Annotated in this window: 42 protein-coding genes and 1 pseudogene; 14 read left to right on the forward strand and 29 right to left on the reverse strand. The window is 72.1% G+C overall.

Annotated elements, in window-relative coordinates:
- From ACFC09_RS23625 to ACFC09_RS23635, 3 genes are all read right to left on the reverse strand, one after another.
- Nucleotides 1-1,421, reverse strand: a 1,421-nt coding sequence (locus ACFC09_RS23625; protein ID WP_376531595.1) for a carboxyl transferase domain-containing protein, incomplete at its 3' end; no start/stop codon positions are given.
- Nucleotides 1,414-2,862, reverse strand: coding sequence for an acyl-CoA synthetase (locus ACFC09_RS23630; RefSeq protein ID WP_376531597.1), 1,449 nt, complete (start codon nt 2,860-2,862; stop codon nt 1,414-1,416). The genes ACFC09_RS23625 and ACFC09_RS23630, both read right to left, overlap by 8 nt.
- 301 nt (nt 2,863-3,163) lie before the next feature.
- On the reverse strand, nt 3,164-4,234 hold the full coding sequence (locus ACFC09_RS23635) for a MerR family transcriptional regulator (protein WP_376531599.1): 1,071 nt from the start codon (nt 4,232-4,234) through the stop codon (nt 3,164-3,166).
- 147 nt (nt 4,235-4,381) lie between these two features.
- Between ACFC09_RS23635 and ACFC09_RS23640 the strand changes: the two genes are divergently transcribed.
- Nucleotides 4,382-5,254 carry a RimK family alpha-L-glutamate ligase gene (locus ACFC09_RS23640; RefSeq protein WP_376531601.1) on the forward strand — a complete coding sequence of 291 codons (873 nt, stop codon included), beginning with the start codon at nt 4,382-4,384 and terminating at the stop codon, nt 5,252-5,254.
- Between the two features lie 230 nt (nt 5,255-5,484).
- Here ACFC09_RS23640 and ACFC09_RS23645 read toward each other — a convergent pair whose 3' ends face one another.
- On the reverse strand, nt 5,485-6,090 hold the full coding sequence (locus ACFC09_RS23645) for a hypothetical protein (protein WP_376531603.1): 606 nt from the start codon (nt 6,088-6,090) through the stop codon (nt 5,485-5,487).
- A 129-nt stretch (nt 6,091-6,219) separates the two neighbouring features.
- Here ACFC09_RS23645 and ACFC09_RS23650 point away from each other — a divergent pair, with 129 nt between their 5' ends.
- Both ACFC09_RS23650 and ACFC09_RS23655 read left to right on the forward strand, forming a co-directional pair.
- Nucleotides 6,220-6,993, forward strand: a complete 774-nt coding sequence (locus ACFC09_RS23650; protein ID WP_376531605.1) for an IclR family transcriptional regulator — start codon at nt 6,220-6,222, stop codon at nt 6,991-6,993.
- Nucleotides 6,990-7,835 carry an SMP-30/gluconolactonase/LRE family protein gene (locus tag ACFC09_RS23655; RefSeq protein ID WP_376531607.1) on the forward strand — a complete coding sequence of 282 codons (846 nt, stop codon included), beginning with the start codon at nt 6,990-6,992 and terminating at the stop codon, nt 7,833-7,835. Before ACFC09_RS23650 ends, ACFC09_RS23655 begins: the two co-directional genes overlap by 4 nt.
- Nucleotides 7,836-7,877: 42 nt before the next feature.
- Here ACFC09_RS23655 and ACFC09_RS23660 read toward each other — a convergent pair whose 3' ends face one another.
- Nucleotides 7,878-10,877: a beta-galactosidase gene (locus tag ACFC09_RS23660; RefSeq protein WP_376531609.1), complete on the reverse strand. Its 3,000-nt coding sequence runs from the start codon at nt 10,875-10,877 to the stop codon at nt 7,878-7,880.
- A gap of 74 nt (nt 10,878-10,951) precedes the next feature.
- Between ACFC09_RS23660 and ACFC09_RS23665 the strand changes: the two genes are divergently transcribed.
- Nucleotides 10,952-11,410 (forward strand): RrF2 family transcriptional regulator, encoded by a 459-nt coding sequence (locus ACFC09_RS23665; RefSeq protein WP_376531611.1) that lies wholly within the window; start codon nt 10,952-10,954, stop codon nt 11,408-11,410.
- A gap of 65 nt (nt 11,411-11,475) precedes the next feature.
- On the opposite strand, the gene mmsB is transcribed toward ACFC09_RS23665, so the two are convergent.
- From mmsB to ACFC09_RS23700, 7 genes are all read right to left on the reverse strand, one after another.
- Nucleotides 11,476-12,720, reverse strand: coding sequence for a multiple monosaccharide ABC transporter permease (gene mmsB / locus ACFC09_RS23670; RefSeq protein ID WP_376531613.1), 1,245 nt, complete (start codon nt 12,718-12,720; stop codon nt 11,476-11,478).
- Nucleotides 12,717-14,336, reverse strand: coding sequence for a multiple monosaccharide ABC transporter ATP-binding protein (gene mmsA / locus ACFC09_RS23675; protein WP_376531615.1), 1,620 nt, complete (start codon nt 14,334-14,336; stop codon nt 12,717-12,719). The genes mmsB and mmsA overlap by 4 nt, the downstream gene beginning before the upstream one ends.
- Before the next feature lie 39 nt (nt 14,337-14,375).
- The gene (chvE, locus tag ACFC09_RS23680; RefSeq protein ID WP_376531617.1) at nt 14,376-15,482 is read right to left on the reverse strand and encodes a multiple monosaccharide ABC transporter substrate-binding protein; all 1,107 of its coding nucleotides are present in this window, start codon (nt 15,480-15,482) and stop codon (nt 14,376-14,378) included.
- Between the two features lie 80 nt (nt 15,483-15,562).
- Nucleotides 15,563-16,540: a hypothetical protein gene (locus ACFC09_RS23685; RefSeq protein ID WP_376531619.1), complete on the reverse strand. Its 978-nt coding sequence runs from the start codon at nt 16,538-16,540 to the stop codon at nt 15,563-15,565.
- Nucleotides 16,541-16,785: 245 nt separating this feature from the next.
- Nucleotides 16,786-17,790 carry a zinc-binding dehydrogenase gene (locus ACFC09_RS23690; protein WP_376531678.1) on the reverse strand — a complete coding sequence of 335 codons (1,005 nt, stop codon included), beginning with the start codon at nt 17,788-17,790 and terminating at the stop codon, nt 16,786-16,788.
- A gap of 131 nt (nt 17,791-17,921) precedes the next feature.
- A complete protein-coding gene (locus ACFC09_RS23695) occupies nt 17,922-19,079 on the reverse strand; it encodes a mandelate racemase/muconate lactonizing enzyme family protein (RefSeq protein WP_376531621.1) in 1,158 nt (385 codons plus the stop codon).
- A gap of 435 nt (nt 19,080-19,514) precedes the next feature.
- Nucleotides 19,515-19,940 carry a hypothetical protein gene (locus ACFC09_RS23700; protein ID WP_376531623.1) on the reverse strand — a complete coding sequence of 142 codons (426 nt, stop codon included), beginning with the start codon at nt 19,938-19,940 and terminating at the stop codon, nt 19,515-19,517.
- 42 nt (nt 19,941-19,982) lie between these two features.
- Here ACFC09_RS23700 and ACFC09_RS23705 point away from each other — a divergent pair, with 42 nt between their 5' ends.
- The 3 genes from ACFC09_RS23705 to ACFC09_RS23715 all read left to right on the forward strand — a co-directional run bounded on the left by ACFC09_RS23705 (nt 19,983) and on the right by ACFC09_RS23715 (nt 22,376).
- Entirely contained in the window at nt 19,983-20,411 is a 429-nt protein-coding gene (locus tag ACFC09_RS23705) for a hypothetical protein (RefSeq protein ID WP_376531625.1), read from the forward strand.
- Between the two features lie 505 nt (nt 20,412-20,916).
- Nucleotides 20,917-21,222 carry a hypothetical protein gene (locus ACFC09_RS23710; protein WP_376531627.1) on the forward strand — a complete coding sequence of 102 codons (306 nt, stop codon included), beginning with the start codon at nt 20,917-20,919 and terminating at the stop codon, nt 21,220-21,222.
- Complete coding sequence (locus tag ACFC09_RS23715) at nt 21,219-22,376, forward strand: serine hydrolase domain-containing protein (RefSeq protein WP_376531629.1); 1,158 nt, start codon at nt 21,219-21,221, stop codon at nt 22,374-22,376. Before ACFC09_RS23710 ends, ACFC09_RS23715 begins: the two co-directional genes overlap by 4 nt.
- 169 nt (nt 22,377-22,545) lie before the next feature.
- Here the strand turns inward: ACFC09_RS23715 and ACFC09_RS23720 are convergent.
- From ACFC09_RS23720 to ACFC09_RS23730, 3 genes and pseudogenes are all read right to left on the reverse strand, one after another.
- A pseudogene (locus ACFC09_RS23720) lies at nt 22,546-22,818 on the reverse strand (Ohr family peroxiredoxin); the annotation flags it as partial.
- A gap of 69 nt (nt 22,819-22,887) precedes the next feature.
- Nucleotides 22,888-23,643 carry a hypothetical protein gene (locus ACFC09_RS23725; RefSeq protein ID WP_376531631.1) on the reverse strand — a complete coding sequence of 252 codons (756 nt, stop codon included), beginning with the start codon at nt 23,641-23,643 and terminating at the stop codon, nt 22,888-22,890.
- Nucleotides 23,644-24,156: 513 nt separating this feature from the next.
- Nucleotides 24,157-25,155, reverse strand: a complete 999-nt coding sequence (locus tag ACFC09_RS23730; protein WP_376531633.1) for an NADP-dependent oxidoreductase — start codon at nt 25,153-25,155, stop codon at nt 24,157-24,159.
- Nucleotides 25,156-25,240: 85 nt separating this feature from the next.
- On the opposite strand from ACFC09_RS23730, the gene ACFC09_RS23735 reads away from it, so the two are divergent.
- On the forward strand, nt 25,241-25,687 hold the full coding sequence (locus ACFC09_RS23735) for a MarR family winged helix-turn-helix transcriptional regulator (RefSeq protein ID WP_376531635.1): 447 nt from the start codon (nt 25,241-25,243) through the stop codon (nt 25,685-25,687).
- Between the two features lie 189 nt (nt 25,688-25,876).
- On the forward strand, nt 25,877-26,749 hold the full coding sequence (locus ACFC09_RS23740; protein ID WP_376531637.1) for an EI24 domain-containing protein: 873 nt from the start codon (nt 25,877-25,879) through the stop codon (nt 26,747-26,749).
- On the opposite strand, the gene ACFC09_RS23745 is transcribed toward ACFC09_RS23740, so the two are convergent.
- The 3 genes from ACFC09_RS23745 to ACFC09_RS23755 form a co-directional block, all read right to left on the reverse strand.
- A complete protein-coding gene (locus ACFC09_RS23745; RefSeq protein WP_376531639.1) occupies nt 26,739-28,010 on the reverse strand; it encodes a pyroglutamyl peptidase in 1,272 nt (423 codons plus the stop codon). The genes ACFC09_RS23740 and ACFC09_RS23745 overlap by 11 nt on opposite strands.
- Before the next feature lie 341 nt (nt 28,011-28,351).
- Nucleotides 28,352-29,332 (reverse strand): aldose epimerase family protein, encoded by a 981-nt coding sequence (locus ACFC09_RS23750; protein WP_376531641.1) that lies wholly within the window; start codon nt 29,330-29,332, stop codon nt 28,352-28,354.
- A 15-nt stretch (nt 29,333-29,347) separates the two neighbouring features.
- Nucleotides 29,348-30,226 carry an SGNH/GDSL hydrolase family protein gene (locus ACFC09_RS23755; protein WP_376531643.1) on the reverse strand — a complete coding sequence of 293 codons (879 nt, stop codon included), beginning with the start codon at nt 30,224-30,226 and terminating at the stop codon, nt 29,348-29,350.
- A 273-nt stretch (nt 30,227-30,499) separates the two neighbouring features.
- Here ACFC09_RS23755 and ACFC09_RS23760 point away from each other — a divergent pair, with 273 nt between their 5' ends.
- The gene (locus tag ACFC09_RS23760; RefSeq protein WP_376531645.1) at nt 30,500-30,994 is read left to right on the forward strand and encodes a DUF3145 domain-containing protein; all 495 of its coding nucleotides are present in this window, start codon (nt 30,500-30,502) and stop codon (nt 30,992-30,994) included.
- Between the two features lie 495 nt (nt 30,995-31,489).
- Here the strand turns inward: ACFC09_RS23760 and fabF are convergent, their stop codons facing one another.
- From fabF to ACFC09_RS23785, 5 genes are all read right to left on the reverse strand, one after another.
- Nucleotides 31,490-32,752, reverse strand: coding sequence for a beta-ketoacyl-ACP synthase II (fabF, locus tag ACFC09_RS23765; RefSeq protein ID WP_376531647.1), 1,263 nt, complete (start codon nt 32,750-32,752; stop codon nt 31,490-31,492).
- 84 nt (nt 32,753-32,836) lie between these two features.
- Nucleotides 32,837-33,085, reverse strand: a complete 249-nt coding sequence (locus tag ACFC09_RS23770; RefSeq protein ID WP_376531649.1) for an acyl carrier protein — start codon at nt 33,083-33,085, stop codon at nt 32,837-32,839.
- Between the two features lie 103 nt (nt 33,086-33,188).
- Nucleotides 33,189-34,220, reverse strand: coding sequence for a ketoacyl-ACP synthase III (locus ACFC09_RS23775; RefSeq protein WP_376531651.1), 1,032 nt, complete (start codon nt 34,218-34,220; stop codon nt 33,189-33,191).
- A gap of 15 nt (nt 34,221-34,235) precedes the next feature.
- Entirely contained in the window at nt 34,236-35,153 is a 918-nt protein-coding gene (locus ACFC09_RS23780) for an ACP S-malonyltransferase (protein ID WP_376531653.1), read from the reverse strand.
- A gap of 89 nt (nt 35,154-35,242) precedes the next feature.
- Nucleotides 35,243-36,445 carry a PucR family transcriptional regulator gene (locus ACFC09_RS23785; protein ID WP_376531655.1) on the reverse strand — a complete coding sequence of 401 codons (1,203 nt, stop codon included), beginning with the start codon at nt 36,443-36,445 and terminating at the stop codon, nt 35,243-35,245.
- A gap of 301 nt (nt 36,446-36,746) precedes the next feature.
- Between ACFC09_RS23785 and ACFC09_RS23790 the strand changes: the two genes are divergently transcribed.
- Entirely contained in the window at nt 36,747-37,400 is a 654-nt protein-coding gene (locus ACFC09_RS23790) for a pirin family protein (RefSeq protein ID WP_376531680.1), read from the forward strand.
- Between the two features lie 27 nt (nt 37,401-37,427).
- On the opposite strand, the gene ACFC09_RS23795 is transcribed toward ACFC09_RS23790, so the two are convergent.
- Both ACFC09_RS23795 and ACFC09_RS23800 read right to left on the reverse strand, forming a co-directional pair.
- Nucleotides 37,428-38,249 carry a serine hydrolase domain-containing protein gene (locus ACFC09_RS23795; RefSeq protein WP_376531657.1) on the reverse strand — a complete coding sequence of 274 codons (822 nt, stop codon included), beginning with the start codon at nt 38,247-38,249 and terminating at the stop codon, nt 37,428-37,430.
- A gap of 18 nt (nt 38,250-38,267) precedes the next feature.
- A complete protein-coding gene (locus ACFC09_RS23800; protein ID WP_376531658.1) occupies nt 38,268-38,738 on the reverse strand; it encodes a GNAT family N-acetyltransferase in 471 nt (156 codons plus the stop codon).
- Nucleotides 38,739-38,835: 97 nt separating this feature from the next.
- Here ACFC09_RS23800 and ACFC09_RS23805 point away from each other — a divergent pair, with 97 nt between their 5' ends.
- Nucleotides 38,836-39,324 (forward strand): MerR family transcriptional regulator, encoded by a 489-nt coding sequence (locus tag ACFC09_RS23805; RefSeq protein WP_376531660.1) that lies wholly within the window; start codon nt 38,836-38,838, stop codon nt 39,322-39,324.
- Nucleotides 39,325-39,333: 9 nt separating this feature from the next.
- Here ACFC09_RS23805 and ACFC09_RS23810 read toward each other — a convergent pair whose 3' ends face one another.
- The 3 genes from ACFC09_RS23810 to ACFC09_RS23820 all read right to left on the reverse strand — a co-directional run bounded on the left by ACFC09_RS23810 (nt 39,334) and on the right by ACFC09_RS23820 (nt 42,334).
- Nucleotides 39,334-40,200, reverse strand: a complete 867-nt coding sequence (locus tag ACFC09_RS23810; RefSeq protein ID WP_376531662.1) for a DUF4429 domain-containing protein — start codon at nt 40,198-40,200, stop codon at nt 39,334-39,336.
- A 66-nt stretch (nt 40,201-40,266) separates the two neighbouring features.
- A complete protein-coding gene (locus ACFC09_RS23815) occupies nt 40,267-41,484 on the reverse strand; it encodes an alpha/beta hydrolase (RefSeq protein ID WP_376531664.1) in 1,218 nt (405 codons plus the stop codon).
- Nucleotides 41,485-41,707: 223 nt separating this feature from the next.
- Nucleotides 41,708-42,334 (reverse strand): TetR/AcrR family transcriptional regulator, encoded by a 627-nt coding sequence (locus ACFC09_RS23820; protein WP_376531666.1) that lies wholly within the window; start codon nt 42,332-42,334, stop codon nt 41,708-41,710.
- A gap of 122 nt (nt 42,335-42,456) precedes the next feature.
- On the opposite strand from ACFC09_RS23820, the gene ACFC09_RS23825 reads away from it, so the two are divergent.
- Complete coding sequence (locus ACFC09_RS23825) at nt 42,457-44,085, forward strand: MFS transporter (RefSeq protein ID WP_376531668.1); 1,629 nt, start codon at nt 42,457-42,459, stop codon at nt 44,083-44,085.
- 878 nt (nt 44,086-44,963) lie between these two features.
- Here the strand turns inward: ACFC09_RS23825 and aceE are convergent.
- Nucleotides 44,964-47,681: a pyruvate dehydrogenase (acetyl-transferring), homodimeric type gene (gene aceE, locus ACFC09_RS23830; RefSeq protein WP_376531670.1), complete on the reverse strand. Its 2,718-nt coding sequence runs from the start codon at nt 47,679-47,681 to the stop codon at nt 44,964-44,966.
- Between the two features lie 486 nt (nt 47,682-48,167).
- Between aceE and ACFC09_RS23835 the strand changes: the two genes are divergently transcribed.
- The gene (locus ACFC09_RS23835) at nt 48,168-48,605 is read left to right on the forward strand and encodes a DUF3052 domain-containing protein (protein WP_376531672.1); all 438 of its coding nucleotides are present in this window, start codon (nt 48,168-48,170) and stop codon (nt 48,603-48,605) included.
- Nucleotides 48,606-48,758: the final 153 nt, after the last annotated feature.

Below are 48,758 nucleotides of genomic sequence, written 5' to 3' on the forward strand. Positions count from 1 at the left end.
CCGGCCCGGGCACCACATGGGCGTTTGGGGGACCCGGTTTGGCGGGGGGGGGTGGGCCTACACGTTGCCGGGGGCGGGGGGGGGGGGGGGGGGGCGCGGCGGGCGGGCCCCACGCCCAGCTCCACCAGATCCTGCGGCCGGATGCGCAACTGGTCCGCGGTCGCCGCGGCCTCCTCGGGCGGGCGCTTGAGTATGGCCGCGGCGAGTTCGGGGGCGATCACCGAGAAGTAACTGTCCGGCGTGGCCCAGGTGTTGCCGGGCGCGGCCAGCGCGAGCGCCCCGCCGGAGCCGCCCTCGCCGATGACCAGCGTGGTGATCGGCACCCGGGCGGCGGCCACCGCCGCGAACACCTCGGCGATCGCGGCGCCGGCCCCCTGCCGCTCCGCCTCCGCGTCGTTGGCGGCGCCCGGCGTGTCCACCAGCGTCAGCACCGGTATGCCGAGCCGGTCCGCGAGCCGGATCAGCCGGGCCGCGGCGCGGTACCCGGCGGGCCGGGCCGCCACCCCCGTCTGCGCCGCGTACGCCACGCCGCGGCCGTCCGACTCGCCGAACCCGCACAGCATGCCCTCGGGATCCGTACCGCCCGCGCGGTCGCCGCCGAGAGCGACCCGGTGGGCGAAGTACGCGTCCAGGTAGGCGTGGGCGCGGGGGCGTCCGGGGGCGCGGGCGCGGCCGACCGCCGCCCACCCGGTGGCCGGGAGGCCGGCGCTGCCCAGGGCGCGGGGTACGGGGGCCCGCGGCGCGGGCGTGGTGAGCAGCCGCAGCCAGCGCCCCAGCGTCTCCCGCAACTCCTCGGGCCGTACCACCGCGTCCGCCGAACCCGCCGCCACCTGCGCCTCGGCCGTGTACGCCGACGGATCCGCGTCCGGGGGCCGGACCCGGGACCCCGCGAAGCCCACCTGGGCACCCGGCAGCGCGAGGACCACGTCGGCCCCGGCGCCCAGGGTGGCCCAGCCGCCGCCGGTCGTCGGGTCCCGCAGGACCGCCAGGTGCGGCAGACCGGCCGCCCGGGTGAGCGCGGACTCCCGGGCCACCCGCTGGAGCTGGGCCAGTGCGAGCATGCCCTCCTGCATCCGGCTGCCGCCGGTGGCGATCAGCGTGACGACCGGCAGCCGGTGTGCTCGGGCGTGCCGGTACGCCGACTCCAGGCGGTCACCGGTGCGCTCGCCCAGGGAGCCGCCGAGGAAGCCGAACTCGAACGCGATCAGTACGGCCCGGGTGCCCCCGACGCCCGCCGTGCCGCAGACGACGGACTCGTCCTCGCCGGTGCGCTCGGCGGCGCGGGCGCGCGAGGCGTCGTAGCCGGGCCAGCCGAGCGGTCCGTCGACCGGTGCGTGCCGGGTGCCGTGGGGCAGCTCACGGAAGGTGCCCTCGTCCGTGACCAGGGTCAGGACCTCCCGTGCCGACGGCCGCTCAGACATCGGCCGACAGCGCCCGCTTCATGATCTTGCCCATGTCGTTGCGGGGCAGCGCGTCGAGGTAGCGGACCACGCGCGGCCGTTTGTGCGGGGCCAGCCGGGCGGCCACGTGATCGGCCAACTCCTCGGCGGCGGGCGGTGTCTGCGGCTGAGCCGGGACGATCCAGGCCACGATCCGCTCGCCCAGGTCCGCGTCCGGTTCCCCGGTGACCGCCGCCTCCCGCACCCCCGGGTGCTCCAGCAGCGCGTTCTCGATCTCGCCCGCCCCGATCTTGTAACCCCCGCTCTTGATCAGGTCGGTGGCCTTGCGCCCCACGATCCGGACGTAGCCGTCCGGCTCCCGCACCGCCATGTCGCCGGTGCGGAACCAGCCGTCGGCGGTGAAGGCGGCGGCCGTCGCGTCGGGCCGGTTCAGGTACTCGGTGAACAGGTTCGGGCCGCGCACCTGGATCTCGCCGACGGTCTCCCCGTCGTACGCGGCGAGGACGGTGCCGTCCTCCTCCGCCAGCCGCAGCTCCACGCCCGGCAGCGGCACCCCGACCGTGCCCGCGCGGGCCTCCCCGTCGGCCCGCACGCTGGTGTTCATCAGGGTCTCGGTCATCCCGTACCGCTCGACCACCCGGCGTCCGGTCGCGGCCGCGATCCGCTCGTGGTCATGCACCGGCAGCGCGGCCGAGCCGGAGACCAGCAGCCGGGCGCGGCCCAGCGCCTTGGCGAGGCCGGGATCCTCGGGCAGGGCCTCGGCGATGCGGTGGTACATGGTCGGCACGCCGAACAGCATGGTCGCGCCGTCGTTCAGCTCCCGGGCCACGCCCTCGGTGCTGAACCGCCCCAGGTGCCGTACCGAGCCGCCGCGGCGCAGCGGGCCGAGGACGCCCAGCACGAGCCCGTGCACATGGAACAGGGGCAGCCCGTGCACCAGCACGTCGTCCGCGGTCCACTGCCAGGCGTCGGCCAGCGCGTCCAGGGTGGTGGCGAGCGCGCGGCGGGGCAGCACCGCGCCCTTGGGCGGGCCGGTGGTGCCGGAGGTGTAGACGATCAGTGCGGGGTCCTCCGCCGCGGCGCGGTCCTCGGGGGCGTCGCCGCCGCCGTGCGCGTCCACGTCGATCCGGGTCAGGCCGTCCAGGGGCGCCGGGAGCCGGGCGCCGGGCGCGGCCAGCACCAGGGAGGGGGAGCTGTCGGAGAGGATGTGGGCGAGTTCCCGCTCCCCGGACTTCGGGTTCAGCGGTACGGCGGCCACCCCGGCGAGCAGGGCGCCCGCCGCCGCGACGGCCGTCTCCAGCTCCGGGGTCGCCCACACGGCCACCCGGCCCGCGCCGCGCACCTGGGCGGCCACGGCGCCCGCGGCGGCCCCCAACTCGGCGTACGTCAGCGATCGCGCGCCGAACCGCAGGGCGACCCGCTCGCCCGGAGCGTCCGCCAGGGCCGGAAAGAGGGAGGACACGAGACGCACTCCTTAGCCGTCGGGGAGCACCGGCACGGCGCTCCGGACCCACCTGTTCTCCCGACGGTAGAGGATCAGGGCGGCGGCGGTGGGGCGACGGCGCGGGATTCGGTCGGATCGGCGGGTGCGGAGGGACGGGGCCCGGCAGGCGGCGGGCGGCAGGCGGCAGACGGCGGGCGGCAGGCGGCCCAGACGGCGGGCCGGCCCGTTCGGCGCGGAGCCCGCTCGTCAGGCCCGCCGCTTGTCGGGCCCGCTGCTCGTCAGGCCCGCCGCTCGTCAGGCGCGCCGGCCCGGCGCGGGATCAGGCCGCCGTCCCCACCTCTGCCACGTCGGCGACGACGCAGCTGACGTTGTCCGGGCCGCCCGTGGCGTTCGCCTCGGTGATCAGGGCGTGGACCGCCGCGTCCGGGGCGGGCGCCGCGGCCAGCAGGTGCGCGATCCGGTCGTCCGGTACGACCCCGGTCAGGCCGTCGGAGCACAGCAGGTACCGGTCCCCGGGCAGCGCGTCGTGCAGCTTCAGGTCCGGGTCCGCACTCGGCTCACCACCGCCGAGCGCCTTCAGGAGCAGGGCACGCTGCGGGTGGGCGGTGGCCTCCTCGGGGGTCAGCCGGCCCTCGTCGATCATCGACTGGACCACGGTGTGGTCGTGGGTGATCCGGAACAGGCCGCCGTCGCGCAGCAGATAGGCGCGCGTGTCCCCGATGTGCACCAGGGCCAGCCGCGAGCCCGTCAGCAGCAGCGCGGTCAGCGTGGTACCGGCCTCCGGCGCCTCGGCGGCCACGTCCTCGACGGCCCGGCGCGCGCCGTCGACGGCGTCCTCCAGCAGGTTCAGGACGCTGCCCGCGGGCAGCTCCGTGCTCTCCAGGAACTTCAGCGCCTCCACGGCGGCGCTGCTCGCGCGGGCACCGGCGGGCCCGCACCCGTCGGCCACGGCGAGCAGCCGGGCGCCCGCGTACGCCGTGTCCTGGTTGGCCGGTCGCACCCGTCCGATGTCGGAATGGGCGGAATAACGCAGTTCCAGCATGATGGTGTCCTTCCTCGACGCTGCGGTCAGGTGGTCGACGAGGAACGCGGCGAGGTCCCGCCGTACGGCTGTCTCCGCCTCCACCCGCGCCCAGTGGGCGCGGATCTCCCGGGCGGCTTCGGCCGGTGCCAGCGCGCAGACCTCGCGGATGCCGGCGAGCGGCATGCCCAGGCGGCGCAGCCACGCCACCAGCCGTGCCTGTTCCAACTGCCCGACGGCGTAGTACCGGTAGCCGGTGTGCGGATCGACCCGCGCGGGGCGCAGCAGCGCCAGTTCGTCGTACAGGCGCAGCGCCTTCGGCGAGAGCCGGCCGGCCTTCGCGAAGGCACCGATCGTCAGCATCTCCATGCCCCACCCTCCGGGTACGTGCTCCTCGTCGTCCCGCCATCGATGCTGCGGCTTCACCGAGGGGGAAGGTCAAACCCGTTGCCGTGGTTGCGGTTGCGGCGGTTAGCCTGCCGTTCGTCAACAGCCCGTACGCCGAGGGAGCCCGCCGTGCCCCGCATCGCACTCGTCACCTACGACCCCGGGACCGAGCCGAACCGGGACCGCGACCTGCCGGTCCTGATACGGGCGCTGACGGACGCCGGGGCCGAGGCCGCCGCCGTGCACTGGGACGACCCCGGTGTCGACTGGAGCGGCTTCGACCTCGCCGTCATCCGCTCCACCTGGGACTACAGCTGGCGGGCCGCGGAGTTCGTGGCGTGGGCGGAGCGGACCGGGGAGGCGACCCGGCTGGCCAATCCGGCCGCCGTCGTGCGCTGGAACAGCGACAAGCGGTATCTGGGGGACCTCGCGGCGGCCGGGGTGCCCGTCGTGCCGACCCGCTACCTCGCGCCCGGGGATCCCGTCGTCCTCCCCGACGACCACGAGTTCGTCGTGAAGCCGACCTTCGGCGCGGGCGCCCGGTACGCCGCCCGCTACGCGCCCGGCGACCGTGCGACGGCCCTGCGGCAGCTGGCCCGGATGCACGAGGAGGGGCTGACCGCGATCGTGCAGCCCTACGTCCGCGGCATCGACGTCGGCGGCGAGCGCGCCCTTCAGTTCTTCGGCGGCCGGCCGCTGCACGCCAGCCGCAAGCGGGCCGTCCTGTCGCCCGGCACGGCGTACGACGCGCAGAAGGTGGCCCATCCCGACCTGGAGCCGTGGACGCCGACACCGGCCGAACTCGCCGTCGCCGGGCGCGCGCTGGCCGCCGTGCCGGACACGCCGGAGCTGCTGTACGCGCGCGTGGACCTCGTCGACGGCGACGACGGCGAACCCCGAGTGATGGAACTGGAACTGGTCGAACCGAACCTCTTCCTCTTCCTGCACCCGGCATCGCTGCCGACGGTGGCGACGGCGATGGTCGCGGCGGCGACCCGCTGAGCACCGCCGACGCCACGGCTGACGCGCCCCGAGAGGCGCGCGGGGAACTGCGCGCCCAGCCACGATGCACGCGCACTCGGCCTACGTCCGTGTCGGGGCTGCCCCTGGCTGAGCACCGCCGACGCCGCGGGTGACGCGCCCCGAGAGGGGCGCGGGGAACTGCGCGCCCAGCCACAACGCACCTGCACCCGACCTACGCCCCGTCACGTCCCCCAAGACGGCAGTCCCCGTCACGCCCCCACGACGGCAGTCCTCTGCAACAACCCCCACGTGAACTCGGCGACGACCTCGTGCCGAACGCCGCTCGCGTCGGGGGCCGCGAAGGCGAGGCCCCAGCGGGTCGGCGCCGTGCCCTCCAGGGGGCGGACCGGGGCGAAGGCGCGGGCCGCCTCGTCCACCGTGCACGACCAGGGGGTGAGGTCGTCGAGGACGGCGAGGCGCGGCGCGGCGGCGCCCGGCGCGCGGACCAGCCACTCGTTCCAGACCGCTCCGGTGGCCGCGACCAGCACCTCGAAGCGCAGGTCGGGCCAGAGCGGGACCGGCCACCGCCACACCGCGCACTCCAGGTCGCCGATGGTCCGCTTGCCCTCCGACTCCGGCGCGCCGAGCACCGAGCGGTACCGGCCGGCCGCCGGGCGCGGCCTTGGGGAGCGGAGCATCGCCTGCCACCGCTTGTTGGCCTCCCGCATGTCCGCGATCGACACGCCCAGCTCGTGCCGTGCGTCCTCGACCAGACCGGGGTTGTGGTCGGCCATCCGGCGCAACAGCACCAGTTGGAAGTCGAGCGGGGTGAAGGGGGCGGTGGGACGCTTGGCGGAGGACGGCATGGGCACCATCGTCGCTCACCGGCCGGGTACACACCCGTTGCCGGGGCAACTCCCCATGACTAGCCTTTGTTCGTCATGTCGATCGCCTGTTGAAATCTCGAACGGACGCGGGCGCTGATCAAGGGAGGGGGCCGGAGGATGGGACGCCTCGTACCCGCCGTGACCCGGGCTCTCGACATACTGGAGCTGTTCCTCGACGGGGACGGGACGCTCTCCGCCCCCGACATCGTGCGCAGGCTCCGCCTGCCGCGCACCACCGTGCACGAGCTGGTCACCACGCTCGCCGCCCGCCAGTACATCGTGCCCGTACCCGGACAGCCCGGACAGTACCGGCTCGGGGTGCGTCCCTACCAGCTCGGCAGCCACTACGCCGAGCGGCTCGACCTCGCCGCCGAGGGCCAGCAGGTCGCCCGCGCGGTCGCCGAGACCTGCGACGAGACCGTGCACGTGGCGATCCTCGACGGCACGGACGTCATCTACATCGCCAAGGTCGACTCCACGCACGCGGTGCGCATGGTGTCCGCGGCCGGCCGCAGACTGCCCGCCCACTGCACCTCGGTCGGCAAGATGCTGCTGGCCTCGCTGCCCGAGCCGGAGCTGGCCGCGCGCATTCCGGACGGGGCCGGACTGGCCGCCATGACCCCCGACAGCATCACGGATCCCGGCGTGCTGCGCGAGGCACTGGCGGCGATCCGGGAACGCGGCGTCGCGGTGGAGAACCGCGAGTCCAACCCGGACGTCAGCTGTGTCGCGGCCCCGGTCCGCGACCGCACCGGCCAGGTGGTCGCCGCACTGTCCATCTCCGTACCCATGATCCGCTGGAGCGACGAGCGGCTGGCCGAACTGGCGCAACTGGCCGCCAAGGGTGCGGTCGAACTGTCGGAGCGCCTGGGCCACCGGAGGGCGGCATGACGGAGTACGAGGTGGCGGTGCGGGCCGAGGCGACCCTCGGCGAGGGACCGACGTGGGACGCGGCGACGGGCCGTCTGATCTGGATCGACATCCTCGGCATGCGGGTCCACGGCTACGATCCCGCCTCCGGCCGCCGCACGGTCCGCACGACCGAGCAGCACGTCGGCGCCGTGAAGCCGCGCGCCGGCGGCGGCCTGGTGCTGAACCTCCGGGACGGGATCGGCCTGCTGGACCCGGACGGCGCCTTCCACTGGCTGCACCACGAGCCGGTGCCCGGCCGCCGCGGGAACGACGCCGCCGTGGCGCCCGACGGCGCGCTGTGGGCGGGCACGATGCGCTACGACGGGGCGGCGGGCGGCGGCACGCTGTCCCGGGTCACCGGCGCCGGCGCGGTCCGCACGGTCCTGCCGTCCGTCGCGGTGAGCAACGGCACGGGCTGGAGCCCCGACGGGCGCCTGATGTACTACGTCGACACCCCCACCCGGCGGATCGACGTCTTCGACTTCGACGGTGAACAGGCCACGGACCGGCGCCCGTTGGCCGAGGTCGAGGAGGGCGCCGGATTCCCCGACGGGCTGGCCGTCGACGCCGACGGCTGTGTGTGGGTGGCCCTGTGGGACGGCGCGGCGGTACGCCGCTACACGCCCGACGGCGCGCTGGACCGCGTCCTTCCCCTGCCCACGGCCCGCCCGACGGCCTGTGCCTTCGGCGGCGCGGACCTGACCGACCTGTACGTCACGACGGCCCGCACCGAACTGGAGCGACCGCACCCGCTGTCCGGGTCGCTGCTGGTGTTCCCGGCCGTGGGCCGGGGCCTTCCGCAGCCGGCGTTCGCGGGGTAAGCAGGGCCGGTGACCCCGGTGACCCCGGTGACCCCGGTAGCCTCAGCGGCCCGGTGAGGCCACCGGAGTCACCGGCACCCCTCCGGCCGCGCGGCCGAGCAGCGCCAGCCGTACCTCGCCCGGTCCCGAGTCCGTGGTGCCGTCGGACAGGACGGCCAGGGCCAGGGTGTTGCGGCCGCGCGTGTTCAGGATGCCGCCCGGCAGCACGAACGTGTGCTGCGGGCCGACGTCGTTGATGTACTGGCCCAGGTTCCAGCCGTTCAGGAAGATCTGTACGCGGTAGGCGCGGGCCGGGTCGTCCTCCAGGACCAGCCCGACCGAGGCGTCCAGGTCGCCGGGGACCGACAGCCGGAACGTCGTCCGGTACCAGGTCACGCCCTGCTCCCGGCCGGTGCGCGGCAGGCCCGCCCGCCGCCAGCCGCCGTCCGCGAACCCGGGCAGGTGCCAGCCCTCCCGCTCCCCGTACAGCCCGCCGTGGTTCATCGGCCCGCGCACCGCATCCGGCGCGAGCGCGCCCTGGACGCGCCACCGCACCGTGGGCGCGGCCCCCTCGAAGGCGGCCCCGGTCAGCCCGCGGGCCGCCTTGTGGGTGTCCTCGGCCCGGCCGTCCATGTCGTGCTGCATGCGCCGCACCAGCACGGACAGCACATGCCCGCCGGGCGCCGCCAGCTTCTCGCGCAGCCGCTCGGCCCGCTTTGCGGGCAGTGCGGACAGGTCGAGCACCGCCGTGTCCGTCCAGGTCCCCTTGCGGGCCGTGCCGGCGTCCGGCACCGGCATCCGGTGCACGCCCAGCGGCTCACCGTCCAGCCAGGCCATGAGCATGCCCTGGGTGCCGGTGCTGTAGGAGAGGGACACGGACTCCAGTCCGTCCGCGCCGTCGAAGTGCCCCCGGTACCAGACGTCGCCGTAGTGGAAGCCGTAGTCGTCCGCGAACAGCACCGGCTGCCCGGCCGGCACCGGCGTCGTGCTGTGGGAGGACCGCTTGTCGGCCACCTGCCACGTCGAGTCGTCGAATCCCGGCGCTGCCTCGGGGTTCTCCGCCTTCCGCCGCCAGCCGCCCAGCGCGGGCAGCGCGATGTCCGGCACGGCCGGGAGCAGCGCCTCGGCCATCAGGCTGCCGGACCGGGTGACGCGCGTGCGCACCGGCCGGCCGTTCCACGCCACGGTGGCCACCCCGCGCGGCCCCCACACCTCCAGGCCGCTCTCCTCGACCGTGTCGCCGGTCAGCCGCACCGCGGAGCCGTCGAGCGCGACCTCGCGCAGCAACTCGGGGCCGTAGACCAGCACCGTCCCGGACGGGGTGTCGTACGGCCACAGCCGTACGGACGTCGCGTCGTCGGCGAACAGGAGCAGCAGCGGCGTGTCGCTCTCGCCGCCCTCGACCAGCACCCGGGTGAGCCCGCCGACGCCGAGCGGCACGGACACGTGCAGGGCGCCCTGGGTGTACGCCCAGGCGCCGTCCGGGTCCAGCCGGTTGACGACCGGTTCGCTCGGGCAGTCCAGCACGAGGTGCGCCATCTCGCCGCCCCGGCCGGTGAACAGCGCGATGTCCTGCCGCCCGGTGTTCAGCCGGAACATGGGCTGCGCGGTGCTGGACCGCAGGGTCCGGTGGCCCAGGGAGAGCCCGGTGGTCAGCAGCCGGGCGTCGCGGGCCGGGACGGTGACCTCCAGGCCGCCCGCCGCGGTCGGCACGGTCGAGGTGACCTCCTCGGTGCCGTCGTTGCGCACCACGTACACATGGGCCTCGGTGTCCGGGTTGGTGAGGTGGTAGACGTTCAGGCCCTTCGCCGTGACGTCCGCCGCCCGGTCCAGTTTGGCGAAGTCGGGGACCCGCCCGAGGAGATGGCCGAGCTGGTGCATGGGGACGATCTTGCCGGTGACGTTGCGGGCCTCGTCGATGGCCGCCCCGTAGTCGTACGAGGTGTAGACCGCCGGTGCGGGCAGCCAGCCCCAGGAGGTGCCGCCGAAGGCCATGTAGACGTTGTGCAGGGTCAGGCCGTTGGCCAGGTTGGTGAGGTGGAAGCGGCGCTCGTAGGACTCGCCCCGGGTCCGCCGGGACTCGGCGTACCCCTTGCCGCCGAAGGTGACCCCGCCCCACGGGTCGAACCAGCCGCCGCCGAACTCCGGCACGAAACCCGGCGTGTGCGGACTCGCGGAGGCGCCCCCGGTGGGCCCGCCGCTGCCGTAGCGCCCCCAGTCCGGCGGGGTACTGTCCGGCGCCGGGTACCCGTCGAAGCCGTACAGCCAGCGGCCCCGCTCACCGCCGGTGTCGAACGAACCGGGGACCCAGGCGCCGGCGCGGCCCTTGTCGTTGTGGAAGAGGGGTACGTCGATGCCGTCCGCCCGCACCTTCCGGTACAGGTGGGACATGTAGGCGCGGCCGGCCGGCTCGCCCACGTGGGCGTCGTACTCGTTCTCGATCTGGTACAGCAGGATCGTGCCGCCGCCGTCCGTGAACTGGTGCCGGCGCGCGATCCGGTTCACGGCCGTGAACCACGCGTCGACGTGCGACAGGTAGACCGGATCGTCGGTGCGCGCCACGCCCTCGGTGACCGTGAGCCAGCCGGGGAAGCCGCCGCCGTCGACCTCCGCGTTGATGTAGGGGCCGGGGCGCAGGATGACGTACAGGCCGGTCTCGGCGGCCGTGCGCAGGAACAGGTCCAGATCGCGGACGCCGCCGAAGTCGTGGTGCCCGGGGGCGGCGGAGTGGTAGTTCCAGGCGACGTAGACGCTGACGGTGTTGAAGCCGTGCGCCCGCATCTTCTCAAGGACGTCGCGCCACAGGGACGGGCTCGGCAGCCGGAACGGGTGCATCTCGCCGGACCACACCACGAGCCGCCTGCCGTCCACGAGCAGGGAGTAGCGGTCGTAGCCGATGGTGTGCCGGCGCCGGTCGGCGCTCGGCGGGGCCGGCGCGGGCCCGGTCGGTACGCTGCGTGCCGCGTACGCCGAAAGCGCCCCCGGGCCACCGCTGCCGCCCAGGGCCAGGCCGAGTGCGGCGGAGCCTGCGAGGGCACCGAAAGTACGTCTGCTGAGTGCCAAGGGGTTCCTCCCGGGCGATCCTACGGGGCGCGGGTCAGGCCATTCTCCATGGCCGTACGCCCCACAATGGATCCATGAGGATCTCGGCACGGGCGGATTACGCGGTACGGGCGGTGCTGGAGTTGGCCGCACGGCAGGGTAACGGCCCGGTGAAGGCAGAGGAAATCGCCTCTGTACAGGACATCCCGCACAAGTTCCTGGAGGGCATCCTCGGCGACCTGCGACGCGCCGGGATCGTGGCCAGCCGGCGTGGCGGGGGCGGTGGATACCGGCTGGCCGGGCCGGCGGCGCAGACCACGGTCGCGGACGTCATCCGGGCCGTGGACGGCCCCATCGTCTCGGTACGGGGCGAACGCCCGTCGAGCCTCACCTACACCGGGACGGCCGAGCCGCTGCTGCCCCTGTGGATCGCCCTGCGCGCGAACGTCCGCAAGATCCTGGAGGGCGTCACCCTGGCCGACCTCGCCGCGGCCGAACTCCCCGGCCCGGTGCGCCAGCTGGCGGCGGACCCGGCGGCCTGGGAGAACCCGTGACCCGGCCGGGTGGTGACGCGGCTCGGTGACGGCCGGCGCGACGACCGCGACCGCTCACGCCCGGCTCACGAACCGGACCTGCGCTTGTTCCACACGTCGAAGCCGACCGCCGCCAGCAGGGCGAGTCCCTTGATGACCTGCTGCCAGTCGGTGCCGACGCTCAGCAGGTTCATACCGTTGTTCAGCACGCCGAGGACCAGACCGCCGATGATCGCGCCGAGTACGGTGCCGACACCGCCGCTCATGGACGCGCCGCCGATGAACGACGAGGCGATGGCCTCCAGCTCGAAGTTCAGGCCCGCCTTCGGCGAGGCCGCGTTCAGCCGGGCGGCGACCACCAGACCCGCCAGCGCCGCGAGCACACCCATGTTCAGGAAGACCTGGAAGGTGACCCTCCTGTCCTTGACCCCGGACAGCTTCGCCGCCGGCAGGTTCCCGCCGATCGCGTAGATGTGGCGGCCGAAGACGGCGTTGCGCATCACGTAGCCGTAGCCGACCACCAGCACCCCGAGGACGATCAGGATGATCGGGGCGCCCTGGTAGCTGGCGAGCAGCAGGGTGACCGCGAGGATCGCCGCGGCGATCGCGACCAGCTTCAGCAGGAAGGCGTTGCGCTCCAGTACGTCCAGCGAGAACTCCTGCTGGCGCCCCCGGTCCCGGACCTCCTGGAAGACCACGAAGGCCAGCAGCGCGAGGCCGAGCAGCAGGGTGAGGTTGTGGTAGTCGGTGTCCGGGCCGACCTCCGGCAGGAAGCCGTTGCCGAGCTTCTGGAGTCCGTCCGGGAACGGCCCGAGGGTCTGGCCCTTCAGGAAGATCTCTGTCAGACCGCGGAACAGCAGCATGCCCGCCAGGGTCACGATGAACGACGGTATGCCGAGATACGCGATCAGGAGGCCCTGCACCGCACCGGCCACCGCGCCCACCAGCAGGCACAGCACCAGGGCGACCGGCCAGGCCACGCCGTGCTGCACCGTGAGCACGGCCGCGAACGCGCCCACGAACGCGGTCAGCGAGCCGACCGACAGGTCGATGTGGCCCGCGATGATCACCAGCATCATGCCGATGGCGAGGATCAGGATGTAGCTGTTCTGCAGCACCAGGTTGGAGACGTTGCGCGGCAGCAGCAGGTCGCCGCCGGTCCACACCTGGAACAGGACCACGATCAGGCCGAGCGCGATCAGCATGCCGTACTGGCGCAGGTTGCGGCGCAGGCCGTTCAGCATCAGCCGGAGCAGGCCGCCCCCGGCGGCGTCCCCGCCCCTGCCGGGCGGTGCCGGGGCCGGGAGCCTGTCGGTCACATCCGTGCTCATGGGGTCACCTCTTCGTCCGGGGTGTCCTTCGTCATCCGGTCTTCGTCCGGGGTGTCCTTCGTCATCCGGTCTTCGTCCGGGGTGTCCTTCGTCATCCGGCGCATCAGCACTTCCTGCGTGGCCTCGGCCCGCGCCACCTCACCGGTGAGCCGCCCGGCGGCCATGGTGTAGATGCGGTCGCACATGCCGAGCAGTTCGGGCAGTTCGGAGGAGATGAGGACGACCGCCTTGCCCTCGGCGGCGAGCCGGTCGACGACCGTGTAGATCTCGTACTTGGCGCCCACGTCGATGCCGCGCGTGGGCTCGTCCAGGATCAGCACGTCCGGGCCCGCGAAGATCCACTTGCTGAGGACGACCTTCTGCTGGTTGCCGCCGGACAGCTTGCCGACCGGTTCGAAGACGGTCGGTGCCTTGATGTTCATGGACGTGCGGAACCCCTCGGCGACCTGCCGCTCCGCGTGCTCGTCGACCACGCCGCGCCGCGCGACCTTGTCCAGCGCCGCCAGCGAGATGTTCCGGTTGATGGTGTCGATGAGGTTGAGGCCGTAGTGCTTGCGGTCCTCGGTGACGTAGGCGATGCCGTGCCGGACCGCCTCGGCGACCGTCCTGGTGCGGATCTCCTCGCCGTCCTTGCGGACCGTGCCGCCCGCGTACCGGCCGTAGGAACGCCCGAAGACGCTCATCGCCAGTTCGGTGCGGCCCGCGCCCATCAGTCCGGCGATGCCGACGATCTCCCCGCGCCGCACGTGGATCGACACGTCGTCGACCACCTTGCGCTGCTGGTCGATCGGGTGGCGCACGGTCCAGTCGCGGATCTCCAGCGCCGGTGCCGCGTCCGGTGCGCCCGAGTACGGGGTGCGGTCGGGGAAGCGGTGGTCGAGGTCGCGGCCGACCATGCCGGAGATGATCCGGTCCTCGGTGGTCTCCGGGGCCTTCACGTCGAGGGTCTCGACGGACCGGCCGTCGCGCAGGATCGTCACCGAGTCGGCGACCCGGCGGATCTCGCCCAGCTTGTGGGAGATGATGATCGAGGTGATGCCCTGGTTCTTCAGCTCCAGGATGAGATCGAGGAGTGTGCCGCTGTCCTCGTCGTTCAGCGCCGCCGTCGGCTCGTCCAGGATGAGCAGCCGCACCTGCTTCGAGAGCGCCTTGGCGATCTCCACGAGCTGCTGCTTGCCCACGCCGATGTCGGAGATCCGGGTCTCGGGGTGGTCGCTCAGGCCGACCCGGCGCAGCACCTCGGTGGCGTGCCGCAGGGTCTCCCGCCAGTCGACGAACCCGCGCGAGGCGTGTTCGTTGCCGAGGAAGATGTTCTCGGCGAGGGACAGGAACGGCACCAGCGCCAGCTCCTGATGGATGATCACGATGCCGCGCCGCTCGCTGGCCCGGATGTCCCTGAAGGCGCACACCTCGCCTTCGAAGAGGATCTCGCCCCCGTAACTGCCGTGCGGATGGACGCCGGAGAGCACCTTCATCAGGGTGGACTTCCCGGCGCCGTTCTCACCGCAGATGGCGTGGACCTCGCCCCGGCGGACGGTCAGCGTGACGTCCGACAGCGCCGTGACACCGGGGAAGGTCTTGACGATCGAGCGCATTTCCAGGACGGGTCCCGCCATGGTCGTGCCCTTTCGGTCCGTGGGTGAACGGCGTGCGGACTACTTGAGCTCGCCCGCCGTGTAGTAGCCGGTGTCGATGAGTTCCTTGCTGTAGTTGGTCTTGTCGACGCTCACCGGCTGAAGCAGGTAGGCGGGCACCACCTTGGTGCCGTTGTCGTACGTCTTGTCGTCGTTGACCTGGGGCTTCTTGCCGTTCAGCACGTCGTCGACCATGGTCGCGGCGACCTTGGCCAGCTCCCGGGTGTCCTTGTAGACGGTCTGCGTCTGCTCGCCCGCGATGATCGACTTCACCGACGCCAGCTCGGCGTCCTGGCCGGTGATGACCGGCAGCGGCTTGCCGGCGGAGCCGTAACCGTCGGACTTCAGCGCGGAGATGACGCCGATGGAGATGCCGTCGTAGGGGGAGAGCACCGCGTCGACCCGGCCGCTCCTGTAGGCGGAGGTGAGGACGTCCTCCATGCGCTTCTGCGCGGTGGTGCCGTCCCAGCGCAGCGTGGTCACCTGGGTGAGTTCGCTCTGGCCGGACCTGACGACGAGCTTCTTGCCGTCGATGTACGGCTGGAGCACGCTCATCGCGCCGTTGAAGAAGTACTTGGTGTTGTTGTCGTCGTTCGACCCGGCGAACAACTCGATGGTGAACGGGCCCTTGCCGTCCTTCAGGCCGAGCTTGTCGACGATGAAGGCGGCCTGGAGCTCGCCGACCTTGGTGTTGTCGAAGGACGCGTAGTAGTCGACGTTCGGTGTGCCGAGGATCAGCCGGTCGTAGGAGATGACCGGGATCTTGGCGTCCGCGGCCTGCTGGAGCACGTTGTTCAGCGACTTGTTGTCGATGGCCGCGATGATCAGGCCCTTGACGCCCTGTGTGATCAGGTTCTCGATCTGCGAGACCTGCTGGTCGGGGTCGTCCTCGCCGTAGACCAGCTTGGTCCGGTAGCCCTTGGCCTTGAGGTTCTTGACGACGTTGGCGCCGTCGGCGATCCAGCGTTCGGAGGACTTGGTGGGCATGGCGATGCCGATGGTGCCGCCCTTGGCGCTGCCCTTGTCCTCCTTGCTGCCGCCCTCGCTGTTCTGCCCGCAGGCGGACAGGGCGAGGGCGAGGGAGGCGGCTCCGGCCAGGGCGGCGAGGGCGCTGCTACGAGTACGCATGGTGATCGTCCCTGTTCTTCTCTTCGGTGAGATGTGTCGAGCGAGGTCGGTGAAGCGCCCCGAAGGGGCACTGTCAGCTGTCATCCAGCGCCGCCTTCGACGGGGAACCGGTGCAAGGACCCCGGCAGCCGGGAGCCGAGCGGTGCCATGCCGCCGTCCGCGCCGTGCCGGGCGAGCAGGTCGAGGGCGAGCCGGCCGCGCCGCACCCGCTCCCGGGCGGTGTCCAGGGTCAGGTCCCGCAGGTGGGCGCCCGCCGGGTAGATGCCGGGGGCCCTGGACAGGCCGAACTTCAGATAGAGCGGTGCGCCGCGCCGGATCAGCTCGGCCACCTCGTACATCCGCACATAGCCGCCGAGGTCGTCGGGCGCCTCGATGTACATGTCCATCGGCGCGGCGGACACCCGGCGGATCTCGGTGAGGTGATCGAGCGTCAGGTCGCTGGGCACGTTGACGGAGTCGGCGCCCAGCCGCTCGAAGACCGCGTACGACGCCGGGTTCACCGGCCCGACCAGCGCGGACACCTTGAGCGTGGTGTCGGCGGGGATGATCCGGGCAGTGCGCGCCCGGTGCAGCGTCCACAACACGCCCTCGTCGGCGACCAGCAGGCACTTGACGCCCAGTTCGGTGGCCCGGACGGCGTCCTCGACACAGCCGGCGACCGCGTCGTGGCCGCGGGCGCGCAACCCCGCGCCGCGCGAGTCGGAACGCACCGAGCCCCCGATGTCCCAGGTGCCGCGCGGGCCGGTGAACAGGCAGAGCTCGATCTCGCGTTCGGCGGTGGCCTCCACCATCTCGGTGATCTCGGCGTCGGTCAGCATCCACGCGCCGCTGCCCTGGCTGATGCGGTGGACCGGTACGTCGAGCCGCGCGGCCTCCTTGAGGACGACCGCCAGCGCCTCGGGACCCTCGCACGAGGGGATCTCGGTGCGCCAGCGACCGCCGCCCGGGAAGCCGTGGGTGGAGGCGTCGGCGGGATCGAGGGCGGGCGCGCCCAGGCCGAGCGCGGCGAGCGCGTGCTCACCGGGCCTGCGGGCCGCCGTGGCGGAAGCATCGGTCACAAGCTGTCCTTAGTGTTCGATATATCGGACGATGTTCGCGGCTCAGGGTGGGGTGCGGGCAGGGCCGGGGGACGGTCGAGGGGAGGGCCGGGGACTGGCTGAGGGGAGGGCCGGGGACGGGCCGGGGGACGGGCCGGGTGTACGGCGGCCTCGGTGTCGTCCGGTCGCGCCGCGACCGGCGGAAGGGCGGGGCGGGGTCCTTCTGGTGGGTCTCCGCGACGCCGAGGAGATCCACCAGAAGGGCCCTAGGGGCGGAGCAGCACCTTGCCGACCTGCGGATCGCCGGCCCCCACCAACTCGATGGCCTGCGCGAACCCGGACAGCGGCAGCTCGTGCGTGACGAGCGGCAGCGGGTCGAGCAGCCCGGCCCCGAACATCCGCACCGTGTGCGCCCAGGCGTCCGGCGGCGCCCCGAAGACGGTGTGCACCGCCAACTGCCGTACCACCAGGTCGGTCGGGTCGAGGCCGTCGGCCCCCGGCGCCGGGATGCCGGTCAGGACCAGGCGCCCGCCGCGTCCGAGCAGCGCGGCGGCGGTGCGCGCGGCCGACGCGGACCCGGCGGCCTCCACGACGACGTCGAAGTCGTCGGGCAGCCTTTCGTCCGTCGTGCGGAAGCCGGTGGCGCCGAACCGCCGGGCCGGCGCTTCCCGGTCCCGCCCCGTGCCGACCACCAGCAGCTCCGCGGGCGAGACCGCCCGCAGGAACTGCACGGCGAACATCCCGAGCGTGCCCGTGCCGACCACCGCGACCCGCTCGCCCGGCCGGGCGCCGCCCTTGGCCGCGGCGGCGGCCACACAGGCGGCCGGTTCCAGGAGTGCCGCCGCGGTCAGGTCGGCCGCGTCCGGCAGGACGTGCAGCAGCCGGGCCGGCAGGGTGAGGGTGGCCGCCATGGCGCCGGGCCGGGTGAAGCCGGTCTCCTCGTAGCCCGCGGTGCACAGGGTGGTCTCACCCGCGTGGCAGCGGTCGCACACCTGGCAGTTGCGGAAGCCCTCGCCGACGACCTTGCGGCCCGCCAGCGCCGTGGGTACTCCGGCGCCCACCGCCCGTACGGTCCCGGACCACTCGTGGCCGGGCGTCACCGGATAACGGACGTACCCCTCGGGCCGGTTGCCCTGGTACAGCTCCCGGTCGCTGCCGCAGACGCCCACCGCGTGCACGGCGACCAGTGCCTCCCCGGGGCCGGGCGCGCGGGGCGTGTGCTCCTCGATCCGGTGCTCACCCGGCGCGGTGACGACGACCTGCGCGCTCACCGCACGCCCTTCGGTCCGCGCACCCACTTCACGCTCCTCGGTCCGCGCGCTCGCTTCACGCTCCTTGTTCCGCGCGCTCGCTTCACGCTCCTTGGCACGCGCACGCACTTCACGCTCCTCGGTCCGCGCGTTCACTTCGTGCCCTTCGGCCTGCGCTGCTCCCAGCCATCGGCCCACAGGTCGAACCGGGCCTGCTGCTGCGGGAACTCGGCCGCCGCGTCGACGTCGAGTTCCACTCCGAGGCCGGGAGCGTCGGACAGCCGGAAGTAGCCGTCGACGACCTCGGGCGCGCCCTTGACCACCTTCTTGATCTCCGCGTCGGCGAAATCGTTGAAGTGCTCCAGGACCTTGAAGTTCGGTGTGGTGAAGCCGACTTGGAGGCTCGCCGCGGTCAGTACCGGGCCGCCCACGTTGTGCGGGGCGACGAGGACGTAGTGCGCCTCGGCGGTCGCCGCGAGCTTGCGGGTCTCCCAGATGCCGCCGAGGTGGCCGACGTCCGGCTGGACGATGTCGGCGGCCTGGCTCTCGAACAGCTCGCGGAACTCGATCCGGTCGTGGATCCGTTCGCCGGTGGCCACCGGTACGTCCACCTTCTCGGCCACCTTCCGCAGCGCCTTCAGGTTCTCCGGCGGCACCGGTTCCTCCAGCCAGGCCGGCTCGAACGGCGCCAGCTCCCTGGCGAGGCGGACCGCGGTGGCGGGGGAGAAGCGGCCGTGCATCTCCACCATCAGCTCGGCCTCCGGGCCGATGGCGTCGCGCACGGCCTCGATGAGGGAGACGGAGCAGAGGGTCTGCGCGTGGTCGAGTTCGAAGTGGCCGGTGCCGAACGGGTCGATCTTCAGGGCCCGGTAGCCGCGTGCGACGACCTCCCGCGCGGCCTTGTGGTACGCCTCCGGCGTGCGCTCGGTGGTGTACCAGCCGTTGGCGTACGCCTTGACCCGGTCGGTCACCTTCCCACCGAGCAACTGCCACACGGGGACGCCGAGCGCTTTGCCCTTGATGTCCCAGCAGGCCGTCTCGACCACCGCGATCCCGGACATGACGATCTCACCGGCCCGGCCGTAGTCGCCGTACTTCATGCGGCGCACGAGGTCCTCGACGGCGAACGGGTCCGAGCCGAGGACGTGGTTGGCCTCCGCCTCGCGCAGATAGCCGATCAGCGCGTCGGTGTGACCGAGCATCCGGGTCTCGCCGACTCCCGTGATCCCTTCGTCGGTGTGCACCTGGACGTAGGTCAGGTTGCGCCACGGTGTCCCGACCACGTGCGTGCTGATTCCGGTGATGCGCACGGCAGTTGCCCCTCAGCTGTTCGAGATTTCGGCACACGTTCGAAATGTTGGCGTGACAGTAGGGACGGGGCGGCAGGGGTGTCAATGGGGCGAACAGGTAACGGTTTCGGCACGTCCTCCGGCGGCGTTCCCCGTGTGCCGTGGGGCGTCCGTGGAAACCTCCACGACGGTCGGGCGTGCGGGGACGGCCGGGCTGTTCAGCGCGCCCGGCCCAGCCGGCCGACCCAAGCCGGGTGAAAGAACGGTGGCTTCGTGACCATCCGGGTGCAGGTCCGTCGACTTTTCTTTCGTTCCCCCACAGAATGTTCACAGATTCGCCTAGGAACGTGACCTGTGCGGAACCTAGTGTCCGGCGTCATGGACTACTGCCACCCGTGCCGACGGCACCTCAACGGCGCCCTCGCCTGCCCGGGGTGCGGTACGTCGGCCGATGAGCTACGCGCGTACCCACGCGAGGCGGACGCACCCACGCGCGCCGGCCACGCCGACGGTGGCACCCATGACGGCCGTGGGTACGACGGTCAGGGGTACGACGGTCAGGGGTACGACGGGCGGGGGTACGACGGCCGACGCGACCCGGACGGCACCGCCGACGAGGCCCATGAGGCCCATGAGGTCCACGGGCTCCACGAGGCCGCCGAGGTCCACGCCGAGGTCCACGAAGGCGATCACGATCACGATCACGATCACGATCACGATCACGGTGACGGTGACGGTGACGGTGACGACGACGGCGCTGGGCGCGGGCGGGCGGCGCGGCGGCGCGGGCAGACGCGCGGCCGGGGCCGTGCGCGGGGTGCGGAGGACGGGGGACCGGCCGGGGCGGACACGAGCCGGCGCGACCGCAAGGCGGCGGCACACCGCAGGCGCCGTCGGCGGATCCTGCTGGTCACCGCCGGCTTCGTGCTGGCGGCGAGCGGCCTGAGCCTCGCCGAACTCGGCACGGACGCCCCGTTCCGCGCTCCGCGTCCCACGTCCGCGGGGGACGAGGCGACGGACGGCAGCCCCTCGTCCGGGACCCCGGAGGAGTCGGGCCGGCCCGGGAGCACCGCGCGTCCCGCGGGCGTGGACGCCCCGGCCTCGCCGGACGCCTCGGCGTCCCCGTCGGCGTCGAAGTCCGCGAAGGACGAGGACAAGGGGTCCGAGTCCCCGACCGGCACGGCCTCGGACGGGTCGTCGAGCGCGGGCACGGATCCGGCCTCCTCGGCGCCCGCGCCGACGACGACGAGCGGCCAGGCGCCCAGCCCGAGCGACGACCCGACCACCTCCGACCCGCCCCCGAGCCCGTCACCGACCGAGACCTGCGACCGCTTCCTGTGGTGGTGCACCTGACCCACCTGACACCCGTCTGACCCGACCGACCCCCCACCCGACCCCCCGACCGACCCCCCGACCGCCCCCCCCGACCCATCTGACCCGCCGCTGCCACGCCACCCCTCCCGGACCCACCGTCCGACCTCCCACGGGGCCGCCCCCCCCGTCCGGTGTCGTGGGCGATCCGCCCCCGAGCGCCACGCGGTCTGTCACCGTCAAGTCCCGTCCACCGCCGAGCCCGATCGGAGTCCGTCCCGCGCGGCTCTCGGACCCGGGCGCATCCTTCGCGCCAACCACGTCACGCACCAAGGGCGTTGAGCGCATACGGCCCGTCGCTCCCACCGCTGCCGAGCGCGCCGCAGCCGCTGTTCCCGGCTCCGCGGACCCGGTCCCGGCATGCCCCGTGCGGGCGGTCCCGGATCGGCCATCCGGGGCATCGGAGACACCGACACCCCCTTGTTGCTGTTGAGTCCAACAAGGTACGTCTCGCCGTACCGAACTCAGGCCCCCAGAGGAGGTACGCGTGCGCCCCACCGCGAGAGCCGTTCCCCCGAGCCCCGTTCTGATCGCCCAGGGCGCTCGGGCGGAGCGGTCCTACGCGGCCCGGAACCCGCTGGTCGCCGGGGACCGGCGGTCCCGGTGCGACGGCACCGGCGGGCCGGCCGCGGCGGTGGGACAGTCCTCGGTGGTGAGCGGCCCGCGCGCCGTGCTGTTCGGCACCGAACCCCCCTTCCGGGACCACCGGAAGGGGGAATTCGCCCCCCAGTTGCCAAGGGCATTGTTCGCCGTGGCAGCGGTGCGCGGCAGCTCAGTCGAGGAGAACGGATGACGCAGCAGACCACCGTCCACGGCACGGTCGCGGACGGCTACGAGGCGGTGCGTGAGGAGTTCGCCGCGGTGGCCGCCGCGGAACGCCCTGACTACGAGGGGCAGCTGTGCGCGTATGTGCACGGACGGCGGGTCGTCGACCTGTGGGCGGGCCCGGACGCCGACGGGGACTCCCTGTACGGCGTGTACTCGTCCACGAAGGGGGCCGCGCACCTGGTGGTGGCGCTGCTCGTGCAGGACGGCACCCTGGAGCTGGACCGCAAGGTCACCTACTACTGGCCGGAGTTCGCCGCCGAGAGCAAGGGCGCGCTGACCCTGCGCGAGCTGCTGGCGCACCGGGCCGGCCTGGTCGGCACGGACACCGGGTTCACGCTGGCGGAGCTGGCCGACGACCGGGTGATCGCCGAACGGCTCGCCGACCAGCGGCCGTTCTGGCGGCCCGGTACGGCCTTCGGGTACCACGCCCTGGTCATCGGCGCGCTGACCGGCGAGGTGGTACGGCGGGCCACTGGCCGGACCGTCCAAGGGCTGTACGAGGAACGGGTCCGCGCCCCCCACGGCCTGGACTTCCACCTCGGGCTGCCCGCCGCCCTGGAGCCCCGCTTCCGCCCGGCGCAGCCGATACTGCCCACCCCGGAGCAGCGGGAACTGCTGGACGCGCTGCTCAGCCCGCCGCACACCCTCCAGGCCGTCGCGTTCAACCGGCACGGCGCGGACCCCACCGACCTGGCGGCCCTCCCGAACCACCGGCTGATCCGGGAGAAGGGCCCGGCGTCGGTCGGCGGGATCGCCTCGGCACGCGGTCTCGCGGGGCTGTACGCGGCACTGATCAGTGAGGTCGCCGGGCAGGCACCGCTGCTGAAGCCGGACACGGTCGCGGAGTTCGGGCAGTTCCACTCCGTCGGCTACGACGTGGTGGCCCGGGGCCACAAGGCGTACGGTCTCGGCTTCCAGGCGACCGCCGACTCCTGGCACCCGTTCCTGGGCGCCGGGGCGATCGGGCACAGCGGTGCGGGCGGCTGCCAGGCGTTCGCGGACCCGCGCAGCTCGCTCGCCTACGGCTACACCCGGCGCCGGTGCGCCTTCCCGGGCGGGGCGGCGCCGGAGAACGACCGGCTGGCCAGGGCGGTGCACACGGCGGCACTGGCGCTCTGACCGGCGCACCCGGCGCAGCGCCGGGCCCGACGGGCGTGTCCGGCGGAGCGCTTGGGCCCGACGGGCGCACCCGGCGGAGCGCTTGGGTGCGACGGGCGTCCGCGACGGCCGGAGGCCGCACCCCACGTGGCAGTTTCCAGGGGGCGGCCTCCGGGACACGCAGCGACGCGTTCTTGCCGATGCCGACCTTCGCGGTGACCGTCGAGCCGGTGACGTCGCCCCCCTCCCTGCGGGCGACGAGGCCGAGGGCGCCCTGGAAGCAGGCGCTGTAGGCGGCGGCGAACAACTGCTCCGGGTTGGTGCCGGCGCCGCTGCCGCCCATCTCCTCGGGCGGGTTCACGACGACGTCGAGCCTGCCGTCGTCGGTGGCGACCCGGCCGTCGCGACCGTTCTCGGCGGTGGCGACGGCGGTGTACAGGACGTCGGACTGCTGGATGGGCACGGGGGTCGTCCTCCTCCTCGGGTCCGCCGGGATGCGCGCCCACGATCGCCGACGGTTTCGGAAAGAAGTTCAACCCCGGCGACTGACCCTCCGCTTCTCACGGGCAGGCTCGACCGACGCCGGCATCTGGACCGCCTGCCCGGACGAACCGACCTCAGGCGCGCCGGAAGGACCACCCCCCGGAGGCAGCGTCCACTGAGCCCACTGGCCCACCGCAGAACCCACCGGCGATCCGCCGACGGACGAACCAACCAGATCCTCCGGCACAGAAGTACCCGCATACTGACTGGATTTTCCGTAAACCGTGTCCACCGTCGCTGCCGAACCTCCAACCGGATTTCTGAATTCAGTGACCCTGTACGTCTCGATCACTGCCCTGACATCTGGCGGGCAACTTTCAGGCACCCCCCTGATCCAATAGTTGTTGAGGTCTACTCCCACGTTGCATCTGACGCCCGCTCCGGTCACATGAGAATAAGTAAAAGGAGGCACGGTACCCAAATTCTCCGGCACCTCAAAGTATTTATTTAGGCCCTCAACAAAAGCATCCCACTGCGCACGCGACTTACCCGCCGGAACTCTAAGGTTTGGGAGTTCGATGACGCGGTACATCTCAATCACCTCCCTGACATCCGGCGGGCAATCCTTAGGAATCCCCCGCGCCCGAAAGTTATTGATATCCGTTCCCACGTTGCATCTGTCGCCCGCTTTCGGCTTATAAAAATATGGGCGAGGAGGCACGGTGTTTGCATTCTCCACTATTTCATAATATGCGTGCAGACCCTCAATAAGAGCATCCCACTGCGCACGCGACTTTTTGGGCATGGCATCGTTCTCCGTTCACTCGTTGTCCCCCTGGCATCCCCAACGGCCCAGCGGGCAAAACGGTTCACCCCTCCCCGCCCTCATGCCTCAGAGCTTTGCAAGCACGTGCCGCCCGGCTCAACGGCGATTCGCCGATCCCGGCTGCCCCCGACCGACTCCGCCAACGTCCCACGACAGGTCCCACAAGGAAGTCGCGGGACCTGCACGCCCGGCCCGCACACCCGACCGGCCCACCAATCCCAACCAGCCCGGTCCCGCAGACCGACCAGACATCGGCCTCTGACACCATCACCCCGTGCTCGACATCGGTTACGCCCTCTCCAACCGCTTCCGGGACCCCCGCGGACCGAATACCGGAGGGCAGGCGTCCACGCGCTGCTGTACAACCTGCTCTGCGGGGACGCCTACCTCGCGTACGCCAAGACGGACCGTGGAACTGTCCACAGCCTGGGCACGGATGCCGGTGCTCGACTTACGGAAGACCCTCGGGTGGCGCCCTGCCGTCGCCCCGCGTCAGAGCTTGACGATCATCTTCCCGGTGTTGTCGCCCCGCAGGACGCCGAGGAACGCCTCCAGGGTGTTCCCGATGCCCTCGACGACGGTCTCCCGGTACTTCAGCCGCCCCGAGGCGACCCAGGGGCCGACCTCCTGGACGAACTGCGGCTGGAGGTCGCCGTGGTCGCCGACCAGGAAGCCCTCGATCCGGCCGCGGGTCTGGATGAGCCGGGCCAGGTTCCGCGGGCCGGGCGCCGGCTCGGTGGCGTTGTAGCCGGAGATCATCCCGCAGATCGCGATCCGGCCGTGCAGGTTGAGCGCGCCGATGGCCGCTTCCAGGTGCTCGCCGCCGACGTTGTCGAAGTAGACGTCGATGCCGTCCGGGGCGGCGGCGCGCAGTTGTTCGCGGACCGGGCCGCTCTTGTAGTTGAAGGCCGCGTCGAAGCCGTACTCGTCGACCAGCAGCTCGACCTTCTCGTCGGAACCCGCCGAACCGATGACCCGCGAGGCGCCCTTGAGCCGGGCGATCTGACCCACCTGGCTGCCCACGGCGCCGGCCGCGCCGGAGACGAACACGGCGTCGCCCTCCTGGAAGGAGGCGGTGCGCAGCAGTCCGGCGTAGGCGGTGAGGCCGGTCATGCCGAGGACGCCGAGGTAGGCGGACAGAGGTGCGGCCGCCGGGTCGACCGCGACGGCGGTCGCCGCGTCCACGGCGGCGTACTCGCGCCAGCCGAGGTAGTGCAGCACGTGGTCGCCGACCGCGATCCCGTCGGCGCGGGAGGCGACGACCTCGCCGACCGCGCCGCCCAGCATGGCCTTGCCCAGGCGGTACGGCTCGGCGTACGACTTGGCGGCGCTCATCCGGCCGCGCATGTACGGGTCGACGGAGAGGTATTCGTTCCGTACCAGCACCTGGCCCTCGCCCGGTGTCGGTACCTCCGTCTCGACGAGGGCGAAGTCCTCGGGCTTCGGCCAGCCGACGGGACGGCTGACCAGGTGCCACTCGCGGTTGGTCATGACAGCGCTCCATTTACTTCAGTCATTGAAATAACAATGGACCTGAATATTTCATAATGTCAAGTAACCGGGTATCCTGGGTCCCATGTCCACCCCATCGAAGGCCCGCCGTCCGGACGCCCTGACCCTGGAGGTCGTCGACCTCGTCGGGGACGTCGTGGCCCGCTTCTACGCGGACTACGACGAGGCGGCGAGCGAGCACGCCCTGACCGGAGCGCAGGCGCGGCTGCTGAGCCTGCTGTCGGTCGAGCCGCTGCCGATGCGGAAGCTGGCGCAGCGGCTGAAGTGCGAGCCGTCGAACGTGACCGGGATCGTGGACCGTCTGGAGGCCCGCGGACTCGCCGAGCGCCGGCCCGATCCGACCGACCGCCGGGTGAAGCTCGCGGCGGCCACCGACGAGGGCCGCCGGGTCGCCCAGGACCTGCGCGACGGTCTGCGCTTCGCCCGTGAACCGCTGGCGTGCCTGTCCGACGACGAGCGGCGGACGCTGCGGGATCTGCTGGGGCGGATCGTGCGGTCGGACACGTTCTGACCGTGCCCTTCGGGCGGGGGTCTTCGGGTTTCGTTCCGTGGAGTGGGCCGGGTTGTCGTCCGGGTGCGGGGCGGATTGTGGCTGAGCGCTCCCCCACGTTCTCGGCTTCGCTCGAACAGGGGGGGACCCCAGTTCCCCGCGCCCCTTTCGGGGGCGCCTGCTCGGGGCGCGGGTCGGTAGGGTTCGGGCATGCGTGAACTCGGGGTGGGTTTCGGTTATCTCCTCAAGGGCCAGCGGTGGGTGGTCCGGCACGGCAGGCAGTTCGGGTTCGGGCTGCTGCCCGGCCTGATCACCCTCGTCCTCTACGCGGCGGCGCTGGTCGCACTCGCGGTCTGGGGCGGGGACCTCATCGCCTGGGCGACCCCCTTCGCCGACGACTGGTCGAGCCCGTGGCAGGGCCTGTTCCGCGGCCTCCTCACCGCCGTCCTCTTCGCGCTCGCGCTGCTCCTTGCCGTGCTGACCTTCACCGCGGTCACCCTCCTGATCGGCCAACCCTTCTACGAGAGCCTTTCCGAGGCAGTGGACCGGGACGTGTCGCCCGACGGCACCGCCCCCGAATCCGGCCTGCCCCTCTGGCGCGACCTGTGGGTCTCGGCCCGCGACAGCCTCCGCATCCTGGTCCGGGCCGCCGTCTGGGGCGTCCTCCTCTTCGCCCTCGGCTTCGTCCCGTTCGTCGGCCAGACCGTCGTCCCGGTGATCGGTTTCTTCGTCACCGGGTTCTTCCTCGCCGAGGAACTGACCGCCATCGCCTTCCAGCGCCGCGGCCTCGTGCTGCGCGAACGCCTCGCCCTGCTGCGCTCCCGCAAGTCCCTGGTCTGGGGCTTCGGCACCCCCCTGGGCCTGGCCTTCCTGGTGCCGTTCGTCGCGGTGTTCCTGATGCCGGGCGCGGTCGCCGGCGCGACCCTCCTCGCCCGGGACCTGCGGGGCGAGGAGACCACTCAGGACATGGGGGAGGACACCGACCCCGACCGGGTGCATGAGGTGCATGAGGTGCATGAGGTGCACGACACGGCTGGAACCGGGCCGGCCGACGGGACCCGGGCCGGCCGGATCACTTCGTGAGCGCCGCGTCCGCCGCCACCGTCACGATCGCGCGCACCTGACCGATGATGTCCAGCCGGTTGCGCACGAACTCCGGGTCGGTGACCGCGCCGCCCGCCGGATCGGTGTTCCCGGCGCCGAACTCCAGCACCGGCGTGTGCACATGGCCGCCCGGCAGCGTGTCGTGCAGGCCCAGCCGGTCGCGCAGCAGGGTCACCCGGTAGGCGATCTCGTTGGACAGGTAGTCGCCGCCGCCCCCGGCCCGCGCCGTCGACCCGGGGGTCGGGCCGTCCTGCCGGACGACGGGAGCGGTGCCGCCCGCCGGGATCTCGGTGACCGTCGTGTTGTCGTACACCGGGAAGCGGCCGGTGTCCGCGGCGACGACGGCCGCGTACGGCAGGGTCGTCGTCGTCCACTGCGGCTGGCTCGCCGGGTCGGACACCGGGACGGTGCCGGTCGCCGACGCGTTGTCGTTGTCGGGGAAACCGCCCCGCCAGGCGCCGTTGGTGCGCTCCACGTCGAAGCGCCCGACCCGGCCCTGGCTCACCGTCGTGAACAGGTCCACCGCCGGCAGGTACGGCCGCAGGGCCCGCTCCACCGTCCCTTCCGCGAAGTCCTGCCAGCGCACCGGGAACACGGCCGTCTCCACCCGCGCGGGCCCCGCCGCCGTCTCGATCACCGTGCCGTCGAGGGCGAGCGCGCTCGCGCCGGACGGGTTGGAGATGCGGATGTCACGGTCCAGGGTGAAGGGGTCGAAACCGGTCACCAGGATTCGCTTGAGCCCCTTGCCGCCCGGATACCGGAGGTCGGTGCGCCCACGCGAAGTGCGTTCCAACTCGCCGAGCAGAGCGGCCCGTTGGGAGTCGGTCAGGGCGAAGGCGGGCTCGTACGTCCGTACTTCCCGGGTCATCCCGAGCCGGGCCCAGTACAGCGGCCGGTCGTCGTCCCGGCTGAGGTCGCCGCCCGCAGGCCCGCGCCCCTGCGCCCGGTCGACGGCCCGCCGCCACAGCGCGGCCCCCTCGCGCACGACGACGTCACGGGCCTGTGCATAGGAGTGCGCACCGCCCAGCGTGCGGGCGAACTCCGGCGCCACCGTGTCGAAACCGGAGCGCCGCAGGATCTCCTGGGGCACGGCCCGGTCGAGCCGCTGCTCCTCCACCGTCGGCGCGAGGGCGGTGCCGGCGGCGGTGCGGGCGGCGGCGGTCTGCGCCGAGGCGGTCGTGGCGAGCCCGGCGAGCAGGGTCAGTCCGAGGGCACCGATGCGAACGCGTAGGGAATTCACGGGGTTCGAGCCTTCCGTCGCTGTGGGGCGCTTGGTACGGGACGGCGGAAGTATGACGGTGCAAGAAGGACCCGCGCCATGGGACAACACCCCTGAAAGGGACCCGGACGACCGCGGGACGGCCACCGCGCACACCGCGGACGCACGGCCCCCGCCCGGCGCCCGGACCGGACGACAAGGCGAAGTCGTGGGTGTGTGTGAAGGGTTCGTACGAGGTTGCCGCCGGGCGGTCGATCACCGGCCGACGCGTCACCACCACGATTAACGTCTGATCCGGGACGAGAACCCCATGACCGGCCCCGGTCCGGGACCTGACGCCTGGACCGGGGTGCGTCGGGCGGTCAGCCCTGGTCCCGGACCCCGAAGCCGTACACCGTCCGAGACCGGTAGGTCCGGCCCGGCCGCAGCCGTGTGTCCGGGAAGTCCGGGCGGTTCGGGGAGTCCGGGAAGTGCTGGGTCTCCAGCGCGACGCCGTCGCCCGGCGCGAACGGATCACCCAGTTGGTCGGCGGTGTACAGCTGCACGCCCGGCTCGGTCGTCGCCACCGTCAGCACCCGTCCGCTCGCCGGGTCGTGCAGCTCGCCCACCTCGACCGGAGTGTCCGTGACGCCCTTGTCGAGGACGAGGTTGTGGTCGTAGCCGGCGCCGGTCTTGCGCGCCGTGCGGAAGTCGAACCGGGTGCCCGTCACGTCCGCCAGTTCCCCGGTCGGGATCAGGTCCGCGTCGACCGGGGTGTACCGGGAGGCGGCGAGCCGCAGTTCCTGGCCGCCCGCGTTGCCGCCGCCGCCCAGGTTGAAGTAGCTGTGGTTGGTCAGGTTGACCAGGGTCGGCGCGTCGGTCACCGCCTCGTACCCGATGCGCAGCGCACCGGACGCGTCCAGCGCGTACGTCACGGCGACGTCGACCCGCCCCGGGAAGCCCTCCTCGCCGTGCGGGCTGACCCGGGTCAGGCGCACACCGTGCTCGACCGGCTCCGCGTCCCACACGCGCTTGTCGAAGCCGCGCTCCCCGCCGTGCAGCGAGTTGGGGCCGTTGTTCGGCTCCAGCGCGTAGACGGCACCGTCCAGCGGGAAGCGGGCTCCCGCGATGCGGTTGGCGTAGCGGCCGATGACGGCGCCGAGGTACGGCTCCGGATGGGTGACATAGCCGTCGAGGTCGGCGAAGCCCAGCACCACGTTGGCCGTCCGCCCGTCCCGGTCCGGAACCTCGACGGACTGCACGATCCCCCCGTACGTCAGGATCCGCACCCGCACTCCCGCGCGCTCCAGCGTCCAGCGGTGGACCCGGGTGCCGTCGGGAAGTGTGCCGAAAAGTTCGCTCATGTGGGAAACACTAGGTCACGGGGTGCGCGAGGTGACGGTTCGGTAGGCGATCGCCGCGAGCCGCTGCTGGCCGTCCGTGCTCGGGTGGAACCAGTCCCAGTGGCTGAGCTGCTCGGTGGTGAAGTCGTAGTCGAAGACGGCGCCGCCGTCGAAACGGCACCGCCGGTCCTTGGCGCACACCTCGGCCAGCACCTTGTTGTAGTCCTCGACCCGCCGCTGCACCGTGTCCCGGCGCACCGTGGCCGCCGTGTCCAGGTCGTCCGCGTCGCCCAGCATCGACGGGCAGATGCCGAGTTTCCACACCTGCTTGCCGAGCGGGTTGGTACGGCCCTGCGACCACAGCCGTTTCAGGTTCGGCACGCTCGCCACGTACACCTGGGTCTTCGGCAGCGCCTTGCGCAGTGTCGCCATCGCCTCCTCGAACCCGGCGCGGAACCGGGTCACCGAGGTCATCGCGGAGGTCGTGGCCCGGCAGGCGTCGTTCGCGCCGATCATCACCGTCACCAGTTCGGGTGCATGGGTCGCCGCCTGCTTCATCTGGTCGGCGAGGTCACGCATCCGGGCGCCGGTCACCGCGTAGTTCCAACTGCTCTCGGTCGCCTCGGTCCGCCCCAGCAGCCGGACCGCGAGACTGTCCAGGTCGGTGCTGGTGCCCGTCGCCCAGGACACCTCTGGGCAGTCCGACAGCACCGTGCAGGCGTCGAAGCCGCGGGTGATGGAGTCGCCGACGGCGGCGACCGAGGCCGGGCTGCGGTTCCACACCGGGACCGTGCGCGCCTTGGTGCCGCCCGGCGCGGGGGACTTGTCGCCCGACCCGCCGCACCCCGCGGCGCCCAGGACCGCCGTCAGCACGACGGCGAGGAGGGCTCGTGAGTGCCGGCGTCGGTATCGCATGCCCTGTTCCATCCCCTTGTCGCGCGGTCGTGGTCCGTCGTGCCGTCGTGCTCTCCAACCCATAACAACGCGGGAGGGTTCCCGTCGGGCGGCATGCAACGTCTCACACCCGCACAAGCGTCCCCCTGGGTGAATGGCGGCGTTTCCTGGCGGCGGGACGGACGGTACGTCACACTCCGCCCCCCGCCGCACGGTAGCCTCGCCATCAACGCGGCCGTCGCGTCACAGCCGCCAAGCCAGACCGCATATGTCCCGCTCAGCCCGGAGGTCCCGGTGACGACCCGTGGAGTTCTGTACGTGCACTCCGCGCCGCGCGCGCTGTGCCCGCACGTCGAGTGGGCCGTCGCCGCGGTGCTCGGCACCCGCGTCAGCCTCGACTGGATCCGGCAGCCCGCGGCGCCCGGCACCTGGCGCTCGGAGTTCTCCTGGCAGGGCGAGCCGGGCACGGCGTCCAAGCTGGCGTCCGCGCTGCGCGGCTGGCACCTGCTGCGCTTCGAGGTCACCGCGGAGCCCTGCCCCACCGCCGAGGGCGAGCGCTACAGCTGCACCCCCGACCTCGGCATCTACCACGCCGTCACCGGCATCCACGGCGACATCCTGATCCCCGAGGACCGGCTGCGCGCGGCGCTGACGCGGTCCCAGCGCGGTGAGACGGATCTCCAGGCGGAGATCGCCAAGCTCCTGGGCAAGCCCTGGGACGACGAACTGGAGCCCTTCCGCTACGCGGGCGAGGGCGCCCCGGTGCGCTGGCTCCACCAGGTGGTCTGACGCCCCGCAGGGCCACGGGAGACCACACCGCGGCCCCACACCGGACCCGCGCGTCCCCCGGCCCGTACCCGCCGCCGGACCGGCGCCGTCGTGCCCTCGACAGGCGCCCGCACAGCCGGACCACCTGAGCCCCCGCCGGGCCCGCCCCCGCGCACGTCCGGTCCCGATGGACGACCGCCTTCCCCTGGCGGACGACCGATCCCCGCCAGGCCCGCCCCGGCGCAGGACCGGCCCGGCGCAGGACCGGCCCGGCGCAGGACCGGCCCGGCGCAGGACCGGCCCGGCGGACGACCGGCCGGGCGGACGACCGGCCCGGCGGACGACCGGTCCTGCGAACGACTGCCCCCCGCCGCACAACCGTCGCCGCCGCGCCCGGCAGCCGTCACCCCGACGGCCCACCACCCCCAGGACAGCGGAAGGCCCGGTCCCCACCACGGGAGACCGGGCCGTTCAGCCTGTCCTGTCAGCCTGTCCTGTCGGGCTGTCCTGTCGGGCTCAGAGCGTCCGGAACGCCAGCACCACGTTGTGGCCGCCGAAGCCGAACGAGTCGTTCAGCACGGCGATGCGGCCCCCGGGCAGCTCCCGGGCCACGGCGCCGACCACGTCCGCGTCGACCTCGGGATCGAGGTTGTCGAGGTTCAGGGTCGGCGGGGCGAGCCGGTGGACCAGGGCGAGCACCGAGGCGACGGTCTCGATGCCGCCGGCGCCGCCGAGCAGGTGCCCGGTCATCGACTTGGTCGCGGAGATCGCCATGTGGTCGACGTCGTCGCCGAACACCTTCCGCAGCGCCTTGGTCTCGGCGACGTCGCCCTGCGGGGTCGACGTGGCGTGCGCGTTGACGTGCGCGATCTCGGCCGGCTTCAGGTCGGTGTTGTCGAGCAGGTTCTGCAACGCCTGCGCGATGCCGTTGCCGGACGGCTCGGGCTGCGTGATGTGGTGGGCGTCGGCGGAGATGCCCTGGCCGACCGCCTCGACGTAGATCCGGGCGCCGCGGGCCTTCGCGTGCTCCTCGGACTCCAGGACGACCACACCGGCGCCCTCGCCGAGGACGAAGCCGTCCCGGCCGGCGTCGTAGGGACGCGAGGCGCCCTGCGGGTCGTCGTTGTTCTTGGACATCGCCATCATGTTGCCGAACGCGGCGATGGGCAGCGGATGGATGGCCGCCTCCGTGCCACCCGCGACGACGACGTCGGCGCGGCCGGTACGGATCATCTCGATGGCGTAACCGATGGCCTCGGCGCCCGACGCGCAGGCCGAGACCGGGGTGTGCACCCCGGCGCGGGCACCCAGCTCGATCCCCACGTTGGCCGCGGGGGAGTTGGGCATCAGCATCGGCACGGTGTGCGGGGAGACCCGGCGTACGCCCTTCTCCCGGAGCACGTCGTACTGGTCGAGGAGGGTCGTCACGCCGCCGATTCCGGAGGCGACGACCGCTCCCAGCCGGTCGGGGTTCACGGACGCGTCCTCACCGGCCTTCGCGGTGAAACCGGCGTCCTTCCAGGCTTCCTGGGCGGCGATCAGCGCGAACTGCGCGGACCGGTCCAGCTTGCGGGCCTGCGGGCGCGGGATGATCTCGCCCGGTTCGACGGCGATCTGCGCGGCGATACGGACCGGCAGGTCGGCGGCCCAGTCCTGTTGCAGAAGGCTGACACCGGACACTCCGGCGGTCAGGGCCTTCCAGGTAGAGGCTACGTCGCCACCCAGCGGTGTGGTTGCGCCGATACCGGTGACGACCACGGTGCGATTGGTCGGGCTCACAGGAATTCTTTCTCCAACGGATACGGGATTCAGCGGCGCCACCGCCGGGTGGCGGGGCAGTGCAGCCTCGGGTCTGAGGGGGACTCAGCCCTGGTGCTTGAGGATGTACTCGGTCGCGTCGCCGACGGACTTGAGGTTCTTGACGTCCTCGTCGGGGATCTTGACGTCGAAGCGCTCCTCGGCGGCGACGACGACCTCGACCATGGACAGCGAGTCGACGTCCAGGTCGTCGGTGAAGGACTTGTCCAGCTGGACGTCCTCAACCGGGATGCCGGCGATCTCGTTCACGATGTCGGCGAGACCGGCGACGATCTCTTCCTGAGTGGCGGCCATGTCAGGCGCTCCTTCTTCGATAATCCAGACGGTTGGTGCCGCCCGCCGCGTCGGCGGCGGGGGTGCTGCTGCCGTGTCGGATCCATGATCCGGCACGGAGTGCCTAGGGGAGGGTAACGACCGTGGCGGCGTAGACGAGACCCGCCCCGAATCCGATGACGAGCGCGGTGTCGCCGCTCTTCGCCTCGCCGGTCGCCAGGAGCCGCTCCATCGCGAGCGGAATCGAGGCGGCCGAAGTGTTGCCGGTGGTGCGGATGTCCCGGGCGACCGTGACGTGCTCCGGCAGTTTGAGGGTCTTCACCATCGAGTCGATGATCCGCACATTGGCCTGGTGCGGGATGAAGACGTCCAGGTCGTCCGGGCTGATCCCGGCCGCGTCCAGCGCCTGCTGTGCGACCTTCGCCATCTCGAACACGGCCCAGCGGAACACCGCCTGGCCTTCCTGGGTGATCGCGGGGAACTTGATGTTGCCCTCGCTGTCGAGGGGGAGTTCGGAGACGTCGCCGACCCGAAAGCGGTCCCAGGGCACGGTCTGCTTGATCGTCTCGGCCTTGTCGCCCTCCGAGCCCCAGACGGTCGGGCCGATCGCGGGCTCCTTGGACGGCCCGACCACGACGGCGCCCGCGCCGTCGCCGAACAGGAAGGCCGTCGCCCGGTCCTCCAGGTCGGTCAGGTCGGAGAGCCGCTCGACGCCGATGACCAGCACGTACTCGGCCGAGCCCTCGACGACCATGCCCTTGGCCAGGGTGAGGCCGTAACCGAAGCCGGCGCAGCCCGCCGAGATGTCGAAGGCGGCGGCCTTGTCGGTGCCGAGCTTGTCGGCGATCTCGGTGGCGACGGCCGGGGTCTGGCTGAAGTGCGAGACGGTCGACACCACGACCGCGCCGACCTGCTCGCTGGAGATGCCCGCGTCCGCGATCGCCTTGCCCGCGGCCTCGACCGACATCGCGGCGACGGTCTCCTCGGGGCCCGCCCAGTGCCGGGTCTCGATGCCGGAGCGCGAACGGATCCACTCGTCGGAGGAGTCGATCCGCTCCAGGATCACCTCGTTGGGCACGACCCTGGTCGGCCGGTAGCCGCCGACACCGAGGATGCGCGCGTACGGGGCGCCCTTGCTGGGCTTGATCTTCGACATGATCGGTACGGCTCCTTAGGCGCGCGCGTGCTCGGAGATCAGCTCCCGGGCCGCGTCGAGATCGTCGGGGGTCTTCAGGGCCAGCGTCCTGACACCGGGCAGGGCGCGCTTGGCCAGGCCGGTCAGCGTGCCACCCGGGCACACCTCCAGCAGCGCGGTGACGCCCAGCTCCTTGAACGTCTCCATGCACAGGTCCCAGCGGACCGGGTTGGCGACCTGGCCGACCAGCCGGTCCAGTACCTCGGCACCGGAGACGACGGCCCTGCCGTCCTTGTTGGAGACGTAGGCGACCTTCGGGTCGGCGGGCGTGAGATCGGCGGCGGCCTTCGCCAGCGTCTCCACCGCGGGGGCCATGTGGTGGGTGTGGAAGGCACCGGCCACCTTGAGCGGGACGACCTTGCGGACACCCTCGGGCTTGTCCTCGCCCAGCGCGGCCAGTTGCGCCAGCGTGCCGGCGGCGACGATCTGGCCGGCGCCGTTGATGTTCGCCGGGGTCAGGTCCAGCTTCTCCAGATGTGCCACGGACACCTCGGGGTCGCCCCCGAGCAGCGCCGCCATGCCCGTCTCGGTGACCGTCGCGGCCTCCGCCATCGCCAGGCCGCGCGTGCGCACCAGGTTCAGCGCGGCGTCCTCGCTCAGCACACCGGCGAACACGGCGGCCGTGATCTCGCCGACGCTGTGCCCGGCGACGGCGCCGGGCGAGCTGTCACCCAGTGCCGTGGCGGACAGGATCCCCGCGGCGACCAGCAGCGGCTGGGCCACCGCGGTGTCGCGGATGGCGTCCGCGTCGGCCTGGGTGCCGTAGCGGAGCAGGTCCAGGCCGATGGCGTCGGACCACGCGGCGACGCGGTCCGCGGCACCGGGGAGGTCGAGCCAGGGAGTCAGGAAGCCGGGCGTCTGGGCGCCCTGGCCGGGAGCGACGAGTACGAGCACTCTCACACTCTCTCTTGGGGACGGCCGGGGCCGCCCGTGAGGACAGGGACGAAGAACACGAGGGGGTTTTGTGGGTCTCTCACAAAAGGCTAGAGCTGGGTATCTCCGACGGCCAGGCGCCCCAGGATCAGCGCGATCCGCAGGGTGAACGCGGATCGTACATCGGATGGTGACCATCCGGTGACGTCAGTCACACGTCGAAGCCGGTAGCGCACGGTGTTCGGGTGAACGAACAGCATCCGGGCGGCCCCCTCCAGACTGCTCGCCTGTTCCAGGTACACACTCAAGGTCTCCAGCAGGGCCGAACCGGCCTCTTCCAGAGGTCTGTAGATCTCCTCCACCAATTGCTCACGGGCGCCCGGGTCACCCGCGATGGCGCGTTCCGGAAGCAAATCGTCCGCCAGGACCGGCCGCGGCGCGTCCTGCCAGGCGGAACACGCCTTAAGGCCGGCGGCGGCGGCCTGTGCCGACCGGGTCGCGGCCTGTAGGTCGGACACCACCGGGCCCGCCACGACGGGACCCGCGGCGAACGGCCCGATCAGCGACTTGGCGACGGCCAACGGGTTGTCGCTGCCGCCGGCCACGACGACCAGCCGGTCCCCGAGCACCCCGGTGAGCACCTGGAGCTTGGCGTGCCGGGCGGCCCGCCGGATGGCTTCGACGGTCAGTTCACTGTCCCCGTCGGGCGCGGTCCCGAGGACGACGCACACATGGTCGGGCGAGTTCCAGCCGAGCGCGGCGGCGCGGCTGACGGCGCCCTCGTCGGCCTCCCCGCTGAGCACCGCGTTGACCACCAGGGATTCGAGCCGCGCGTCCCAGGCGCCGCGTGCCTCGGCGGCCTGGGCGTACACCTGGGCGGTGGCGAAGGCGATCTCGCGGGCGTAGACGAGCAGTGCCTCGCGCAGCACGTTCTCGTCGCCGGGTGCGGCCACCTCTTCGATGGCCGACTCCATCACCTCGATGGTGGTGCGCACCATCTCGACGGTCTGGCGCAGGGTGATGGCCCGGGTCAGTTCGCGCGGCGCCGTGCCGAAGACGTCGGTCGAGATGGCCTGCGGGGCGTCCGGGTGCCGGAACCACTCGGTGAACGCGGCGATGCCGGCCTGGGCCACGAGCCCGATCCAGGAACGGTTCTCCGGGGGCATGGCCCGGTACCACGGCAGTGTCTCGTCCATGCGCGCGATGGCCTGGGCGGCGAGGGAGCCGGACGACTTCTCCAGCCGCCGCAGGGTCGCGGAGTGCGGGTGGACGCCGGGCGCGGTGTCGGGCTTGTGGGATTCGGGTTCGGGCACGGGACAAGACTGCCTCATTCGGGGGAGCGGGCGGCAGGGGGTGGGCTGTTCGCCCGGAGCATGGGTATTTGCGTAGTTCCTCGCGGAGCCGGTTCGGGAGTTTTGGGTGTGTGGTCCGGTGTAGGAGCATGAGGGTGTTTTGCGTAGTTCCCGGGGTCCCTGTCGCGGTTCGCGGGGTGCGGTCGGGCGCAGCTGGGCGGTGGGGGGAGGCTGTGCGGTTCCCCGCGCTCCCCGGCCCCTGTCGGGGGTGCTGCCGGGCGCGTTTCGGCAGGGGGTTCGCGGGGCTACCGTGGTGGGTGTGATGGACGTCAGGCGCGCCGGTGAGCGGTATCCGGGAGGGGAGCCGGAGGCCGGGATCGTCTCCCGGCACGCCTTTTCCTTCGGGCCGCACTACGACCCCGACAACCTCCGCTTCGGCGCCGTCATCGCCTGCAACGAGGAACGGCTCGCCCCCGGCGCCGGGTTCGACGAGCATCCGCACAGCCACACCGAGATCGTCACCTGGGTCGTCGAGGGCGAACTGACCCACCGTGACTCGACGGGCCGACAGACCGTGGTGGCCCCGGGCGACGTGCAGCGCCTCAGCTCGGCTGCCGGGGTCCGTCATGTCGAGCGCAACGACGGTCCGGTGCCGCTGACCTTCGTGCAGATGTGGCTGGCCCCACTGCACCCCGGCGGCACCCCCGGCTACGAGATCGTCCGGGGCATCGCCGACTCCACCCCGTACGCCCTCCCCGAGGCCCGCGCGATGCTGCACGTACGGCGGTTGCGGCCCGGGGAGCGGACGGCCGTACCGGACGCCGCCCGCGTGTACGCGCACCTGGTGCGCGGCGAACTGCGGCTGGCCGGGGAGCCGCTGGGCCCGGGGGACTCGGCGCGGATCACCGACGCCCGGGATGTGGAGGCTGTCGCTGAGACCGCGGCGGAGCTGCTGCTGTGGGAGATGGGACCGTAGCGGGGCCCCGCCCGGCCGCCGAGGGCCTCAGCCGCGCAGCTCCGCGAGCACCGCGTCCGTGAACACCGGCCACGCCTCGACGGCCCAGGGGCCGAACGCCCGGTCGGTCAGGGCGACGCCCGCCGCGCCGGCGTCCGGGTCGATCCACAGGAACGTACCGGACTGCCCGAAGTGCCCGAAGGTGCGCGGGGAGGACGAACCGCCCGTCCAGTGCGGCGCCTTGGCGGCCCGGATCTCGAAGCCCAGCCCCCAGTCGTTGGGGTTCTGGTGCCCGTATCCCGGCAGGACGCCCTTGGTGCCCGGGTACTGCACGGTCATCGCCTCCGCGACCGTACGCGGATCGAGCAGCCGGGGCGCCTGCACCTCCGCCGCGAACCGCAGCAGGTCCGTCACCGTCGACACCCCGTCCTTCGCGGGCGAGCCGGCGAGCGACGTGTCCGCCATGCCCAGCGGCTCCAGCACGGCCTGCCGCAGATATTCGCCGAACGGGATGTCGGCGGCCTCGGCGATGTGGTCGCCGAGCTGCTCGAAGCCGGCGTTGGAGTACAGCCGCCGCTGTCCGGGCGGGGCGGTCACCCGGTGCTCGTCGAAGGCCAGCCCGGAGGTGTGGGCGAGCAGATGACGGACGGTCGAACCGGGCGGCCCCGCCGGTTCGTCGAGTTCGATCGCCCCCTCCTCGTACGCGACGAGCGCCGCGTACGCCGCGAGCGGCTTGGTGACCGAGGCCAGCGGGAAGCGCCGGCCGACCGGACCCCGGGTCCCGAGCACCGCACCGTCGGCCCGTACGACGCCCGCCGCGGCGGCCGGTACCGGCCAGCTGTCGATCAACGCAAGACTCTCCAACGCCATGCGGCCGAGCCTAGGACGTCACAGTTTCAGTTCCAGCAGGGGGTCCGGCTTGGGCCGGAAGCCCAGGGAGTCGTAGAGCGGACGGGCCTCCGCGGAGGAGGTGAGCTGGACCTGGGCGACGCCGTGCGCGCGGAACCACTCCAGCAGTTCGCCCATGCACGCGCGCGCGTACCCGCGGCGACGGGTGCCGGGGTCGGTGGCGACGCTGAAGACGAAGCCGACGGTGCCGAGCGGATTGCGGGTCCGGCCGATCCGGTACTCGATCGTGCCCGCCACCAGCGCGGCCAGCGTCCGCGGCTCCTCGGGGTGGTCCACGACGAACGCGGCGAACTCGCCGTCGGCCTCGGAGAGCCGGGTCCGCAGGGTCGGCAGGGACTCCCCGTGCCAGGCCGTGGACCGGTCGGCCCCGAACATCGAGTCGATCATGATCTGGCGCAGGCGCAGCACTTCCTGTGCGTCCTCGGGCGTCGCACGGCGTACAAGAATCATGTACGGAACGCTAGTCACCGCGCGTCCCGCACGTCCCGTCGATTTCTTACCCGGCCCGCTTGCTTCGAGTGTGCTCCAACGTCATAGCGTGGGGAGCATGACGGTGATGCAGACCACGCCAGCGGCCACCGAGCAAGCCCGCACCCGCACCGACATCTGCTCCGCCCCGCCCCGGCGGCACCCGCGCCCCGACGGCAAGGACAGCTACACGATCAGCGAGGTCGTCGCCTTCACCGGTCTGACCGCCCACACCCTGCGCTGGTACGAGCGGATCGGCCTGATGTCGCACATCGACCGTTCGCACACCGGGCAGCGCCGCTACACCAACCGCGACCTGGACTGGCTCGACCTCGTCACCAAGCTGCGGCTGACCGGCATGCCGGTGGCGGACATGGTCCGGTACGCGGAACTGGTGCGCGAGGGCGACCACACCTACCTGGAACGCCACGAACTGCTGGAGGCCACCCGCCGCGACGTGCTCTCCCGCATCGCCGAGCTCCAGGACACCCTGGGCGTGCTCGACCACAAGATCGGCTTCTACGCGGAGGCCGGGCGGGACTTCGAGCGGTCGCGGGCCCGCGGCTGACCCCGGCGGCTACAGCTCCGCCAGCAGCTCGGCCTTCTTCAGGGAGAACTCCTCGTCCGTCACGAGACCGGCCAGGTGCAGTTCCCCCAGGTGCCTGATCCGCTCGGCGATGTCGGCGGGATCACGGCGGCGCGACGGACCCGTGGGCACGGCCGCGGGCACGGCCGCCACCGGGCCGCGCGCCCGCACCGCGGCCAGCACCGCCGCGGCGAAGGGCAGCGACTCGTGGACGGGCCCGTAGCCGCGGCCGAAGACGACCGTCGCAGGATCCTGGTCGGGCCGGGCGGACCCGTCGGCGGCGGGGGAGCGGTGCAGCAGCCGCAGGTGCCCCTCGAACGCCTCGGGCGAGTGCCACTCGACGCCGCCGAGATCGGCGATCCGGAAGCTCTGGTCGCCGGCCTTCCACTTCGCCGAGGACGCGCCCGTCCGGGACCAGCGGAAGTGCACCGATGTCCCGTCGAAGCTCGCCTTCCCGTCGTACGCCTTGAAGTGCAGGGGTGCCTCGGGCGCGTCCACCAGATGGTGTTCGGCCGGGCCGGTCTCGGTGAGCCGCGGGCGCAGGTCACCCGCGTACTCCTCGGCGAGCCGGGCCCGCTCCGCGGGCACCACCAGCCGGTACGGGTCGCTGTGCTCCTTGAGCTGTCCGGCCGCCGCCTCCACGAGCGGGTCGGCGCCGGGCCGGGGCCGGGCGCGCAGCACGACCGAGCCGCGCCGGCCCGGGGAGAGCGTCACCCCCGCGAGCGCGGACACGGGGACCCGCCGTTCACCGAGCACCTGGAACAGCTTGGGTGTTCGAATCCCCCGTTCGTAACGGATGAGCACGGAGTCGGAGTCGAACTCCCAGGTGGCATGAAATCCGGCCAGTACGTCACCCATGCGGCTCATCGTATGCGGCGCGAGGTCTTTCCGTCGCTACCCGAGCAGACCGCACTTCCTGCACTTCTACGCGCGTTCGACCTTCGACGTGCCGGACAAATCCGCCCGGCACCCGGCGTCACTGCGGGCGCACGTCACCGAGCGGTATGCGCCGACCCCGACGTCCGCGAAGTTGCGCAGGCTGTCCGTGCCCGGTTCGAAATAGCCGCTGTGCCCCTCGGCGTCCCACGCCGACAGCACCCGCGCGCCGAACGCGGCGGAGACCGGATCGGCCCCGTGCCCCAGCCCGCCGACCTCCAGATACGGCACGTCCTGGATCCAGTCGCCGGCGTCCCGCATCGACCACACCCGGGCGCTCGTGCCCAGGTGCGCGGCGTTCGCGACCCGCATTCCCGGGCTGCCCGCCACCGCCAGGTCGGTCACCCGGCGCGGCATGCCGTGCGCGGCCACCCCGCAGACCACGGAGCCGTAGCTGTGGCAGAACAGCGCCACCGGGGCGGCGCCGGGCAGCGCCCGCAGCAGCGCGTTCAGCCGGACGGCGCCGTCCTCGGCGCGCATCGCGGTGGCCGCGTCGACGCCGAGGCCGTCCGGCGCGGTGTAGTCGGCCCAGGCGATCACGGCCGTACGGGTGGCGGGGCTCTGCGCACGCTCCGCCGCGTACAGGGCCTTGGCCATGCCGACCGGCGCCGAGTACGGGCTGTACGTCTTCTGGAAGGTGAGCACGTCGGTGTCGACACCGGGGACGACGACCGAGATCCGCTGGGCCGTCCGCAGGTTGCCGAACACCTCGGCGATCCGGCCCGAGCCCGCGGGGTCGAAGGCGAGGATGTGCCGGCCCTTGGCCATCAGCGCCTCGTAGCGGTGCATGCGGCGGCCCGCCTGCTGCTGCCCGTCGGGCGTGAGCCTGCTGTCGTGCATGCGTTTCTTCTCGACCTTGCGCGCCTGGTCGAGGGCGATGTGGTTGGCGCGGTAGCGCAGGTCGACCGGGGCGCCGTTCATGTTGCCGACCGCGAGCGGGTAGCGGTGCGCCAGGTGGGTGCGCTCCTGCGTGCCGAGCGAGGCGAAGAACCGGGTGAGCACGGCGGGGGCCGCGTTCGGGTCGGGCAGCCGGTGGCCGTGCAGGCTGCCGTGCTCCCAGGCCGAGAGGGAGACCTGTAGGGCGCTCGCCTCCCGGTGACTGCGCAGGGCGGTCCAGCCGGTGGTCGCGAGCATCACGAACACGACGGCCAGCGCGAGCAGCGCGCGCCAGACGTTGAGTTGCGGGGAGGTGTCGAAGGAAGTCACTGGGAGGACACACTAGGAGAACGAGAGGGTCTCGCGGTAACCAAGTGACAGGTCTCACCATTCGGCGGACACGGTGGGGGCCGATCCGGTGGACACGCCGGTGACCTGGTTCCGGGGCGTCGTCACCTGGTGCGATGTCGCCCGGTGCGGTGGGCGGTCGAGATCCGGCGCGGCGTCCGGTGGAGCGGTTTCCGTCGGTGGCGTCCCCTGAACGGCGGCGGCCTCAGCCCTGCCGCCAGCTCCCGATCAGTTCCGGTCCCACCTGATCGAGGTACCACCTGGTCAGGTCGCGCATCGCCGCAACGCTGAAGTCGTCGCCCATCGACCAGACGCGCCCCGTCAACCGCATGACCGCGCCGAACACGGCCACCAGGAGGCGCGGCCGCGGGTCCGTGTCGACGTCCACGCCCTCCCGCTCGGCGAGCAGCCGGGCCAGCGTGTCCTCCGTCTCCACCGAGCGGCGCAGATGGGCGGCGAGCAGCGCGGGCGTCGACTCGATCACCCGGAACATGCGCAGATACGTCTCGACCGGGACGACGAAGTCGATGGCCTCGTGCACGGTGTCCCAGCCCTCCAGCATGGCCTGGCGCAGCGCCTCCAGCGGGGGCTCGTGCGGCGGACGTTCCCGTACGGCCTGGATGAAATGGGCCTCGGCCATCGCCTGGACGGCGAAGGCGGCCTCCTCCTTTCCGGGGAAGTAGCGGAAGAAGGTGCGCTGCGACACCTCTACGGCGTCGGCGATCTCGTCGACGGTCGTCTGCTCGTACCCCTGCGCGGTGAAGAGGTCGAGGGCGACGTGCAGCAGCGCGTCCCGGGTACGGCGCTTCTTGCGCTCGCGCAGCGTCTCCACGACTGGCCTCCACCGGTTGAGCGAACTGTTCTTGCAGTTCAAGCTATATGTGATGGGCGTGACAGTTACCGGCTAGTGATTTGGTTTGTCAATTGTCAGAGGCTGTCATTAGCCTCGAAGGTATGACTAGTCAGACCACCATCGACGCGACGGGGTCGGAGGGCAGAGCGGACGGGCTTGCGACCGACCCGTCCGTCCCGGCTTCGGCCACCGGCCTGCGCGGCCACCCGTGGTTCACGCTCATCACCGTCGCCGTAGGGGTCATGATGGTGGCCCTCGACGGCACCATCGTGGCCATCGCCAACCCCGCCATCCAGAAGGACCTCGGCGCGACTTTCGCCCAGGTCCAGTGGATCACCAACGGTTACTTCCTCGCCCTCGCGGTCTCCCTGATCACCGCGGGCAAGCTCGGCGACCGGTTCGGTCACCGGCAGACCTTCCTGATCGGCGTCGTCGGCTTCGCGGCCGCGTCCGGCGCCATCGGCCTGTCCGACAGCATCGGACTGGTCGTCACCTTCCGCGTCTTCCAGGGCCTGTTCGGCGCGCTGCTGATGCCGGCCGCGCTCGGCCTGCTGCGGGCCACCTTCCCGGCCGAGAAGCTCAACATGGCCATCGGCATCTGGGGCATGGTCATCGGTGCCTCCACCGCGGGCGGCCCGATCCTCGGCGGCGTCCTGGTCGAGCACGTCAACTGGCAGTCGGTGTTCTTCATCAACGTGCCCGTCGGCGTCCTGGCGCTGGTCCTCGGCCTGCTGATCCTCCGGGACCACCGTGCCGACAACGCCCCGCGCTCCTTCGACATCCCCGGCATCGCGCTGCTGTCCGTCGCGATGTTCTGCCTCGTCTGGGCGCTCATCAAGGCGCCGGCGTGGGGCTGGGGCGACGGCAAGACGTGGGGTTTCCTCGTCGGCTCGATCCTCCTCTTCGTCGCCTTCTCCGTCTGGGAGACGAAGGTCAAGGAGCCGCTGATCCCGCTCGGCCTGTTCCGGTCCGTGGCGCTGTCGGCCGGTGTGGTGCTGATGGTCCTCATGGCCATCGCCTTCATGGGCGGCCTGTTCTTCGTCACGTTCTACCTCCAGAACGTGCACGGCATGAGCCCGATCGACGCCGGTCTGCACCTGCTCCCGCTCACCGGCATGATGATCGTCGGCTCCCCGCTGGCGGGCGCCATGATCACCAAGCTGGGCCCCCGGGTCCCGCTCGCGGGCGGCATGGCGCTCACGGCCATCGCGATGTACGGCATGTCGACGTTGGACACGGGCACCGGCAGCGGTGCGATGTCGCTCTGGTTCGCGCTGCTGGGCCTCGGCCTCGCCCCGGTCATGGTCGGCGCCACCGAGGTCATCGTCGGCAATGCCCCGATGGAGCTGTCCGGCGTGGCCGGCGGGCTCCAGCAGGCCGCGATGCAGATCGGCGGCAGCCTCGGTACGGCGGTGCTGGGCGCCGTGATGGCGTCCAAGGTCGACAGCGACCTGGCGGGCAACTGGACGCGGGCGGGGCTGCCGAAGCTCACGTCGGCGCAGCTCGCGCAGGCGTCCGAAGCGGTGCAGGTGGGTGTGGCGCCGGTGGCGAAGGGCACGCCCGGGGCCATCGCCTCGAAGATCACCACCGTTGCGCACGACACGTTCATCTCCGGCATGAGCCTGGCGTGTTTCGTGGCCGCGGGCGTCGCGGTCGTCGCCGTCCTGGTGGCGCTGCTGACCAAGCGCGGCGAGAACGCGGAGGCGGGTGCGGGCATGGGGCACATCTGAGCCCGCGCCCACCCGTCCGGCACACCGGATTCCGGGGAGTTCGCCTATCAGGGTGACTCCCCGGAAGATCCCTCGCCCTGACGCGCGCCCCGGGTCACAGTGGGTCAAGTCCTCCGCAGGGCATAGGGGGACGACGGGGGCGCGGCGCGCTGCTGGAGGGGGGCAGCGCGTTGCTCCCGTGCCGGGGGCTGCACGGTGATCTGTGACGGTTGCCGTCCGGCTGCGGCCGAGTGGGGGCTGGTCGCGCAGTTCCCCGCGCCCCTTATGGAGCCTGCTCGGTGATCTGTGAGGGTTGTTTTCCGGCTGCGGCTGGGTGGGGGTCGTTCGCGCAGTTCCCCGCGCCCCTAAAAGCGGCACGACCGCCCGCGGCGACCCTTCACCCCCACCCCACCCGCGCCCCCGTCAGGGGCGCGGGGAACTGCGCGACCGGCCCCCGCGGCGCCGCGCCCGCAAGCCGGTCGTTCCCGGCCCGCCACGCCCGTCGGGGGCGCGGGGAACTGCGCGCTCAGCCCCCGCGCTGCCGAGGCGGCAAGCCGGCCTTTCGTGGCTCGCCACCCCCCAGGGGCGCGGGGAACTGCGCGACCGGCCCCCACCCAGCCGCAGCCGCAAGCCGGTCGTTCCCGGCCCGCCACGCGCGCTCAGGGGCGCGGGGAACTGCGCGACCGGCCCCCGGCGGCGCCGCAGCCGCAAGCCGGCCGTTCCCGGACCGCCACGCGCGCTCAGGGGCGCGGGGAACTGCGCGAACGACCCCCGCGGCGCCGCAGCCGCAAGCCGGCCGTTCCCGGCCCGCCACGCGCGCTCAGGGGCGCGGGGAACTGCGCAAAAACCTCCACCCCAGCCGGGCCGAGGCCGTAACACCGCCCAACCGCCGGAGGGGCCTACGGCGAGACCTCCAACAGCCGATACCGATCAACCGCCTGCTTCAGCACCGAACGATCGACCTTGCCCTCCCGCGCCAACTCCGTCAGCACCGCCACCACGACCGACTGCGCGTCGATGTGGAAGAACCGCCGCGCCGCCCCCCGGGTGTCGGCGAACCCGAAGCCGTCCGCGCCCAGGGACTGGTAGGTCCCGGGCACCCACCGCGCGATCTGGTCCGGCACCGCCCGCATCCAGTCGGACACGGCCACGAACGGCCCCTCGGCCCCGCCCAGTTTCCGGGTGACGTACGGAGTGCGCTGCTCCTCCTCCGGATGCAGCAGGTTGTGCTCCTCGCACGCCACGGCCTCCCGCCGCAGCTCGCTCCAGGAGGTCGCCGACCAGACGTCCGCCCGCACGTTCCACTCCTCGCCGAGCAGCCGCTGCGCCTCAAGCGCCCACGGCACCGCGACACCGGAGGCCATGATCTGCGCCGGGATCGAGCCCGAGGTGCCCTCGCCGAGCCGGTGGATGCCCTTGAGGATGCCCTCGACGTCCACGTCCGCCGGTTCGGCCGGGTGCTGGATGGGCTCGTTGTAGACCGTGAGGTAGTAGAAGACGTCCTCGCCGTGCGGGTGCTCGGCGTCACCGCCGTACATCCGGCGCAGCCCGTCCTGCACGATGTGCGCGATCTCGTACCCGTACGCCGGGTCGTAGGCGACGCACGCCGGGTTGGTCGACGCGAGCAGCTGGGAGTGCCCGTCCGCGTGCTGGAGCCCCTCACCGGTCAGAGTCGTACGCCCGGCGGTCGCGCCCAGCACAAAACCGCGCGCCAGCTGGTCGGCCATCTGCCAGAACTGGTCACCGGTGCGCTGGAAACCGAACATCGAGTAGAAGACGTAGACCGGGATCAGCGGCTCGCCGTGGGTCGCGTAGGCCGAGCCCGCCGCGATCAGCGACGCCGTGCAGCCCGCCTCCGAGATGCCGTCGTGCAGCATCTGGCCGGTCGGCGACTCCTTGTAGGCGAGCAGCAGGTCCCGGTCCACCGACTCGTACTGCTGGCCGAGCGGGTTGTAGATCTTCGCGCTCGGGAAGAAGGAGTCCATGCCGAACGTACGGTACTCGTCCGGCGCGATCAGCACGAACCGGCGGCCGATCTCCTTGTCCCGCATGAGGTCCTTCAGCAGTCGTACGAACGCCATGGTCGTGGCGATGGACTGCTGGCCGGTGCCCTTCTTCACGGTCGCGTACGTCTTGTCGTCGGGCAGCGCGAGCGGCCGGGAGCGTACGACGCGGGTCGGGACGTAGCCGCCGAGACCCTTGCGCCGGTCGTGCATGTACTGCATCTCCGCCGAGTCCCGGCCCGGGTGGTAGTACGGCGGCGGGCCGGACTCCAGCTCCTTGTCGGAGATCGGCAGGTGCAGCCGGTCGCGGAAGTGCTTCAGGTCGTCGACCGTGAGCTTCTTCATCTGGTGGGTGGCGTTGCGGCCCTCGAAGTTCGGGCCCAGCGTCCAGCCCTTGATGGTCTTGGCGAGGATCACCGTCGGCTGGCCCTTGTGCGCCTTGGCCGCGGAGAACGCCGCGAAGATCTTCCGGTGGTCGTGACCGCCCCGCCCCAGGTGCAGGATCTGGTCGTCGGTCATGTGCTCGACCATCGCGCGCAGCCGGTGGTCGTCGCCGAAGAAGTGCCGCCGGATGTAGTCGCCGGACTCGGTGGCGTACGTCTGGAACTGGCCGTCCGGCGTGGTGTTCATCCTGTTGACCAGCACACCGTCCCGGTCCTGGGCGAGCAGCGGGTCCCAGGTGCGGTCCCAGACCAGCTTGATCACGTTCCAGCCGGCGCCCCGGAAGACCGACTCCAGCTCCTGGATGATCTTGCCGTTGCCGCGCACCGGCCCGTCCAGCCGCTGGAGGTTGCAGTTCACCACGAAGGTCAGGTTGTCCAGGCTCTCGCGGGCCGCGATGGTCAGCTGGCCCAGTGACTCCGGCTCGTCCATCTCGCCGTCGCCGAGGAACGCCCACACGTGCGACCCGGAGGTGTCCGCGATGCCGCGGGCCTGCATGTAGCGGTTCATCCGGGCCTGGAAGATCGCGGCGAGCGGGCCGAGTCCCATGGAGACCGTGGGGAACTCCCAGAAGTCCGGCATGGAGCGCGGGTGCGGATAGCTGGACAGCCCGTCGGGGTACCTCGACTTCTCCTGGCGGAAACCGTCGAGCTGGGCGTCGGTGAGCCGGTCGAGCAGGTACGCGCGCGCGTAGATGCCAGGAGAGGCGTGGCCCTGGAAGAAGACCTGGTCACCGCCGCTGCCGTCGTCCTTGCCGCGGAAGAAGTGGTTGAAGCCCACGTCGTACAGGGAGGCGGAGGAGGCGAAGGTGGCGATGTGGCCGCCGACGCCGATACCGGGGCGCTGGGCGCGCGAGACCATCACGGCCGCGTTCCAGCGGGTCGCGTTGAGGATCTTGCGCTCGATCTCCTCGTTGCCCGGGAAGAACGGCTCGTCCTTGGTCGCGATGGTGTTGACGTAGTCCGTGCTGCGCATCTCGGGCACGGCCACCCGCTTCTCGCGGGCCCGCTCGATCAGGCGGAGCATCAGGTAGCGGGCCCGCTCACGGCCGCGCTGGTCGACGGCGGCGTCCAGGGAGTCGAGCCACTCCTGGGTTTCCTCGGGGTCGAAGTCAGGAACCTGACTCGGCAGGCCGCCAATGATGATCGGATTGCGATCGGATCCGGAAGCCACGCTGTTCCTTACCTGTCAGAGGGCTGTTTTTCCGCTTTCGCTGCTTTCTCTGGGTCTCTCTGGGTCTCTCTGGGTCTCTTTGCGTGTCTCTGTGTCGCTCCCCATCGTGTACCTCGGGGCGACGTACGTCATCTCTGCCGTGCGGCGACGGGGCGCCCCGTGCGACCCCTCCCACCTCGCGTTACGGGCTCTCCACTCGAAACGCGGCGATACGCCCAGGGCGTATCGTTGCTGACAAAGTTGTTCGATAGACGTATACGCGGAGGATTTCGAACGGGGCAAATCGGGCAATAGGGTGTGGTGTGTGGCCGCCAGGCGCGCGATACGGTGCCAGGAGTTGCGACGACACGGCCGGGATCGTCACCGTTTCGACGGTCTGGAGGGCCGGGTACTTGCGCGATCCGCCCCGCCCGTGTGGACTACGGCCAATGCTTCGCGCACGCGCGTGGCTGAGTTATTCATCGAAACATGATCAGGAGGCAACCCGTGAGCGCGACCGCGGACCACGCGGAGGAGCGGACGAACCCTGCCGCCCGGCTGGGGTTCCAGCCCGGACAGGTGGTCCAGGAGATCGGCTACGACGAAGACGCCGAACAGGAGCTTCGTGAGGCCATCGAGGACACGATCGGCAGCGAGCTCGTCGACGAGGACTACGACGACGTGGCCGATGCCGTGGTGCTGTGGTTCCGCGACGAGGACGGCGACCTGACGGATGTGCTGGTGGACGCCACCACGTACATCGAAGAGGGCGGTTCGATCCTGCTGCTGACCCCGAAGACCGGGCGTGACGGCTACGTGGAGCCGAGCGACATCTCGGAGGCCGCGACGACCGCAGGTCTGTCTGCGTCCAAGAGCGTCAGCGTGGGCAAGGACTGGAGCGGTTCGCGTCTGGTGACGCCGAAGGCCGCGAAGTCGAAGCGGTGACCTTTTCCCAGAGGTGACCTTCCCAGAGGTGACGCCGGCCGCCGCGGTGACCGTCCTCGGGGGGTCTGTCCCCCCTTCACCCGCATCGGCCTGAACGGCCCGTCCTCGATCGCCGGACGGGCCCGTTCCCGCCGGGCTGGGCCGTATGGCCCC

It is taken from the genome of Streptomyces sp. NPDC056161 (assembly GCF_042268025.1).
Classification (GTDB): domain Bacteria; phylum Actinomycetota; class Actinomycetes; order Streptomycetales; family Streptomycetaceae; genus Streptomyces.

Bases quoted from the DNA above. Each gene is read 5' to 3' on its own strand.
- ACFC09_RS23635 (WP_376531599.1), bottom strand. From the start codon at position 4,234: ATGGAGATGCTGACGATCGGTGCCTTCGCGAAGGCCGGCCGGCTCTCG.
- ACFC09_RS23645 (WP_376531603.1), bottom strand. From the start codon at position 6,090: ATGGTGCCCATGCCGTCCTCCGCCAAGCGTCCCACCGCCCCCTTCACC.
- ACFC09_RS23650 (WP_376531605.1), top strand. From the start codon at position 6,220: ATGGGACGCCTCGTACCCGCCGTGACCCGGGCTCTCGACATACTGGAG.
- ACFC09_RS23655 (WP_376531607.1), top strand. From the start codon at position 6,990: ATGACGGAGTACGAGGTGGCGGTGCGGGCCGAGGCGACCCTCGGCGAG.
- ACFC09_RS23665 (WP_376531611.1), top strand. From the start codon at position 10,952: ATGAGGATCTCGGCACGGGCGGATTACGCGGTACGGGCGGTGCTGGAG.
- mmsB (WP_376531613.1), bottom strand. From the start codon at position 12,720: ATGAGCACGGATGTGACCGACAGGCTCCCGGCCCCGGCACCGCCCGGC.
- mmsA (WP_376531615.1), bottom strand. From the start codon at position 14,336: ATGGCGGGACCCGTCCTGGAAATGCGCTCGATCGTCAAGACCTTCCCC.
- chvE (WP_376531617.1), bottom strand. From the start codon at position 15,482: ATGCGTACTCGTAGCAGCGCCCTCGCCGCCCTGGCCGGAGCCGCCTCC.
- ACFC09_RS23715 (WP_376531629.1), top strand. From the start codon at position 21,219: ATGACGCAGCAGACCACCGTCCACGGCACGGTCGCGGACGGCTACGAG.
- ACFC09_RS23725 (WP_376531631.1), bottom strand. From the start codon at position 23,643: ATGCCCAAAAAGTCGCGTGCGCAGTGGGATGCTCTTATTGAGGGTCTG.
- ACFC09_RS23730 (WP_376531633.1), bottom strand. From the start codon at position 25,155: ATGACCAACCGCGAGTGGCACCTGGTCAGCCGTCCCGTCGGCTGGCCG.
- ACFC09_RS23735 (WP_376531635.1), top strand. From the start codon at position 25,241: ATGTCCACCCCATCGAAGGCCCGCCGTCCGGACGCCCTGACCCTGGAG.
- ACFC09_RS23740 (WP_376531637.1), top strand. From the start codon at position 25,877: ATGCGTGAACTCGGGGTGGGTTTCGGTTATCTCCTCAAGGGCCAGCGG.
- ACFC09_RS23750 (WP_376531641.1), bottom strand. From the start codon at position 29,332: ATGAGCGAACTTTTCGGCACACTTCCCGACGGCACCCGGGTCCACCGC.
- ACFC09_RS23755 (WP_376531643.1), bottom strand. From the start codon at position 30,226: ATGCGATACCGACGCCGGCACTCACGAGCCCTCCTCGCCGTCGTGCTG.
- ACFC09_RS23770 (WP_376531649.1), bottom strand. From the start codon at position 33,085: ATGGCCGCCACTCAGGAAGAGATCGTCGCCGGTCTCGCCGACATCGTG.
- ACFC09_RS23775 (WP_376531651.1), bottom strand. From the start codon at position 34,220: ATGTCGAAGATCAAGCCCAGCAAGGGCGCCCCGTACGCGCGCATCCTC.
- ACFC09_RS23790 (WP_376531680.1), top strand. From the start codon at position 36,747: ATGGACGTCAGGCGCGCCGGTGAGCGGTATCCGGGAGGGGAGCCGGAG.
- ACFC09_RS23795 (WP_376531657.1), bottom strand. From the start codon at position 38,249: ATGGCGTTGGAGAGTCTTGCGTTGATCGACAGCTGGCCGGTACCGGCC.
- ACFC09_RS23800 (WP_376531658.1), bottom strand. From the start codon at position 38,738: ATGATTCTTGTACGCCGTGCGACGCCCGAGGACGCACAGGAAGTGCTG.
- ACFC09_RS23805 (WP_376531660.1), top strand. From the start codon at position 38,836: ATGACGGTGATGCAGACCACGCCAGCGGCCACCGAGCAAGCCCGCACC.
- ACFC09_RS23810 (WP_376531662.1), bottom strand. From the start codon at position 40,200: ATGGGTGACGTACTGGCCGGATTTCATGCCACCTGGGAGTTCGACTCC.
- ACFC09_RS23825 (WP_376531668.1), top strand. From the start codon at position 42,457: ATGACTAGTCAGACCACCATCGACGCGACGGGGTCGGAGGGCAGAGCG.